Source organism: Bdellovibrio sp. BIS2 (assembly GCF_055398295.1).
In genome coordinates this window covers 2639676-2696279 of record NZ_AP035879.1, presented here as the reverse complement: position 1 = coordinate 2696279, position 56604 = coordinate 2639676, and the positions used below count along the sequence as shown (strand labels likewise).

Genomic DNA, 56604 nt, shown 5'->3' with positions numbered 1-56604 from the left:
GTCGCAGCGGTGGCGAGTGGTTGCGTGTGGCATTCAACTATGCTTCTTATGTGGACTATGTTCGTGTGAACCCGTCCTTCAACGGCATTCAATTGCATGAGACTTATGCGATCACTCAAAGCGGTCGCCGTATTCAGCTTCGTCAGTTGAGCTACACAGGTACATTCTACTACAGCCTGACTTCTGAATACCTGACAGCCGGGGAGCGTATCGTTGCGATCGACATCCGGGCTGAATCCATGGGTGGGAATGCGGACCTGAACGTGACTGTGACTTCCAGTTACGGTGCGCCTTCGATCTATCCCATCCGTTACTAGGTAAAAAAAATCCCTGGGGTCTTCGGGCCTCAGGGATACCAGATTTTCGAATAAGCTTCTTTATAGTTCAGTCTTGATTCCAGATTTCCTTCTTTTAAATTCTTCAAAATTTCCTGAGTGATCACCAAAGGTTCTGTCGTAAATCCGCTTTCACTGCTTCCGGCAAAGGCGCGATTCATTTCGTCGGCGACCTGCCAGCCCTGGGCTTTCAGGGGTTCGGCGATCGTTGCCAGTTGCTGTGAAAGTCCGGATTTAATCCGGTGCAAGGCCGTTGCTGAACCATCTCCGGCCGAGACATTGATCAGATCCTTACGGCCGATTTTTTTAAGTGGAAAATTGATGTGATCAAAATAGATGTCGTTGATGGCAAGACTGTGAGTCCACTTTTTCCCAAAGCGCTCGTTTAATTTGGCGACCGCTCCCGGCATCAGGTGTTCGGCTTTGGAAATCTGCACATCCATGATGTCCAGAACGTGGCAGTTCTTATGTTCATCAATGATCTTTTTCATGTGCAGGGTTTTGGCCCGGGCGATCGAAAAGTCATTGTCAGTGAAAATCACAACACCTGATTTTTCAGCGCCGTCGCAGACCAGTTTTGCCGCTTTTTCTGCCACCACCAAAGGGTCCGTGGTCACATTTGAAAACATCAGATTCGAACCGCCAGGGCGGGGAGCGGAATGCCAGCCGACGATCTTGATATGGGTTGCCTGGGCTTTTTTAATCTCGGGGCGGAAGTCGGCGGCGTCAAAGCCCCCCAGCACAATGCCGTCGGCTCCGGCTTGAATGGCTTCGTTGAGTGCTTTTTGAATTTTCGCACGGCTTCCCTGGCCATCACGAATGGTGATGTTCCATTTCAACATGCGGCCGGCAGAAAGGAAGCCTTCGCTGACAGCGGCAGCTCCGCCATTTTTCATGTCTGAGGCAATAAAGATGATCTTGCGGCCTTCTTGAGCTTTCGGGCCGGAAACAGGTCCTTCCCAAGTGGGAACTTCCAGAGCGGAAGCCTGTGCAGGGGACAGTGGCAAAAGCCAAAGCAGAGCTGTTAAAAAAAGATGTTTAAATGAGCTAAGCATTTTCTCCAGCATACAAGCAGGATTGGAAAATAACCAACTCAATGAAATTACAATTTTAAGATTTTTAGGACTCTCGTCTGCGGAACTGTTCGGCCTCGCGAATCTTTTCCGTCATGTTCTGCAGGCGATCAGTGAACGACTTCAGCATGCATTCCGCCCAGGTCGGCAGTTCTGACAGAAGTTGCTGGAACCCCTCTTCAGAAACCTTTACCAGCACAACGTCCGTGACAGCCTGAGCTGAAGCCGAACGGGGACTTTTTGAAATCAGTGCGAACTCACCAAAGGATTCCCCGTCCACAATGTCGCAAATGGGAATTCGTTTGCCCATTTGATCTTTCGTGAAGATGTTCACCACACCGCTTTCAACAATGTAAAAGTGATTTTCGATGTCGCCTTCAAAGAAGATGAAGTCACCGGGCTTATAAGTCTCTTTTACAATTGCGCTCTGTGCATCCATGCCAGAATTCCTTTTCGTAAGTCCTTAGATGATTTTATTCAGATCATGCACGTTTTTGACAAACGAAATCTTCTTGTCCTTGGAAAGCTTGACGTCCTCCAGGTGGCGTTTGTTTGAAAAAGGCATGACGAAATGTTTGAAGCCCAGCTTGTCGGCCTCTTTGATTCGTTGTTCAACAAAGGACACACCACGGACTTCGCCGGTCAGACCGATTTCGCCAAAATAACAAGTCTTGGCGTCAAGATCACGGCGGTGCTCGGTGGACAAGATCGCCGCCGCCACGGCCAGGTCCGAAGCCGGCTCCACCAGTTTTAAGCCGCCAACAACGTTGATAAAGATGTCGTTGTGGGCCAGGCGCACATCCAGGTGACGATCCAATACGGCCGTCAAAAGATGCAGACGGTTGATATCAATACCCAAAGCCGTGCGACGAGGCATCGCCATGGGACTGGAAAGTGTCAGCGCCTGAACTTCACACAGTAAAGGCCTTGTGCCCTCCATCGACGCAAACACGGCTGAACCAATCAACTGATCACCGCGTTCTTCCAGGAACAACTCGGAGGGATTGGAAACCTCTTCCAAGCCCTTGGAGTTCATCTGGAACACACCCAGTTCGTGAGCCGCGCCAAAACGGTTTTTCAAAGAACGCAGCAGGCGGAAGTTGTAAGAGATGTCGCCATCAAAGGACAGCACGCAGTCCACCATGTGTTCCAAAACCTTGGGACCGGCGATATTGCCATCTTTGGTGACGTGACCAATCAGGATCACAGTGATGCCATCGTGCTTGGCAAGGCCCATCAAGTGCCCGGCGCATTCACGAACCTGAGACACCGAGCCCGGTGCTGCCTGCAAATCAGGCAGGAACATCGTCTGAATGGAATCGACAACCAGAACATCCGGTTTTTTGAATCGGGCCATTTCCATCACGGCCGTCAGATTGCTTTCACAACCCACTTCAATCAAGGGCGAACGGATACCCAGGCGGTGAGCGCGGGATCCCGTCTGAGAGACACTTTCCTCGCCGGAGATATAAAGAACCTTGTGCTTGTTATTGGCTAAACCACCGGCCATTTGCAGCAAAAGAGTGGATTTCCCAATGCCCGGAGATCCCCCCAAAAGCACGAAACTTCCCTTGGCCAAACCGCCGCCCAGCACGCGATTGAGCTCTTCGAAACTTGTATCAAAACGATCCAATTTCACTTCTTCAAGTCTTTGGTCCAGCGTGACAGGTTTGGACCCGGTGCCTTCGCGATCGCCAGACCCTGTAGACCATCCTCGAGTTTTCACTTCCGGCATCTGCAGTTCTTCGACGTAAGAGTTCCACGCACCGCAGTCAGAGCATTTGCCCTCCCACCTTGGTCTTTGGGCCCCACAATTTTGACAGGTATAGATCGTTTTAGTTTTCGATTTTGCCATAGATATTCGGTATCATTATTAGATGACGGTTACAAGGACTGTACAACTTTTCGTATTGGAGTGGTGGACATGAAGGTCTCCCTGAAATGTATTGTGTTTTCTCTCTTGCTCGGTCCGGTGGCCGGCGCCCAAGTTACTAAAAATGACCTTGAGCCCTTTAAAAAGGCCCTGGATCAGTTCCGCGCAGCGAAATACGATCAGGCCATTCCCGCTCTTCAGGACATTCTGAAAGAAAAAACCTCACTGGAAGAATACGTGCGCTTCTATCTGGCGCAATCTTATATGAAAACTTCCAAATGGGATGACGCCGAAGGGGAGCTTAAAAAAGTTCTGGATCTTTCCCCGAACGTGAAAATGTCCATTGAGGCTTCAAACCTGATGGGGCAGATCGCGCTTGAAAAGAAGAACTACAAACTGGCCAGCACGCAGTTTGTGAAACTGGAAAAAAGAACCCGCAACACCGAAGACTATCCGGATGTGATTTACAATCTGGCGGTGGCTGAAAAAGGCCTGAATCGCCACGGCCAAATGTGTAAGTGGCTGGTGAAGTTGTACGAGCGCTATCCGGCTTACCCAAAAGTGGCGGACTGGAGTGTGGACCTTGCCATCAATGAATTTGAAGGTAAACCGACGGACTGCAAAGTCACGCCGGAAGACTTCCGCACGCGCGTTCGTTATCTGCTATGGGCCGGTCTTGATCAAAAAGCCCAGGGCGAAATCAACATCATGAAATCCAAAGTGGCCAAGTCTGACAAGTACCTGGCTGACAAGCTTCAGGCTCAGTTCTATCTGCAGGAAGGTGAAGTCACCAAAGCGGTCGAATTGCTAAAGCCATATTATGAGGCCAACAAAAGAAACTTCGACTTCCTGATCCTGTTTGCCTCTTCTGCGGCCAGAGCAGGGGAAGTGCAACTGGCGGTGGGCTCTTACTATTCCGCTTACAAACTAAGTCCGAAATCCAAAACCGGTCGTCAGGCTTTGTATCAGTCCGCGTTCCTGTCTTATCAGTTCCAGGATTACGACGGGGCTGCCCGCCGTTTCCAGGAGTTCATGAAAGCTTATCCAAACTCCGGTTTGAACCGCGATGCCCAGTGGCACCTGGCTTGGTTGAAATATCTTAAAGGGGACTACCAGGGCGCTTACAAAGCTCTGGGGAATTTGAATGCGGCTAAAAAGAAAAACCGCAAAGCGTGGAAGTCCTTCCCGGAAGACCGCGTGACGTACTGGATGGCGATGAGCCTTTTCCGTCAGGGGAAAGTCGAGCAAGCCAAGGCCATGATGTCCTCTTTGGCGAAAGATCCTTTGCTGGGTTATTATTCTATTGCCGCCCAAAGTCGTCTGAAAAAAATGGAAGAGGTGAAAGTGCCTCGTTTGGCTGAATCCAGCCTGCCAACGCAGCCGCGTGTGATTTCCAGATTCTCCGCTGGCGAATTCCTGATGCCGTATTCTTCTGACAGCTATCGTGGGGATGATTCTGAATCGGAAGAAACACTGGTTCTGACCCAGTATTCTGCAGATGACGAAAAAGGCGAGGAAGAAGAAGCAGAAGCTTCCGACAACCCGGATTTGAAATCCGTGGAAGTGGCCACTTCTGAGGATGAAGTCCCGGATGCCAGCGGCGAGAAAGTAACCACATTCTCGAACCCAGCCCTGATGAAGCGCTTTGAAAGAGCCCGCGACATGATGATCCTGGGTGAAAACGAATGGGCGCGCTGGGATTTGTATGACATTGAAAGAAAGACCTCCAACCGCGAGTACCTGCGCACTTTGATGAGTGAATACAATACCGCAGGTCACTACAACCGTTCTTCTTACATCGCGCAGATTAATTTCGGCGGTCAAAGAGCGGCGCACGGTGTGGAAGGCATTCGCTATCTTTGGGAGTTTGCATACCCGCGTGCATATTCTGAGCATGTTGAAAAATACACCAAGAAATTCTCTGTGCCAGAAGAACTGGTATGGGGAATCATGCGTGCAGAAACCCATTACCGTCGCGATGCGATTTCTCCGGTCGGGGCGTTGGGTCTGATGCAGGTCATGCCATTCACCGGCCACAAAGTGGCGACGCTTTTGGGTGAAAAAGAATTCAAAGCGCCTTTGTTGCTGCAACCAGAAACATCGGTGAAGATCGGCAGCCGCTATCTGAAACGTCTGATGGATCGCTTTGAAAATACGATTCCGTTGGTGGCCGCAGGTTACAACGCCGGTCCGCACCGCGTGAAAAACTGGTTGTCGTCTTTCGGTAATCTGGAAACAGATGAGTTCATTGAACACATTCCGTTCCTGGAGACACGCAATTATGTAAAGCGTGTTGTGTCCAACGCCTATATTTATTCGCAATTGTACGGCAACAAAAAAGATCTTTTTCCATACATGGCAGGCGCGGTTCCGGTGAAATTCCAGGCCGAGCTGGCGGGGAAAGAAAACTGGGATGACATTTGATAGACAACGCGTTTCGGTTCGTCTTTAAAAAAACAGTGGAAATGACAGCGTCGCTAGGGGTCCTAGCGGCGTTGACGTTTGTGCTGCTCAAAGCTCTTCCGGGCGGTCCTTTTGATGAAGAGACGGCCTTAAATCCCGTGGTGCGCGAAAGGCTGGCGCAACACTGGGGACTGGAACAAAGCCTTCCTTCCCAAATAGGGAGCTATCTTCTGTCTGTCGTGCAAGGGGACTTGGGCGTTTCGATGTCCAAACCTGATCGCACGGTGGTGGAAATCATCGGTCAGGGCCTGGGTAACACCCTGACTTTAAATGCCATCGCGCTGGGTGTGATTCTGGTGGGCGCTTTCGTGATCGCGGTGGCCGCGACTCGTTTCCGCGAAACCTGGTTTGAAAATCTGGTCGATCAGACTGTGATTGCCTTCTTGTCCTTACCCAGCCTGTTCTGGGGGCCTCTCTTGATTTACGCCTTTGGTTTTTATTGGAACCTTCTGCCTGTGGCGTTCTTGTCTTCTCCAGTGCACTACATTTTGCCAGTGGTGACTTTAAGTGTGCGCCCGCTGGCGTCCCTGATTCGCCTGCTTAAAAATTCTCTGAACGAAAACCTGAACCAGGACTATGCCCGCACCGCCAAAGCCAAAGGCCTCGGCGTGTGGGGAGTTTTGATTCATCATGTGCTTAAAAACTCGCTGATTCCGTTTTTAAGCTACGTCGGCCCTTTGACTGTGTCACTACTCTCAGGTTCTTTCCTGGTTGAAGTTCTGTTTGCCGTGCCTGGATTGGGCAGTGAGTTTATCGCGGCTTTGAATGACCGTGATTACACTTTGATTGTGGGCCTGACGTTGTTCTATGGCGCGCTTTTGATTGTGGTGAATTCCTTTATTGATGTGCTGCTGAAGCTGGCGGACCCACGTCTGCAGGAGCGCGCATGAAAAAGGTGCTTTTGGTTTTTGCCATTTTGTTCCTTTCCACTCTGGTGCTGGCCACGGTTTTTTATCCGTGGGTGTTAAACAGCTCGGGGCTTGAACAAAATGTCGAAAGCATTCTTTTGCCGCCCGGATCAGAACACTGGTTCGGCACCGACACCCTGGGACGGGATCTGTTTGCCCGGGTGTTGATGGGTGGGCGCATTTCGCTTTTGGTGGGGCTGGTGGGATCGTTCCTGGCCTTTATGATCGGCTTTATTTATGGAGCCATTGCCGGATGGTCTGAAGGGATCGTCGATCGTATCTTAATGCGTTTTTGTGACATCCTGATGGCCGTGCCAAGCTTCATTCTGGTCTCGGTGATGTGTCTAAGTCTGCAGTTGCTGCTGCCGTTTGAAGATCCGCTCAGTCGGGCTTTGCTTGGCTTGTGCATCAGTATTGCGATCACGCATTGGATGAGTCTTGCGCGCGTCACTCGCGGGATGGTTTTGGAAATCAAACGCAAACCCTATGTGGAAGCGGCAATTTCACTAGGTGGCAGTCGTGTGCACGTGATGCTTCGCCATGTGCTTCCAAATATGTTGGGAACACTGCTGATTTTGGTGGCGATGCAGATTCCGACAAATATTTTGTATGAAAGCTTCATGAGCTTTATCGGCCTGGGGATTCATCCCCCCTACACAAGTTGGGGAATTTTGGTGCGAGAAGGCTGGAAGACACTTTCAAGCTTCCCGCATCTGATTCTATATCCAAGTCTGATCTTGTTCCTGACCGTCTGGAGCTTCCACATCATCTTGGATCATTTACGCACCAAATACCGTATTTAAGCTATAGGTTTTTGGGCGGTTGCCAGCCGCCGAATGTTGTTTCCAAGAATTCCGCACATGCCAGTGTCAGATGGTCCTTCATGTAAGGACCGACGACTTGAACTCCCAATGGAATACCGTCTTCGTTCAGGCCCGTTGGAACTGAAGTCGCTGGATGGCCCAGCGTCGTAAAGATCGCCGTGTAAATGAAATCAAACGGGGACCACAGCGGAGCTCTGTGTTTTGGGGCCACCCGCGGGTGCGGAGGCAGAATCAAAATGCCGTCAGCGCCCAGTTTTTCATCCAGGTCGGATTTCATTTTGGCCAAGGCCTGCATTTCTTCAGTGAAGTCTTTTTTACGGGTGTCAAAAATTTCAGCCAAAGACACCAGCAGATTTGGCAGGGTGTAGTTACCTTTACCGAAAGTCAGTTGCAGGATTTCTTTCCCGATCGACAGGTGCTGGGTGGGGCCCATCAGGGTTTCATACAAGTTTCGGTTCTTGGAGTTTTTTACCGCCGCAAACCAAAGCTCTGCCGAGCGGACAAAGAATCTTGGATCCAGTTCTTCAACGTGGGCGCCCAGTTCTTCAAACAGCTTTCCGCAGTTTTTCACCACTTGGACCAGCTCATCATCGGTTCCGCGCGCGCGGTGGAAGACAGGGTTCGGACAGATCAAAACCTTACGGCCTTTCCATTCCTGGGACAGTTCTTCCATGGCTGGATTTTTCAGCGTGTGCTGATCGATGTCGTCAGATCCCATCAGGATCTTCATCATCGGCGCCAGATCCACGGCTTTACGGGTCATCGGCCCCATGGAGGTGTACGGATACTTCTGATCCAGTAACAGCGTGCGGAAGTCATTTTGTTCAAACGGGAAGTGGCCCGTCAGTGGCAACAAATAGCGAGACGGCTTGTGACCAAAGACCCCGCAGAACGACGCCGGCATTCGGATGCTGCCGCCGATATCACTGCCAAGACCCAACGGAGAAGCGCCCGCGCCGATCAAAGCACCTTCACCACCGCTGCTGCCACCGCAAGTGCGGCCCAGATCATAGGGGTTGCTGGTGCGACCATAAACGGGATTGAAACACTCAAACCAGAATCCCAGTTCCGGCACATTGGTGGTGCCCATCGGGATGGCACCGGCTTTTTTCATTCGAGCAACAACGGTGGCGTCCCAGTCCATCACGTCATTTTTGTGATGGATGCTGCCGCCGGTGCGTTTCATGCCCTGGTAAGAGAACATTTCTTTGACGGTGAACGGGACACCAAACAGCGGCGGAAGATCGGAATTGTTCTTCGCCAAAATTTCTGTCTGTTCGTGTGCCAATTTTCTGGCACGGACGAAGTCGTCTTCGACCATGGCGTTCAAAGAAGGGTTCACCTGCTCAATGCGGGTGATGTGTGCTTCCAGAACTTCGGAAGGGGACACTTCTTTGTTTTGTACTTTTTTATGCAGATCCAAAGCAGATAAAGTCAGTAATTCATTCATACAAAATAAAAAAGGGGCTTTGCGGCCCCTTTTTCCCTTCTTAAGAAGAAATTAAACGTTGAACTTGAAGAACAAAACGTCGCCGTCTTTCACAACGTACTCTTTGCCCTCGATGCGGTATTTACCAGCATCTTTGATCGCTTGTTCAGATTTGTACTTGAACAAGTCTTCACAGTGGTAAGTTTCAGCTTTGATGAAACCACGCTCAAAGTCAGAGTGAATCACACCCGCCGCTTGAGGAGCTTTCGTGTTGGCACGAATCGTCCAAGCACGCACTTCCGTCACACCAGCAGTGAAGTAAGTCTGAAGTCCCAAAAGTGTGTAAGCTTCGCGGATCAGACGGTTCAAGCCTGGCTCTTCAGCGCCCAGTGCATCCAGGAAGTCCTTGCGTTCTTCTGGTGGCAACAAAGCGATCTCAGCTTCCATCGCAGAACAGATCAGGATGGTTTTGTTGTTTTCTTCAGCGGCGCGGGCTTCAACAGCCTTTGTCCAGTCATTGCCACCGGATGCGAAGTCAGCGTCGTTGACGTTCATCGCGTAAAGAACCGGTTTGGCAGTCAGCAGGTGCATCTCTTTCAAAGCACCTTGCTCCATTTCGTCCAAAGTCACAGAGCGGGCAGGAAGACCTTTACCCAAAGCCTCTTTGATTTTTTTGGCAACTTCGACATCCAGTTTCAGCTTTTTGTCGGTGGAGTTTTTCGCCTGTTTTTCAGTGCGCTGAAGGCGCTTTTCAACAGAGTCCAAATCTGCCAGCAACAATTCGGTGTTGATGATTTCGATGTCACGGATAGGCTCCACAGAACCTGCCACGTGAATGATATTTGGGTCGTCAAAACAACGAACCACGTGAACGATCGCGTCTGTTTGACGGATGTGGGACAGGAACTGATTTCCTAAACCTTCACCCTGGGACGCACCTTTTACGATACCCGCGATATCCACGAACTCCATAGTTGTTGGAACAACTTTCTGAGGTTTGATGAATTCAGTGATTTTATCCATGCGAGGATCCGGAACTGTCACCACGCCCACGTTCGGGTCGATAGTACAGAATGGATAGTTGGCCGCCTCAGCCTTGGCAGATGTCAGAGCATTGAAAAGCGTGCTCTTACCCACGTTCGGAAGACCTACGATACCGACTTGAAGTGCCATTGAAAACTCCTTGCGAAATGACGGCTCAATCTAGCCTAAGTGTTGAATTTTGTCGAAGCTTTTTGAATTCCATCCAGGATGATGCTTTCCACAGCATCGCCGGCTTTATTCAGGAAATCCGGCATTTGCGCGAACTCTTCCTTGGTGAATTTACCCAGGACGTAATCAGGTACCGGGATGTTCGGGTTGGCCGGACGCCCCACGCCCAAACGCAGGCGCGTGTAGTCCATCGAGCCCAGCAGACCTGAAACACTTTTAATGCCGTTATGGCCGCCGTGACCACGGTTTTTCTGGATTTTCATTTGTGCAAACGGCTGGTCAATTTCATCGTGAATGACGATCAGGCGTTCCAGAGGGATTTTATAAAAGCCCATCAGGGGCTGTACGGATTCGCCGGAAAGATTCATGTACGTCTGTGGTTTGCAGAATATCACCGGGTGGTCTTTGATTTTCGCCTGAGCGATTTCGGCCTTGAATTGATTTTTGATCGGGGGATTCCCCAGGCCTTCCATCAGATAGTCCACAGCCATAAAGCCGATGTTATGACGGGTCAGTTTATATTCACCACCCGGATTGCCAAGACCAACAATCAACCACATTTTTCCTCCGAAGGACCGATGAAAAAGGCCCAACTGACTGCGTTGTCGGGGGACCTCTTTCGCTCCGACGTGCTAGGAGCACGCCTGCGCTTCAGAGGGACCCCTCCGCCTTGCATTTGGACCTTTTTGATCGGTCCGCATTCAGGGGAGTTAAAAAAAAGAGGCAGCTCTGGTGAGCTGCCTCTTTGGAATTCAAATCTTTGCTGGAAATTACTTTTTCGCAGCAGGAGCTTTTGCAGCAGCAGGTGCAGCAGCAGCAGGAGCCGCGGCAGCAGCTGGAGTAGCAGCAACTTCTTCTTCTTGAGCGTTAACAACTGCAACAGTTTGTTCTGCGCCAGTGATCATTTTCACGGAGCCGCCAACTTTGATGTCGGATACGTGAAGAGCGTCACCAACTGCCAAGTTAGAGATGTCAGCAGTGAAGAACTCAGGGATTTCAGTTGGCAAGCACTCAACCTCAACGGAACGAAGAACAACGTTCAACAGACCGCCTTCAGAAAGACCGATAGCTTTACCTTCAAGACGTACTTCAACGTTAACGCGAACCGCTTTTTTCAGATCCAAAGCGAAGAAGTCAACGTGTTGAGGACGACGAGTCAGTGGGTGTACGTCTACGGATTTGATCAGAACTACGATGCCATTTGCAGTTTTGTCAGTGGATTTCAAGTTGAAAAGAGCATTCTCGTAAGCGCGAGTGTTGTACTTAACGATTTCTTTTTCACCAACGGAAACGTTCGTTGGAGTTACAGCTCCGTAGATAACAGCAGGAACGTTACGGCTAGTGCGCAGGCCACGGCTGTTGTGTTTACCAGTTTCACGAGGTTCAACTGTAAGGTCGATTCTTGTTTTCATGTATTTATCCTTCTAGTCCAATAGAGGAAGTTAATAATATCCACCCGAAGGTGGGTTAGTTAGTCAAACAATGAACTGACGGAGTCATTTCCGTGGATTCGTTTCATGGCTTCGGCCAGGACCGGAGCTACTGAAACCACTTCGATTTTTCCGCAGTTTTTCGCCGCTTCAGACAGCGGGATCGTGTCGGTGACCCATACTTTTTCAATAGGGCTTTCCTTCAGGCGATTGATCGCAGGACCTGACAAAACAGGGTGGGTTGCAACGGCGAACACACGTTTTGCCCCATTCTTATACAGGCTGTCAACTGCTTGTGTAAGAGTTCCCGCCGTATCGATCATATCGTCCACAATGACGGCCGTTTTGCCAGTCACATCCCCGATCAGGTGCAGGGCTTTAGCCTCATTAGGGCCGGAACGGCGTTTATCGATGATCGCCATGGAGGACTCAATTCTCTTGGCAAAGGCACGGGTTCTTTCGACCCCGCCGGCGTCTGGACTCACCGCAACAAACTCAGAGCCCTGGCCGTAGGCATCCCGCCAAGCGCGAGCCAAAGTCGGAATTGCGAACAAATGGTCCACCGGAACATTGAAGAAGCCTTGGATTTGGGCGGCGTGCAGGTCCACGGACACCACACGGTCGGCGCCGGCCGTCGTGATCAGGTCCGCCATCAATTTGGCCGAAATAGGGGCGCGCGGGGCCACTTTTCGATCCTGGCGGGCATAACCGTAATAAGGGATCACGGCGGTGATGGAGGCGGCGGAGGCCCGGCGAAGGGCATCGAGCATCACAAACAGCTCCATGTAGTTTTGATTTACAGGAGGGCAGGTGCTTTGGACAACAAACACGTGTTGCCCGCGGACGCTCTCATGTATTTCGACTTGGATTTCACCGTCAGCAAAACTGCTGACTTCACAGTATCCGAGCTCAACTCCAGCGGCTTCGGCTACTTTCTTGGCTAATGTGGGATTGGCATTGGCTGAAAAGATTTTTAGGCCCTTCATCACTCGTAGTCTCCTGAGTTAAAAGTGCGTTTAAAGGAAGCTAGCAAGGGGCCCTCTTTTTGTCCAACGAAAAGGGGGTCTTTTTTGACCCCCTTTGGCGAGCAAAACACCTAGATTTCCCCTCTGGATTTCTGTTTTACGCGGACTCGCAGTCCTTGAGTGATTTTCTTCCATTTCTGGCGCTCCTCGCGGGCTTTTTCCGGGTCGGTTTTGCGCTCAAAATAACGCAGCTCCCGCTCCAGATTTTGAAAACTTTCCCAACGTTCCGCTTCCAGCTCTCCCGATTCCAGGGCGGCTTGGACGGCACAGCCTGGTTCGGTCTGATGCTGGCAGTCCGTAAACCGGCAACGGGTTGCCAGTTCCAGAATATCGTCAAAGAGGCTTTCAAAGCCCTCCCGGTGATCCAAAAGCCCCAGTTCCCGCATGCCCGGCGTGTCCATCAAAAGGGCGCCAGAGGGAAGCTGATACAAGGACCTTGAAGTGGTCGTGTGTTTACCTTTGTCGTCGTCCTCGCGGATGCCTTGGGTTTTGATCTGCTCTTTTTCCAAAAGCAGATTTCCCAAAGTCGATTTTCCAACCCCCGAAGACCCCAAAAGCACCACGGTCTTTCCGGGCAGCAGGTGAGTCTTCAGCGGCTCCAGGGTTTGCGGATCCAAAGCACTCACGGCATGCACCGGAACCGCCGGGTGGCGGTCTTCCACTTCGGCGATGAGGCCTTCAAGGTCTTCGGCCAAATCCGCCTTGGTCAGAACGATGACCGGCGAGGCGTTGGATTCCCACGCCAGGCTCATATAGCGATCCAGGCGTTTCAGGTTGAAATCCTGATTGGCCGACACCATCACAAAAATCACATCCACGTTGGCGGCCACGATCTGGGCCCGGGCCCCGCTGCCGGGTTCCTTGCGGTAAAAGCAGCTTTGGCGCGAAAGGACTTCGTGAATGACCGCGTGCTCGTCATTGGAGTGCAGTTCGCAAATCACCCAGTCACCCACGCCGGGGTATTCCAGGTTCAGATCCGAATGTTCATAGCGAAATTTTCCAGAAAGCTGGGCCAGGGCTTTGCCTTCGTGGTCGTTTTTAAAGAACACCACGCGGTACATTTCGCGTTCTTGATTGATAATACGTCCTACGACTTCGCCTGATGTCAGAGGTCGAAGTTCGATTTGCGCCTGTAAAAGCGCGTTCCATCCCCAAGCGGGAAGGATTGATGAATTAGTCACGGATAACTCCATTGAATAAAATTAAAATTCAGGAGCTCTCTTGGCGAACTTAAGTTTTAAGAATGAAAAAACTAGAAAGACGCAAGGAGAGCGGCTTTAGCGATAAAAGTTTTTACAATCATAGGCCCTCCTTGTTGGGTGTGTTAAAGGCAGTATCGCGGATGCTTGCGAAATAAGCAAATAAAAAAAGGGAACCTTGCGAGTTCCCTTCTAATTAGCCTTGAGTCTGATTCAATTTTTCCAGGAAGGCCTTTAAAGCCATCGCTCTGTGGGAAAGCAGGCTCTTATAGCCTGTGCCCAGTTCGGCCAGCGTCTGTGTTTGGCCTTCCGGGATAAAGACCGGATCGTAACCAAATCCATGCAAACCTGCAGGTTTGGAAGCGATCGTGCCTTTCATCTCGCCATTGAACACCCATTCTTCACCCGTCGGAGTGTAAACCACCGTCGTGCAAACGAATTTTGCATTCTTGTTCGGCATTGGTTTTAGCGTGATCATTTTCAAAAGCTTGGAAACGTTTTCGCTGTCAGAAGCCTTCGGTCCCGCATAACGAGCCGAATGAATTCCTGGCAAGCCGTTCAGACCTTCAACAACCAAACCCGCATCTTCACCCAGCACCCAGACATTGTTTTTCACCGCACGCAAAGTTTTGGCTTTGATGCGCGCGTTGTCTTCAAATGTTTTTCCGTCTTCTGGACGGGGAGTGAAGGAGGGGATGTCGCCTTGTGAAAAGACCTTCAAGTCCGGCAGCTCACGCAGCAGTTGTTTGTATTCAGCAAGTTTTCCTTTGTTTCCGGTGGCAATCCAAAGTTCCATTTATGCTCCTGCGATCTTGTAGATTTCACCCATCACTGCGGCTTGGTGAATGAAAAGTTCACGGCAGCCTTTTTCAGCCACGTCCATCATCTTGAACAACTGATCGCGAGTGAACGGAACGTGCTCGGCGGTACCTTGAACTTCCACGAATTGACCCTTGTCCGTCATGACAAAGTTCATGTCAGTGCCGATTGCAGAATCTTCGTCATAGTTCAGATCCAGCAGGATGTTGCCTTCATGCAGGCCCACACTGATGGCAGAAACATAGTTGATCAACGGCAACGTTTTGATTTCGCTGACGGCATGCAATTTTTTAAGTGCCAGGGCCAGCGCCACAAAGCCGCCGGTCACCGAAGCCGTGCGTGTGCCGCCATCGGCATTCAACACGTCACAGTCGATGATGATTTGTTTTTCACCCAGTTGTTTTAGGTCCACGGCCGCACGCAAAGAGCGTCCGATCAGGCGCGAGATTTCCTGAGTGCGCCCCCCAGTCATGGATTTGTCACGACGGATGCGCGTGTGAGTGGATCTTGGCAGCATGCCGTATTCCGCAGTGATCCAGCCAGCTCCGGTGCCCAGCAACCAGCTTGGGGCTTTAGATTCATAAGTCGCCGTGCAAAGAACTTTGGTGCGACCAAATTCCACGATGGCAGAGCCTTCAGCGTACTCGGATACATTTGGGGTGATTTTAATATTTCGAAGTTGATCAAACAGACGGCCGTCAGCACGCATAGAAAGCTCCAGTAAGGCCGGTCAGAAAAGGGGGCCTTTTTTCATTCTTGGGGATTGATTGTGTTGAGCCTAATTTAGGATTTTTGCCTCGTGGTTGTCCATCTTTTCTTTGTAGGACTGGAGGGCGGTGTAGATTTTTTGGGCAAGATCGTTTTGATATTCTGCGCTGACCAGCTTTTTGGCTTCACGCGGGTTGGTCAAAAAGCCGATTTCAATCAAAACCGAAGGCATTGTCGTTTTTGAGATCACATAGAATGGGGCCTGTTTGATCGTGGCTTGAGCCGCGTTATTGTCCGTGCCCCACACCTGCGTCAGGGTTTGTGTCAGGCGCAGGCTGCTGCTGAGGCGGTTTTGACGATGCAGGTCTTCCACAATCGCTGCCACATCGCCTTTTTTGGAAAGCTCATCGCCTCCAGAGATGTCATGCAGCTCGCGGCTGTTAAGAACCATCTGATTTTCCTGGCTGGCTAAGAACAGTGCATCTTCATCTGGTGGCAGGTTGTTTTGGAAGAAGAACTCAACACCCTTGGCGCGCTGATCGGAAGCGGCATTGGCGTGCAAACTGACGAACAAGTCTGCCTTGGATCCTTCGGCCATTTTCACGCGTTCAGGCAAAGACAGATTGCGATCACTTGTGCGCGTCATGGTGACTTTGAACTTTTCATCTTTGGCTAATAAAGTCTGCAGCTTTTGTGCGACTTTCAACACCAGTTCCGCTTCTTTCGCTCCGCCATACACCGCTCCCGTATCAACACCACCATGGCCGGGATCCAGCATAATGTGCAGAGCAAACGCAGAAGGGGAGCAAAGAATAAGCAAAGCACCAAGGCTTTGTTTCAGAAACGGAAAGTTCATGCAGTCAGAATAAGAAAGAAGTCTTGGGTGTGTCGAGTCCAGACGGGCTTGGCCCAGGAACCTAGCCGTGGGTCAAGTGCGGGGACCTGCGCCAGCACAGGTCCCAAAAGAAATTACTGCAGACAAAGTGTGGGAGCGACTTTAACCGGCGCAGGAAGTGCCGGTAGTTCTGCCTCGGTGATAGGAGTGTACTCGTCAGCGTCGGTGAAGTCCGTCTGGCGCAACTCTTCCGTGGTTCCGTCATCCGGGCCGTTGGCAATGAACAGGGTGCTGTTTTGAACTTTCAAAGTCGAATAGCGATCCGTGCAACTGATGAAAGAGTGGAACTCCTGAGTCAGCGGGCTTTCGGCGACAACCGTGCCTAAGGTGATTGTGCCATCATAGGTGTTTGCACCCTCGGCGTCGCCGGAACAAGTGGCATTGTTAAAGGTGTAGTGGATTCTTGAGAAAGTGCCGTCATCCTGGATTTGCAGGACAACCATTCCGTGGCTCGCAGTTTTTCCAAGTTCGTAACACTCAGACTTCCAGTAACCTGTCAGTGCGGGTTCTTCGGAAGGGGATTTCGAGCTGCCGCTGCCAGAGCAGGCCGCTGTTGCCAAAAGGGTTGTCACAATCGCGATGTTTAAACTCATTCGTAAGTTCGTCACTTCTTTATCCTTTCAAGAAAACAAAAGTTGGTTCACACACTGTGGGGGAAGAGTTGAGTAAATGGGATCGTATGGAAGGATGATCCAGTTCGTTTTTAGCAATAAACTGGACGATAGACTCAGATTTTGAGCTCATATTGAGACGGAGATAAGGAAAAATTCTTGGCAGAAGGTCGTGGTTTGCCGTGGGCAGAAACTCCCACAAAGATGCGTTTATATGACGAAAGCTTCCGCCAATTGTCGTTTTCTGTCAAAAACCTCGACATAGGATTTGGGTCGGCTGTGAGTTTAATCGGATCTGACGAACAAGTAGGCATGGCACCTGCGTTGCTTTAGTACAAGTCAACCCCCCATGGCGGCCAGGACCCCTCCCCCCCAATCCTGGTCGCTTTTTTTTTGCCTAAAATCCCTATATCCTAGTTGCTATTGAACATCGATGATTCATCGAAGGAGATTTTCAATGCAGGTAAAACCACTAGGGACACTTCTCTTGGCAGCTCTTATGACCGGCACCATGCCATTGGCGGCGTACGCGCAAGTCGACAGCTCACAGATTGAAGCCGAAGAGGCCACCGCGGATGCCGAAGCGGCCAAGGCCGAAGCCAACGAAGCAAAAAAGCGCGCGGAAGAAGATCGCAAACGCCGGGATAAAATCCGTGCAGAGTCCCAGGCGGCCATCAACAAGGCCCGCTCATTGGAAAATGACGCCAAAAAAGAACAGGCTGATTCCGAGCGTGAATCGGCAAAACTAAAAGCTGAAACCAACGAACATGACAGAGCTCAAAAGGCCGCTGAAAAAGAGCAGGCCGCGGCCCAGGTGCGCATCAAAGCCGCCCAGGAAAAAACGCAAAAAGCCATTCAGGTTCGTGACGAAGCTCAAAACAAACGCAAGCAGGCTGAAAAGCAGGCCGACGATTTGCGTGATCAGGCAAAAGATCAGGAAAAGCAGGCCAACTCTGCTACAGAAGCAGGCTTAAGCGCGACGAAAGAAGCCGAAGCGGCAAAGAACGAAACCCTGAAGGCGGAACAGAATCTTTCCAAAGCCAAACTGCTGACGCAAAAAGCGGTGGCTGAAGCCAAGGCCCGAGAAGCCAAAGCCAAGCAGGAGATCGCCCGTGCCGAAGCGGATCGTGCGCGTGCAGAAGCCGAAATGTCCCGCTTGAAGGCTCAGGATGAACAGTCCAAAGCGATGATTGAAAAAGTGGAAGGCGAGTTGAAAGCGGCGCTGGACGCTTCGAAAAAAGCCAAAGAAGAGGCTGAATCCGAGCGCAAAAAGGTGACCGAAACCAAGTCGCAGGAAGAAAAGCTGAAGCAGCAGGCGGCAAAAGCCCGTCAAGAGCTTGAAAGCAACCGTAACAACCTTCGCAAAGAGCAGGCGACTGCGAACCTTGAAATTGCCCGTTCGAAAAAAGCCATCGCTGAATACGAATCTGAAGTGGCGAAGTCTGAAAGCGAATTGAAACGTCTGACTGAAGAAACCGAGAAGGCTAAAAAAGAGCGTGAAAAGCTTGAAAGCCGCCTGGATTCAGCAAAAAACGAAGCCGAAGAAATCCGTATCAAAGTGGCGACAGCCAAAGCCAACTTCGAAGCTGAAGAGTCCCGTCTGGAAGCCGTTAAAATCCGCTTGGATGCCGGCTTGAAGGCAAAGAAGAAGAAATAGGTTCTTCTACAAAAAACCCACAAACCTGAAGTTTGTGGGTTTTTTTATTTCATTTTGTTCAGGAAGCGGAAGTAGCGCTCTGGCTGGATGTCCACCGACATCAGGTTGCCGCGGCTGTCGTGAACCTCAGGGAAGGAAAACTTCCACTGCCCTTCGTACAGATAAAAATTGATGCCGATAGTGAACTGCACCTGGGTCTCTTCGCCCGTGGCTTCGGAATAGTAGGGCACAAAGAAGCTTCGCATGCGTGTTTGCGGCGGCAGGAAGCCATCCACCATGTTGATCTGATCCACGAAGGCTTTGGGGGCGTCGTGAATCATGATCTTGGGGTTTTTCAGCTTGGAAGACCAGTTCACAAAGGCACGGACCCCTAAAGAGTTGATCCCGCGCAATTGTTCCAGGTGCAGGTGCAGATCCAGGGCCGCCGGGATCGCCAATTCAGTTAAAGCCTTTTCGTCATTTTCAAGCAGGCCAGCCAGGCTGACACGAGCCAGGTTTTGGTCTTTTAAAATAACGTGGTCGACTTTTACGGACATGGTTTCTTTGGCTCCTTATCTTACCGTGGTCACCTGGCTATAAACCGTCTGAGTCGGGTAAGCAAAACTGACTTTCATATCGGCAGCGATCTTCAAAATCTCAATGAAGATTCTTTGCTGATGTTGCAACTCTTCCGGTCCAGTGTACACCTTCAAATGGAAATTGACGAGAACATCCAGGGATGAGGCGTTGTAATTATTAAAGTGGACTGTCACGGTGTCCGCAATAACCTTTTCGTCTGACTTGATATAATATCGAACGCGGTCGCAGAAAGCCTCGATGGTCTCGGGCGCTGTTTCGTACACCAAGCCAAGCACCTGACGAACGCGGCGGGCAGGACGAACACCCATATTGTCGACCGTTTCTTTAGCCATCATAGCATTCGGAATAGTGATCAAAGAGTTGTAGAACGTGCGGACGCGGGTAGAACGGAAGCCGATCTCTTCAACCGTGCCCTCCATATCCTTGATCTTCACCCAGTCGCCTACCTGAAACGGGCGATCAAACAAGATGGTGATTGAACCAAACAAATTGGCGGCGGTGTCCTGGGCCGCCAACGCCAGGGCCAAGCCCCCCAAACCCAGACCGGCCAGCAAGGACATTACATTGAGTCCAAAGCTTTGCAGCACAATCAGGAAGCCCATGACCACGACAAAGATCTTTAAAGCTTTCGAGGCAAACGGCACCAACTGGTCATCAAAAGTGCTCGGGGTTTTTGAAGTATAGTCGGCGAGCACGGAGCACGCCGCATCCACCGCATAATAAACAAGGCGGATAATGAAGATGGCAATCAGACCGCGCAGGAAGTGGTCATAGTAGCTGGCAAACTTGCCTGTCAGCTCGGCCGCGTCGCCCGCCGCAAACCACAAAAGGATCACCAGGATCCACGCCATCGGACGGTCCGTGTCGGTTCTTAGGAAATACCCCCAGAACGTGTTTGGATACTTTTTGGTGATCGGGTTGTGTTTTTTAAGTTCTTTAAGGATCAGGTGAAACACCGGGCGGATCACAAAGATCCCCGCTGCAAACGCCAGCGCCAGGAAGGCCCACTTCCAGTTGGGCATCACAAAGGTTGTGGATTTAAGCACCTCGGTCAGCTCCGGAGTGAACCACTGGGATTCTTCGAACAAAAACTTTTCCATGGAAGAAAGCTCTTTCATATTACACCATCTGCAAGTCATGCCCTGTATAGAGCAGAATCAAAATCACCACGCCCAGAACAATTCGGTAGTAACCAAAGCCCCGGAACCCATAGCGCGACACTATACCGATAAAGAACTTGATCGCAACCATCGCCACAACAAAGGCCACGGCACAGCCCACCAGCAGCAAATTGATTTGTGCGGGCTCAATCGTCTTATAGATCTTTAACAGTTTGTACAGCGTGGCTGCGGCCATTGTCGGAACCGCCAGGAAAAATGAAAACTCCGCTGCTTCTTTTTTATTCATGCCAAGTGTCAATCCGCCCATGATGGTCGCACCAGAACGCGAAACACCCGGGATCATCGCGATCGCCTGAAACAGCCCGAGCTTCACCGAATCTTTGTATGTCAGATCATCCGTTTTTCGGCCCATCATTGTCAGGTGAGCAAACGCCCTGTCCGCCCAAATCAGGATTGCGCCACCGATAATCAGCGACCAGGCAACGACCTGCACGCTGCCCATGAGGTGTTCCACCACATCCTTTACGACGAAACCGATGACTGCCGTGGGCAGGAACGCCACAAACAGCTTGCGATAGAATCCCCAATGAGGAAGGAAGCGTTTCCAATACAAAACCAGCACCGACATGATTGCACCGAATTGAATGATAACCTCGAAAGCTTTTGTGAAAGAACTGTCTTCGATGCCCATCATGGAGCTGGCAATAATCATATGACCGGTGGATGAAATCGGCAGGAACTCGGTGATCCCCTCGACAATGCCAAGGATGATGGCGTGCAGATAACTCATAGATGAACCTTCTTTCGCTGCAAAAAAACAGACGCGAACATCATTGAAAAGAACGCCGGTGGGTTCAATATTCGATGGGTTGTGTCAAAAAATTTAAGATTTGTTTAAGATTTTTGTATTCAATGCTTAAGAAAGGTGAATATTATTTTTTCACCACGGAGGGGGTTTAATTATGAAACGTGCATTACTAGTTGGTGCGGTTCTGTTTGGTTCTCAGGCGTTCGCTGGCGAATACCTGGTGAAATATTCGAACACTCGTGCTTTCAACATGCTGAATACAATGACGACATCTAAGGTGTCCACGATCCAGATGATGGATCATAACGACACTGCGAGCTTGGTGTTGGTTGATGTGAACAAGAAACACGAAGCTCAGGCTTTGGCTTCTTTGTTGTCTCAACCAGGCGTTGAGTACATCGTTCCTAACTTCAAAATCAGAGCTTTCACAGCGCCAGTTGACGCTGCTGCTTTGAAAGAGCAATGGGCTATCGCGAAAGTTCAAGCTGAAAAAGCTTGGCAGCGCGCTGGTAACAAAGGTTCCAAAAACGTGATCGTTGCGGTTATCGATACTGGTGTTGATTACACTCACCCGGCATTGGCTCCGAACATGATCACTGGTTATGACTTCCGCGACAACGACGCTGATCCAATGGATCTGACGGGCTTCCAAAACCCAGGTCACGGTACACACTGTGCGGGTGCGGTTGGTGCGACGGGTCTGATCGACGGTGGTATCGTAGGTCTTTCTCCTGAAGTTTCCATGATGCCTTTGCGCTTCCTGGGTGCTGACGGTTCCGGTGACCTGAACAACGCGATCAAGTCTATCGACTACGCTGTTGAAAAAGGCGCTCAGATCATTTCTGCATCTTGGGGTGCGGCAGTTCCTCGTTCTCAAGCAGCTCCGCTTCTTGAGGCCGTAAAACGTGCTGACGACAAAGGTGTTATCTTCATCGCAGCGGCTGCGAATGACGGTAAAAACAACGATAAAACTGAAATGTTCCCAGCGAACAACGGTTACCCAAATTCCATCACGGTAGCGGCTTCCGGCCCTGCAGATGCGAAGCCATCTTGGTCTAACTACGGTACAGCGACTGTTCACGTTTCTGCACCGGGTGAAAACATCATGTCCACTCTTCCAAAAAACAAATACGGCAACTTGTCTGGTACTTCCATGGCAACTCCGCTTGTTTCCGGTCTGGTGGCTTTGATGAAAGCTCAAGATCCTTCTCTGACTGGTGCGCAAATCCGCGCGATCCTTCAGACGACAGGTGCTAAAGTTTCCATCGAAACTGCATGTAACTGCCGCGTTGACGCTTACGAAGCGGTTGAAGCTGTTATGTCCAAGAAAATGGTTGTAGTTCCGGCTGCGGCAACTATCAAACCTTCTGAGACTCTGGCTTTGTCTGTTCTTCACGGTAAAGCGCCATTCAAATTTGCTTCCAGCAACTCTTCTGTAGCTTCTGTATCTGACAACGGTACTTTGACTGCAGCTTCCAACGGTTCCACTGTTGTGACAGTAACTGATGCTGACGGTAAAACGGCTTCCACTCTGAACATCCACGTGGGTGCTTCTTCCGGTGGCGGTAACAATCCAAATCCACCAGACAACGGTGGTGGTTTGCCTGACCCAGGTCAGCCTGGCGAATGCCCACTTGGTGATCCAGCGATCTGCCAAATCATCTGCCAAATCAAACCAGACCTACCTTTCTGTCAGTAGTGACGAACAAAAAAAGGCTCCCTCAGGGAGCCTTTTTTCGTTCTAAGAGGGAGCGGCCTATGAGATGCCAACTGCTGCGTTGGTCGGCGTCGACGTACCAGTGGTACGCCTCCTTCTTCCGCCTTGCATTTGACATCTCCTAGACCGCTTCGGTAGCTTCGAGGGTAGGGGGGAATTGTGTCTTTTTATTCTCAAGTCTTTGCGCATCTTTCTGTTTCACTTAAAAATCATACGCTTTGGGTTACGTTGAATAATCCGGAGCAGAGTAATGCTATTTCGCTTGAGATGGTTGAATCGTTGACTCGGGTTTTGAGGTTTGCGGATTTTGATTCTTTGGTGCGGGTGATTGTTATTACTGGTGAAGGAACCTCGTTCTGTGCTGGTGGTGATGTGAAGGCTATGCAGAATAAAACCGGCATGTTTGCCGGGGAGTCGAATGAGCTTCGCATGCGTTACATGCATGGGATTCAGCAGATTCCTAAGTGTATCGAAGAGCTTTCTAAACCGGTGATTGCCATGGTCAACGGGCCGGCGATTGGGGCTGGGTGTGATTTGGCTATGATGTGTGACCTGCGTATCGGGACTGAGAAAGCCAAGTTTGGCGAGACCTTCGTGAAACTGGGACTGGTTCCGGGGGACGGGGGCAGTTTCTTCCTTCAGCGGGTGATTGGGTTTAGTAAGGCGATGCAGATGTCTTTGACTGGGGATCTGGTTTCAGGGGCTGAAGCCTTAAATTGGGGGCTTTTGAATTATCTGGTGCCGGTGGAATCCTTATTGGCTGAAACTGAGAAGTTGGCGGACAAGATAGCTGGTAATGCGCCGGTGGCGGTGCAGATGACGAAAAAGACCATGAAGATGGCTTATATGAATGATCTTTCCACGATCCTGGATCTGGCGGCGGCTTATCAGGGGATCACTCAGCGTACCGAGGATCACTTTAAGGCCCTGGAAGCGATGAAAGAAAAGAAAGCGCCCGAGTTTCAGGGGCGCTGAGCGATCTTGTCCAGATCCTCGGCTCTGGAGATTAAGTTATCCCTTAAGACATTCTTTTGCGAGGAACTTAAGCCCTTCCAGAACTGCTCAGTCAGAAACGTCTGGAAGGCGGCTTTGTGTTTGTTCAACGCCTCGGTGAATTCCGGCAGACGGCTTGATTCATAGTCGACGAAATAGTCCGCCACAAATTTCTGCAAAGCCGCAGGATTTTGGCTGGCTGCCAGGAAAAGTTTTAGCGTGTGTTCGCGGCTTTTGTTTTGAAGCTCCCAAGGGTAGGGGTTGGCTTTTAAGAAGTTTTCGATTTCGTCTTGTTGTTTGACTGAAATTCCGCCAATCCAGAATTCAAAACTTCGGCGATAGCGTTTGTAGGCTGTCTTGAGCGACTTTTCCGGGGTTTCGTTGTCTTCTTTAGTTTCGGTGATGTCTTCGCGGACCTTCCGTGCGAAGTGTTCAAATTGCGCCTTTGTCAGTGTGCCGGCGGTTTTAAGGGCCGAGTCTTTGAAATAGCTTGTGCCTTTTTTGAAATAGCTTTGAATCTCGATAAAGTTTTTGGCGACCAGGTCCGGGTTGATCTGACTTTTTTTGATTTCAGGTTCCAGGCTGCGGAAGGTTTTGGCGACTTCGGGGAACATCTCTTTGCGCATCTTGGTGATGTCGTTTTGGATGTTTTCTTTCAGCTCTGATTTTTGTTCGCTGGTCAGATCAAAATAACGATCGGCGCGGGATGTGGCGGTGATATCAGCCCAGCGGACCATCATGTCCAACTGACCGCACCCGGTGCATAGTAATAAGATAAGTCCCAAGATCAGATTTTTCATTCTGATCTTTGTTTTAGAACGATCCTTCGAAGCAGAACAGCCTCAATGACAAGATACAGGATAAAACTGACGGTCAGTCCAATGCCTTTTAAAAGGGCCCAGTTGGTGGTGCTCCACTCTAAGGCCGCCCACGTTGCCAAGACGGCATGAATGGCAAAAAAGATTCCCGTGCGGAACGTGATTCCGGCCATACGCGATTTGATGATCTCCGGAAACTGCTGCCCCTGCTGTTCTGCAAGATAAACCAACAATGGCTTTTTAACGACCAGCGATCCCCAAAGCACAATCGCAAAAGCCCCTTCCATCAAAGCGGGCTGAAGTTTAAACCAAATGCCTTCGGATGAAATCAAAGAAATCGCCCCCAAGCCCAGCAACATGCCGTTACCGATCCAGGTGATCTTTTGCACTTTCTTATGGCGGTAAAGCTCCCAGATGATTTCACCCAAACCAAAAATCATCCCGGCAATCAGGCCGGGAATGATTCCATAGTATTCTTCAATCAGGGTGAAGGCGATAACTGGCAGCAGGCCGCCAAAGAACAGGCCGGCGGCGGTTTTCTTCGGAGCTGGATTCATGAACGGGTTTCCAGGAAGTCCACGGCCTGACCTTGGCTTGGCAAAACGACCTGATCATTTTCCATAACCAGTTTTCCGCCCACAATTGTGTGCGTCGGCCATCCGGTCACCCGCATGCCGTGGAACGGAGTCCATCCACAGCGGCTGGCGATCCAGGAATTATCAATCGTGGTTTCTTTTTTCAGGTCCACAATTGTGATGTCAGCGTCGAAACCTTGGCGCAGACGGCCTTTGTTTTTGACACCAAAGACGCGGCAAGGATTTTCCGTGACAAGCTCGGTGAACTTTTTCAAAGACAGTCGTCCGTCATGCACGTGATTCAGCATGATCGGTACCAGGGTTTGCACGCCCGGAACTCCGGAGGGGCTTGCTGGGTAGGGACGGTCTTTTTCTTCACGGGTGTGGGGCGCGTGATCTGAACCAATCACGTCCACGGTGCCATCCAAAAGGGCTTTCCAGATGCGGTCCATGTGGCGTTTTTCACGGATTGGCGGATTTTGCTGGGCATAGGTGCCAAGCTTGTCATAACAGTCCGGCGCATACAAAGTCAGATGCTGAGGCAAAACCTCAACAGTGGCGATGTCCTTGGCGTCTTTTAATAGATCCATTTCTTCACCCGTGGAAACGTGCAAAACGTGAATCTTACGTCCTGTTTTTCGGGCCAGTCTTAACAGCCGGGTGGTCGAGTTCACGGCCGTTTCCACATCACGCCAGACCGGGTGATAGTGAGGATCAGCCATGTCTGAAGCAATGTGTTTGCGCTCGCGCAGGCGCATTTCATCTTCACTGTGGAAGATGATGCGGCGGTGGCCGCGTTTTAGGATTTGCTCCAAAGTTTCATCGTCCTCGACCAAAAGATTCCCGGTCGAGCTTCCCATAAAGATTTTTACGCCCGAGCAGTGAGGCAGCAGCTCCAGTTCCGCGATATTGGCGACGTTGTCATGGGCTCCGCCAATAAAGAAGGCATAGTTGCAGTGAGCGCGGTTTTTGGCCCTTTGCAGTTTGTCTTCGAAGGCTTCTTTGGTGGTGGTGGAAGGGTTGGTGTTTGGCATCTCAAAGATGCTGGTGACGCCCCCTAAAACGGCGGCGCGGGTGCCGGTTTCAAGGTCCTCTTTGTGGGTCAGACCCGGTTCGCGGAAATGCACCTGGCTGTCTATAACCCCGGGAAGGACGTGCAGGCCGTGGGCTTTGATGACTTTCAGGGCGGGCTCATTGATGGAGTCGCGGATCTTTTCGATGCGTCCATCTGTAATGGCGACGTCGGCCTGCTGCTCGATAAGGCCACTTTCAGAGGGGTGGGGTAACAGGCAGATCCCGCCTTGGATGATCAGGTCATAGGGCTTTTGAGACATAAGTATCACCTCGAGATGGAATCACGCTAACCCGAATACCTTCAAAGGTCCAGCATTGACGGGGCCCTTGGGATGGGCGAGAATTTGAATTGTGACAATTGAAAAATTTCTGTCCTTTTGGGATCACCACAATACCTCGATCATTGAGGGCCTTCTAGGGCTCATCATCCTTCTTGCGCTGTTCTTGGCCTTCCGGGCCTTTTTCGCGAAGAAAGGTTCTTCTTCCACCACTGCAGAAAACGGTCAGGGTATCGATGCGGCTCAGTTAGAGAAAACGCTGCAAAAGATCCTCGACAACCAGTCTCATGCTCAGGCGGCGAAATCCCGCCCGGCGGCAGAAGATCTGGGGGTGGATGTTGAAATGGACGAATCCCCACTCAGCACAAAAAAAGCCCAAGCCTCGGCAGCTTCTTCAAGTGCCGATGCCGCAGCGGCCGTGGCAGAATCCGCAGCCGAAGTGGCGCAGTTGCGTTTGTCCTTGTCAGAGAATCATCAGAAAGTTGAAACCCTTCAGGCGCAATTGCAAGAAGCTCTTGCTGCAGCGCAAGCCGCCTCTGCAGGCGGTGGAGCTGGTGGCGGCGGTGAAGGCGGAATGTCTTCGGCTGAAAACGAAGAACTGAACGGCAAGCTTCGTGATCTGGAAGCACGCCTGGCGGAATATGAAATCATCAGCGAAGATATTGCGGATCTTTCCCGTTATCGCGATGAAAATGAAGATCTGAAGAAACAACTGGAAGCGTTGAAGGCGGGAGCTCCGGCCCCTGCGGCTGCGGCGCCGGCACCAGAAGCGGCACCGGCTCCGGCTCCAGAGCCAACTCCGGAACCGGCAGCCCCGGCAGCGGAAGTCGCGGCCGAGCCAGCTCCGGAAGCTCCGGCGGACAGTGGTGGCGGTTCTGATTTGATCGATGATGACCTTATGAAAGAATTTGCAGCAGCCGTGGAAGGTCAGCGCGCTTTGGATAAAGCCGCGGAAAAAGCCGGTGATGGCAGCGAAGAAGCCGCCAAAAACGGAGATGAAACCAACCAGCTGATGAGTGAGTTTGAAAACTTCGTCACCAAAAAGAGTTAAAAGCTATGAATAAGATTCTTGTGGCCTCTGTTTTGATTGCGGGACTTTCTTCAAGTGCTTTGGCAGCAGGTCCCAAGGGTTCATCCAGCACTTTAACTTCAGCTATGGAACTGCTGAAGCTTCCTGGTGAAAACCGCCGCATGGTTGTCCAGGTTCAAGGTGAAAAATACTATTCCCAATTCGTGTCTTTGGCGTTTAATGATTCCCAACCGATGAGTGTTCGTTGGAAGGCTTTGATGGCAGCAGCGGAAGCTCGCGGCCCGAAAGCCACGCCGGATCTGGTGCGTGCAGGGGATTCCAGTCAGTGGTTCATGCGAAACGCGGCGTTGATTGCGCTGAGCGAAGTGAACGCGGACGAGGCCCAAAAACTTGCGCAAAAGCTGATCAAAGACAAAGCCCTGGTGGTTCGTTCCGCGGCGGTAGAGGTTCTGGAAAAGAACTCTTCGCCGGAAGTTCGTGACCTTTTGTGGGAAGAGCTGAATCAGAAATACAACTTCAAAAACGCCCACAGTCTTTGGATCCGCCATCAGATCGTGGATGTGCTGGCGAAGAAACCGATGGATCGGGAGCTTAAGACCTTTGCAGGCCTGCTTTCAGACACCGACACAAGGGTTCATCTGCCCGCGGTTCGAGGGCTTGAGAGGCTGACCGGAGTTCGCTTAAGCGACAAGCCGATCAAGCAAACAGCCCTGGTCGACATGTGGAAAGACTATATTAAGAAGAATAACTAATAAAAAAGCCGGGGAGACCCGGCTTTTTCTTTATTCAGTGGCAGGTTCTGCCTCTGCGTTTTCCATTTGCTGTTGTTCATCTGCATTTTCAGCGGCTTCTTCAGAGTCCACCTCGTTGGTAGGGGTGGATTCTGATTTGGCGCTTTTATAGGGATCTGTCACCGAGGACGGGGTTTTAGCCAGAACCGAGTTGCAGGCTGGTTTCGCGCGGAAGAAGTGCTTCCACATCTCATCCCCTGGTTTGCCTTTGATTTCTGGATCTTGCAGTTCAGATCCCATGTACGAGCTTGTGCCCGAATATTCTTTCAGGCGTTTCAGACGAGGGATCTTGCGTTCGCCGTCACACTCGCCTTGAGAAGCCTTGCCCCCTTCAGCAATAAAGCTAAAAGCCTTGGGCGGAGTTCTTCTTTTTGCCAAAGCGGCAGAGCTTGGGTTTAGGATGGGTTGAAGCAGCAGGACGCTTGCAAAGATCAGTGCTTTTTTGAATTTCTTGTTCAACATATCCAAAAAGCGTAGCAGGAATCTGCGTCGTCTAAAAACGAAAAAAAAAGGCCGTTTCAAAATTTACGTTGCGGCTTGGCGTGGTTTGTCGGATTTCTTCCGCACGTAAAGCGTCTTGCTTAATTCTGCGACTTTCATGCCGTTTAGATCAAAGACATCCACTGGCAGGTCAAAAACGAACTTATCTCCGGTTTTGGTTTTTTCTCGGATTTCGTTCAGCAGGTTGTCGTCGATGCGGAACTCGGCGATCAGGTCGGTTTTGCCGGGCTTTAGGAATTCAATTTTGGCAGCCTTGTCCCAGACAATGTATTCAGAGCCCAGGCTGTTCAGCAGCAGATACATAAAATGCGGGTCAGTCATGGAATAGATGCTGCCGCCAAACTGAGTGCCCACGTAATTGCGATTATAGAAACGAAGTTTCAAGCGAACGCGCAGGTATTTATAGTCGGACGAAATCTCTTCGACTTTGATGCCCGAACCGAAATACGGCGGGTAGATGTTGAAGAACATCCTCATAACAAATGTCGGGGATCTTTCAGCAATAGAGCGAAGGAATCTGACCAGCACGGTTAGAAGCCGGCTTTTTTCAAAGCTTCGTTGACGATCAGTTCGCGTTCGATGCGATAGAAGATGATCTTTTCTTCCAGACCGTCGGTTTCCATCGTTTCAGGTTCGCTGAAGAAGTCGCGCAGGATCTCCATGCGCTTTTCAATGGTGACTCGGGTGGATTCGCGGCCTTCGGTTTTACCTTTGGCAAAGATCAAGGTCAGTTTGTAGCGAATCCCGCTGGAAGGCGGGCGCTGTTCGTTCGGTGGAATCCAGCCGTCGACACCTTTGATGTATTCAGTTTCGATAACGCCGGTGTCCTGGTTTTCCTGGGCGATCGGGTACTTCAAAACCGCGTGGGCCGCACGCCAGACGTTGTCGTAGGAAGCAAAGAAGACTTTTTGTTTGTTGATCTGTCCCATGCGCTGGTGGGCGGATGGTTTTTTGTCAAAAAGGCTGCAACCCACGAATGTGCATCCTGTGATAATCACAAGTCCCATCAGAACTTTTTTGGATAGAATGCGCGCTGGATTAGACATCTAAGAAAAATCTAACAGCAACTTGGCGCTTTTGGAAAGCTTTTTGGCGCGAAAAAAAAAGCCGCTTCGGGATGAAGCGGCTTTGAGTGTCTTAGAAGGAAACAGAGCTGTGGGTCACGTGAGTCGCAGATTCGATCATCTGAGGTCCCACCGGAGCCGTCGTTGCCGTCTGGCTTCCGACGAAGTTCACTTCCCAGCGTTTTTTGCCAGCAGGAACTGAGTCATTCGGCCATTGAGGCAGCTTCATGCGCTCAAGCCAGTTCTGAGCATAAACTTCCCACTGAGGGTTCAAAACTTTCACTTTGGCAGAGCCTTGAACCACTTCCTCTTCCTTGGAAAGGACAGAGTAAGTCGCAATCGGGCTGACACCATCAATAGTATTAAACTTAGGCATCAGGATCTCGCCAGATTGCAGGGACGGGTCAGGGATCAAAGGCAGAATTTTTGGCGCGACGCCCGCCGCGAATGGAAGAAGTGTCGCACTCATGCGGTCGCCACCGGATTTCATCTCGGAGGTTTTCTTCAATACGCCCAGAACCATCGGTTCAGACCCTGGCAGGGTGTTTAGACCCAGTTTTTTGCCGTTTTCGATCTTTTTCACGTCTGTTGGGATCAAATAGCCGGACTGATTGGCTACGCCGACGGCGATGAACATTTCGTCAGAACGGAACGCCGGGGCGGTCACGTCTTGTTTTGCCGTGAAGTTCAGCTCGCGCGTTGGCATGTCAAGACGGGTGCTGCCGGATTTCACGTCGATGTCACGAACTGCACCACCGCTGATGGTGAAGCTGTTGATCAGCTCATAGAATTCAGCTCCGCCGCGAAGGGCGTCCACGGTGGATTTGAACGGGAAACGACCGCGAGCCGCAAAAACGCGGTTCACACCGGTGTTTCCGTAGTAAATGCGATAGTTCGGTTTATCCAGAGTGATCGTGAACAGAGCGTATTTTTCGCTTTGACGAGGCAGGGAGATGTTGGCTGGAACATCGATGTCCTGACCCATGGCTTCGATGCGATCAGATTGAGGACTGATCACGTTGTTGATATCGAAGGAAAGCAGCGCCATTTTAGAGAACGCGGGCATCACCAAACCGAAATCCACATAACCGTCTTTGTCCTGAACCGGCAGACCGGAAGTCACACCTTTGACTTCATATTGAGTGGTCGTTACAGACGGGCGCAGTTTGAAGGTCAAAGCGCCTGGTTCCTGGTTCATATAAGTAGAGCGAATAAAGCCTGGGGCTTGAACAGTCACGGCCATGCCAGTGTTCCAGCCGGCTGGGATTTCAACCTGGCCGTTAGCGTCTGTCGTCAGGAAGTTCCCGCTGAACGGGGAGTTCAGGGCGTCACCGATCAAAATTTGAGCATTTTTAATTGGCTGGTCATCAAAGGTGCGAACGGAAATGACGTTAGCACTTTGTTGCCAGAACAGGCCTGCAAGGCCTTCAGAATCACCGGTTTTTGGCGTTTTCTTGTCAGAACAGCCTGCAAGTAGCGCTGGGACGGCAAGTGCCATCATAAGCTTTTTCATATATAGTTCCCCCTCCGTGGTATGGAATCTGTCATAATCTGTAATTGCAGGACCTAATCGACCCAGGGTCAAGACTTAAGGCGGGCTAAGTACGAAAATTTAAGATTCGAAATATAACGCAAAGCCCATTATTGACTTCCTGCGCGTTCACAACTAAAAATCTTGCTTCACGCAGACAAGTGGGGACTTCGTTCCTTATGAGTTGGCGTTACTGTGTGGTGGGGTAGCTCAGCTGGTTAGAGCAACGGAATCATAATCCGTAGGTCGGCGGTTCAAGTCCGCCTCTCACTACCAATTTTTTAAAACCCGCGTAACTGCGGGTTTTTTTATGCCCTCGTTCCGAGTACTACAGCCGATCACTACAAAATTGCATCAACTCCAATTTACACAGCCGGGAGTCGGGCGTAGCTGTGCTGCGCTCGAGTTCTCTTTTGTAAGGTATCAGGTGCTTGTGTCTGTTATGTGAAGGCTCGAAGCTATTCATCTGAATTTTGATAGAATCTGACATCAGATATTGTCATATTCTTCGTAAACCGGTCTGGTTCTAGTAAAACTAAGTTAGTTCCTAGATCTCTCCTTACGCTTGGATATTTAATGGCGTCGAAGCCGGCATGGCGTGCACAATCAGATATGAATCGGGTAAACACAAAATGTGGCTTATGCCATCCCTCCCCCTCAGCGGGGGAGCTAACCAGCGAGGACCATACCAGAGCCTGAAAGAGACTATCATCCATCTCCAACATGTTCACCAGACTCAAAATTTTAATCTTGCAATCTAATTCAATTCGAGCAGTCACTACTCCTTCTTTTGGCTTCCTAAGCTCATGCCAACAAGTCCTTTCTTCATTTCCCAAATAGAGAACTGGTTTTCCGGCATGATTATATCGGCCTTCTTTAGTCACAGATCGAGGCGGAGCTAAAAAGTCATCATTGTTATAGTCTCTTTGAATTTCTCTAACTCTAGCTCTATATAGTGGACCTGTTGCTTCGGGAATATGCGAGACTCCGAGTGTCGTAATCTCATCCAATACATTCTTCGCTAGGTCATTTTCCAGAACAAGAAAAGGTGTTGAAGATGAGATTGATGCGATTGCTTCAATCTCATCTTGCAGGTCTGCATTGGCACGATAGGGCATGTTGAAGGGCCAGAATCCGGAGCTCAAAGGTCTGCGGCAATTTGGACATTTAATATGCTTAACTAGAGATAGGAATTCTTGGTAAGAGAAAGTTTCCTGAGTTAGACCGCCTGAGTAGAATGAACGGAGGTCCATATAGGATTGGCTAAACTGGGTCTCGCTCCAAAGATTGGCCAATGGCCATAGGCTCAAAAAGTCATCAACACACGAGTCGCAACATGCGATTCCAGCTGAAAACCACTTTTCTAGATCTCTTTCAAAGAGTGCTTCAAATACGTTTATTTTGTGAGATTCGTCTTCAAACTCCATTAAATGGTCCTTGCAATTGAAACTTTAAATATTTCTAACTTTCTTCGTGCGGAACGATGGTCCCCCGGAGAAGTATAGGCATGTCAGATTTTGTTGATTTCTGTGGTTGTGAAATAGCTCTTCTACTGAATCTTGGCCATGCGTAAACCTATCAAAAACAGCGACAATAAGATGAAAATTTTGACCACTTTGATTCAGTGCCTCGCCCTTCGTGATGTCATGTCTAATGTCTTTTAATTTTGCTGCCGTTGGGGGTGTGTCCCGTTTGAGGAATTTTAGCTCAATCAAAATTGCTGACCCATCAAAGTGGAATCCTTTAGAGGGAAGTGGGGCTCCATCAAGACGTCTTGTAATGCTGAGTCGTGATGGACTTGTAAGGACTAGATCTGGCGCTTTTCGAAGTAGGCCATGTTGATCAAAAAATTTTGTTTCAGTGTGAATAGCTGAACCAGTGACGTTGCTGTCGTATGTATCTTCTATGCGACCGAATTCTTGCGTAGCAGCAAGTCGTAAATATATTTGGCACTTCAGGTCACTTTCCGTAAGAACTAGGGCGCGGTGCGCTCTACAATCCTCGGAAACAGATTTTAGGATTTGCTCTACTTTAGTTCTGTTGTGTTGTGTGTTCATCAATCGTTCTCGGCGATTTATGTTTAGTTGTTGAGTCTAGCTAGATGCAGCCTGGTGTAGCGGGGCTAGCAAAGTGGCCCGACCTTTATCTGGCCACTTTTGGATGCTGGCCTAGACCTTATGGGCTGGTATTGGAGGTTACTGACGCAGAATCTCTTGTGCCCTATAGTCACTTTTGTTTGCTCCGATAAATACCAAAGGGGGATTCGTGAAGCTTATAGCATTTATTCTTGTCATCTTAAGTGTAGGGCCGTTCTTGGCTTTTGCTGGACCAAAATTAGATAATCTAGATAAGTCAGTTGATAAAATCGACGGCATTGAGGTCTATAAAGACAAATCCATAAAGTTTCTGATGGGCAAAGAAGCTTATGCAAAGTACGAGAAGGAAATCAATGTTTCATGGCCCAAGATGACCTCTGAACAGAAAAGTACCGCTATCGACAAATACTCTACGGGAATTTATATGCACCTCGTGAAGGACATTAAAAGCAGTAAGGTGATACCAAAGCTGTTGGTGCGATTGGGGATTAGCATGGGTGCCAGTTTCGACTATATGGCAAAATATAAAATTGTGATAGACGGTGAGCAATTTGAGTTTCCAGTGGATGACCGAAAAAGCGTTAGAGAAAATGATGCATATGCGTTCGTCGAAACAGTTGAAAAGGAATGCAAAGAAGCTGATCTGAAGATGATTCAGAAGTTAGTAGGATCCAAAGAAACAATAATTCGATTCTACTTGCAGAATGGCCACATGGATCATGTTGTTTCCGCGAAGGAAAAGTCGGCGTTGAAGAATGTTATCGAAGCCTTACAAGAGATGAAGTAATTCGGAGGTTTAGATGAAGTTTGCTCTTGTTGATGGCCAGCGGATGGAAGCTCGTTCTGGTTTGACTGGAACGTGCCCTGGTTGTCAGAGAGATGTGATCGCAAAATGTGGAAATGTAATGGTCCACCATTGGGCGCACTTGGGCCAACGAGTGTGTGATCCGTGGTGGGAAAATGAGTCTGAATGGCATAGGAATTGGAAGTCTAACTTCCCCTTGGATTGGCAAGAGATTGTCCATAAAGCTGAGGACGGCGAGCTACACTTTGCAGATGTAAAGACAGCACATAGCTGGGTTCTTGAGTTTCAGAATTCCCCAATTGATGCGACAGAGCGCATATCTCGTAATTCATTTTATCCTAAATTGGTATGGGTCGTGAACGGTCTAAGGAGAGGAAAGGACCTCGCTCAGTTTAAAAAGTCCCTCTGTGAGATTGGAAGTCCCGTGCTGGAAGCTTTCTATCGAAGAATTTTTGAAATCCGCAGTGAAAAGGTCGCTATTGTGCGTGAGTGGAGCGGGCCGGTGCCAGTCTTCTTTGATTTTGGGGAGGAGCATGTGCTGTGGTGCCTTCTTCCAATTGAGCCAGGAAGAAACCAGTTTGTCGTTGAGTGTTCGCGAAAGAACTTTATCAAGATTCACAATATGAATGACGAGAAAGATCTTTTCGCAAAAGAAATGGACGTGTTGCTATCTCTCTGATTCAGTTGGCTGGTGAAATCTAATGGGCAAGGTGAGCGGATACTGGACTTCAGGCCCTCGGCAACACTCTTCATCGCTATTAAGGCAGCTTTAAAATCGTGTATTTGCCGGGGCCATCTGCAGGGTCTATTTCTTCTAAGCGAAAGAATAGGCAGTATCAGCATAACGAACTGGAAGGGTTTTTAATCCTTGTTCGTTAGTGAAGATTGTTGGGTTGTCTGAGGGAGTGATCATTATCGTCACTGTATTGAAGCGAAATGGCTCCTTGTCTTTCTCTTGACTCACCATTTTCATCTTTCTGGTTTCCGAAAATACAGAGAATCCCGCAGCATTCAATTCTTCTATCTGTTGATGAACTGCCATAATTGCATCCATTCGTCCGCCTTGAGGAATGTCACCCCAAATGTCACCCCAGTCTTGGCAGTTTTCAAAAAAGGCGCCGAACATTGATGCTTCTTCATCTGTTTTTGGCTGAGGATGATCAGAGTGCATCGCATGGCTTCCAACAACAAAATCCATCATTACTTTGCCTGTTTTTACCTCTTGTAAAAAATGGAACTCTTTCAGGAGCTTTTGCAAATCCTCTTCGGTTGGAAAGTCTTCTGGTTTAAACTTCAGGAATTCAACGTCAACTTTGAATGCGTTCGCAACAGCGAGCAAGGTGTCGTATTCCGCTGTCCCATCTTTTTCAAGTCGTTGTATTGTTCTTTCAGAGACTCCTGAATATTCGGCAAGGTTAACTTGCGACCAATTGAATTGGGCTCTAAGTTCTTTAACGATGTCTCCAACATGTCTTACTTTTGATTCATTTTTCATAAAAGTTTCCTTTCTGGAGAGGATAATCTCTTTTAGTCGAATCTTTTGGAACGACACCAGCACGACAGAGTCCCGCCATCGACCTGACAGTTATTTGGTGCGCAGAATACATATTCCTGTTTGATGATCTTTTCAAGTGCTTGGAATTATTTATATTTGTTTAGGGCGTTGTCTTGTCTTGTTGCTGACGTACTTTCGCCAATTTACATATAAGTTACATACTAGTTTGCATTGGAGTTAGTTTCATCTACCTCTGAATCTGGAGGGTGTCGTATGGGCGCGTTTAATAATTTGATCATTGAATCTCTTGGCGGCGATAGAGAATGGGAAGGTTTTGCAGGCCTTTGCGAAGACCGAATCGTCGAAGCCGATGATTCTCAGATAGAACTCCAAATTGACGATTCAGATGTGGCCATGTCCTGCAGCCAAGCGAGCGATTCCAGAAACTCATAGAGCACGTGTCTCGGGCAGAGGATATTGATCCCGGTCGGAAACGGCATCTATGCGCACAGTTGGATTACTTTAAGCTGCAGTTGTTAACTGATTTTGATCGGCGCGACTCAGTGGAGTTGGTGTATGGTTTAATTTACAAATAATATCAATGAGTTGCTTGCGCCATTGGGCGAGCCGCCACTCTCTTTGCCATTTTTATAAAAGCAGTTTTCGGACGGTTTTCTTTTGTGCGAATTTAGGTTCAGTAGATTCTTTGGATGCCCAGTTAATGAGTTTGAGCAGATGAGGCTTCCATTCGGGTATTATCGTTAGAATGTTCAAAACGGGGGCGCATTCCGTAAAATATCGACGCTTCGCTTTTGGCTGGAAGGTTCAATAGAAAATAGTGGTTTGTTTGAATGCGATTGGTATACTTAACAAGTGTCTATTTACAACGATCTGCATTTTAAAGCTTGGCTTGAGTCTCTTGCTAGTGACGATGATAGAACTGTCGCGAGATATATTTTTAACCGTATTAAGCTTGTGAGCAAAGCTGAGTTTGAGCAGGGCCTTTCGAGAAATATAATACAACTCTCTCAAGGGTTTAAAAGAGTTGCGTTGTTTCCTGTAAAGAAAACGATTTCAAGGCATATGCAAGAGCTTCGAATGCAGCAAGGAATCACTCTAAAAGATCCCACTAATTATGATAGCTCAGCTATCGTTGGGGTGTTTCTTCGCAATTTATCAATGGAAAATAAAAGAAAGCTGGTTTTCGAACCAAGCATAGATAGCATGTGTGCGCAAAAAATTAGGCATATCATTTATGTTGATGATTCAATTGGTTCCGGTCAGAGGATTGTCGACTTTTGGTATCAGGGTATTCCCACATCAGTCAAAAGTTGGCATTCGCGCAATTTATGTAGGATCAGCTTTCTTTCGTTTAGTGCTACGTCAGAAGGTAAAAAACTTATTTTAGGGACTTTACCATTGAAGAACGATGATGTTGTAACTTCGGTGATGTCCTTCCCTAGGATTTCCCTTCCGCAAAACATGAAAAGACTGCGTTACAAGCTTGCGCTCTCCGATATTGTCAGCGGATACAGAGGAATGTTTACGCCCATCGCATTTGAACATGGGGTTCCAAACACGCTCCCTCCTGTTTTTTGGAATTCCAAAGTAAATGTATCTCCACTTTTTCCTAACAGACGGATCCCGAATTCACTTTTAAAATACTTTAATGATGAAATAGTCAAGAAGGAGAAGATAGCTGAGAACTTGGCAGAATTTGGATTGGCCAAAGAGGGGGTTAGCCTCCTCACGAAAAAAGGTGAGAATTTTGAGAAATCACTGATGTATGCTGTCCTTTTATTGAGGGGGCGAGGGTGTACTGTTGCAACCATTGCTGTAAGACTTCATATTCCCGAGGAAACTATTCTAGCTATATTTAAATTTGCCGTTCAGATGGGGTATCTCGAGAGGTGTGCTACAATAAACTTTAAGTTTACGAAAACAGGAAAGAGTTTGCTTTCTGAGTTAAGGTCCTTGAATATATTTGAGGAAGATACTCCTCAGGACAAAGCTTCGGAGTATGTACCAAAGTCATTTCGAGGAAGGTTAGTCGGTGTTTAGTGTGAGTTTAATGTTAGTTCGTTAGACTTCGGCTCTTTCGAAAGATGGAGACAACGGAAACAGGGGTGCCTTGTTTCTTAGAAAAAGTTAAAATTTTTAATCCCTTCGGGATACAATCACTACCTCAGGTTACTCGAGGGCTCGGTTTCGGTAGCGATTGCATTCTCGTCACGGAGAAAAGTAAATGCCGACTAACCTTGCTATTCAAGATCGAGAGCTAAAGCAGTACGCATCTAAACTCGCCACGAAAAAATTGCCAGTTGTTTTCAATCTTCGACACTTGGCCATGCATGTCGATGTTGAGTATAAATTTTTGCGCCCGGTTGTTTCGCGACGAATAGATCCATATCAAGACGTTTTTATTCGAAAGCGTAATAGTCGTCGTCGCCGGATTGCCATACCCAATGAACCTCTCATAGAGACACAAAAATGGATTTTGGAGAATATTTTAAGCAGAATTAATACTCATCCTCGGGCAACTGCTTATAAAAAGGATTGCTCTATTGTGTATAATGCAAACATCCATCTAGGTGCCAAATGGTTAGTTAAGATGGACATTCGTGATTTCTTTCACTCTATCTTCGAAAAAGAAGTCTATTCGGTATTTCATGATTTGGGATATGCGCCGTTACTTTCTTTTGAGATGGCTAGAATTTGTACGCGAATTGAACCTAAGAACCGTTCTAGAGGGCCAATTCGTAAAGATTTGAAATATAAATTCTATAATAGCTATTCTCACGAAGGTTACCTGCCACAAGGAGCGCCTACAAGTCCGGCCCTTTCAAATATTGTATTTTTGCCATTGGACGAAGTTTTTGAAAGCCTCGCATGGGATTATGGTTGTGAGTATTCACGTTATGCGGACGACATAGTATTTTCTACTAATAGTTTAAATTTTAACAGAGAAATGGCAGTTGAGCTGATTGGAAGGATATCTGAGCAGTTGTGGAACTATGGTTATCAAGTCAATCGACGTAAAACGCGAATTATTTCGCCTGGTGCTCGCAAGATTGTGACGGGACTTGTTGTTTGCGAAAAAAAAGTCAGTCTCTCAAAGGATATGAAAAATAGAATTGAAACTAATGTATATGGCTGTTTGAAGTTCGGAGTCATCACGCATTGTCAATCGCGAAAATATACTGTTCAAGGATTTAAGAATCATTTAGAGGGTCTTTTCAATTTTGCTCGATCAGTAGATCCTGAGTGGACAAAAAAAATGGAGTTTAAAGCACAAGAGATCGAATGGCCTGTTTTAGATATTTCCTAAAAATGGATTAGCTTTTGTAGCATTTTTTTGGCAACCATTGAACATTTGAGTTCTTGGGCCTCTTGGTCGGGGCCTGTCATTGGTTAATTTTAAGTAGAGATGATTAGAATCATGAATTTCATTGAAAATGTGGCAAGTTTTTGAAATCTAAGCTACAGCGGCTGCCGCTTTTCGTTACTTCAAAATTTGTGCTGATGCCTCTTAACGTGCTTGTTGATGTCACTTGCTAGTTTTTCTGCGATATTCTTGTCTTTCTTGAGCACTGTACAAAGGAGGTTATAGGAGTGAAGCAAAATGGTGACTGCCGCTATTCATAATGCCGAGTGGAAAATGAAAAAGGATGCTCACAAAGAAAAAAGTCTCAATGATTTGAAAATTCAATTGTGGAGATTTTCGAATGAGCAGGTTTTTCGAAATGTGGGCCTGCCAAGAAAAGGTGATCTTGCTGAAGATTTTGGGCGTCTGTCTACTCAAGAGCGGAAACGTCTATGGGGTAAGATCCAATTGATGACTTTGCTTTACCATGGTTCGGCTGATGTGATTCGACGATGCTTCCCTAATGTAGCTTTGGGGGCGTTATGAAGCGCAATGTGAATAACTTTGATCGTCGATTGTCTGGTCAGGGTTGGTTGAAGACGGATCAGGTTGCAATCTATTTAGGAACGTCTCCTAACAATATTCGCAATATGGTGTATCGCCTCAAGCTATTTCCAAGAAAATTCTCGGGCCGTTGGTATTTCAATCGTGAAGAGATTGATCAGCTCATAATGGCGGGAGTTTAGCATATGGGAGTTCGATATTTTGAAGATGGCCCGAAGCCTGGATATTTTATCACCTGTGTTGCTAAAAGCATAATTCGCCCGGAAGTTATGATCCGACGACAGCGATATTTGGGACGCGTTTCTGAAAAGGACGCGCAAGGTGAATATCGACAGCTTTATCGTGAAGTTAAGCTCGCGCTGCTTGCGCGTGAACGTGGGGAGGTGTCTTGGTTGCAGATTCTTGAATCATGGCACCAGGACGCTGTTATGAGGCCATCCGAAGTGTCTTTCTCTAGAGGGGACATATATAGGGCTTTGAAGCTGCATACGAAGAGTTGGTTTAATATGTCCATGGATAAGCTTACGACGCTGTCATTTCAAATTGTGGTTAGTCAGATGGAAAAGAATGGTTTGTCGAGGGGGCGCATTCGCGCAGTGAAGTATGCAGTTAATATTGTTTTTGAATGGGCAATTTTAAATAAATTTATTCCACCAACATCACTTTGTCCGACAAAGGGGGTCCGCTTGCCAAGGGACCAAAAGAAAGAGAAGCCAGTTTTGAATGGTAAAGAGATTGAGTATTTGCTTGCGATGGCCCAAAAGGAAAATCATCAATATTTCTCTGTGTGGGCTATGGCTTTTGAAACAGGTTGTAGATCCGGCGAGCTTTGGGCGCTAAAATGGACTGACATTGACTTCAAAAATAGTGAAATTTTGATTTCGAAGTCTTATTCGTTTCGAAGAGGGCTCGTTAAGTCGACGAAGACTGGCAAAGCGAGAGTTGTACCAATGAATGGCGAGCTTGAAAATTTCTTGCAGAATCTTCGGAGTGTTACTGGAGCTACCGATTATGTTTTGCCGAGAATTACATCTTGGAAGAATGGTCAGGCAGCTGAAGTCTTAAAACAATATTGCAGGGAGATTGGTGTGCCAGAAATACCGTTTCATGGGACTCGAGCCTGCTTTGCTACGCTATGTTTAAATCGGGGAGTTCCGTTGACCAAGTTGATGGCCGTAGGAGGGTGGGAACGACTTAGTAGTGTTCAGCACTATACAAGATTAGTGGGTACAGATGTTAAGGGTGTTACGGATAGCTTCAAGATTCTACCTAAGGTGAGGGGTGACTTCGACGCGAGTTAGTAAATGGTGCTAGAGCACCAGCCTTAAGTCCTCCTCTTTGAGTTAAACTAGACTAAACAAAGTGTAACTATAAATGCCATACTGTTGACTAGTGTTGGAGTACGTTTGTTAGAGGCATAAGTATGGCAAAAAAGAATGAGACAAAGGGCGTTAAGAAAAGTACATCGAAGAAGATTGCAAAGCCCAATGACAACAAGCAGAAGGTAAAGAAAGCTTCGGAAACTAACCTAAAAAGTGAGCATCTAGATCTAACTATAGAGAAAGGTGTTCATGAGGTTTCACCAAGAGACGTGTATGGAGCACCAACGGGCAAAAGGTTTGAATATCAGTATGAACAAACTGCCAAGGCGTGCCTCCAGCTACTTGAAGATCAAGAAAATGTATGTGTGTTTTGCGAGTGGCATGATGACTTTGTCTTAGAGAAAAAGGGCGGTGCTCATGCTAAGGTTTTATACGCATTTCATCAAGTTAAGACTCGTGAGGGAAGTGAAGGGCCGTGGAAACTCTCTGAAATTTTTGGAATAAATAAGACGAAAAAAACTCCCGACGCCACAGTTTCTAAATCCTTTATATTTAAGCTTTTGAGACACTTTGTAGACTTTGGAAAAAGTTGCGAGAAAGTCATTTTTTTAACTAACGCCTCTGTAGAAAAAGAAGTCTCTGATTTTTTTGAAGAGATAACGGCACGGAGTCGACATGAAGCTTTAGTGGAGCCTCATCTCGATTACTTTCAAAGAATACATATAGGCTACTCACAGCTGATCAAAAACCTCGATAAAGACACACTATTTTCCTTGTTGAAAAAGTTAAGTCTAGTTGCGGAAGATCTGCCTCTTCAGAAATCTACTTCTGTATTTCGCTCAGAGTTAATGGAAAAGATCATGGAGTTCAGTGAAATCGATCTTCGAGGGAGTGAGGCTGTTGCAATTGGAGATGAGTTACTAAAGCTAGTTAGGCAAAAATCTCATCAAACGTTAAAGGTCAGTGTAGATGATAAAATCCTGAAGAAGATAAAGGGTGTTGAACTTGAAGCCGTACTTGATTTGCTAAGTCTTTCGAAGTCGGGCTACAAAGTTTTAGTTACAGGAGGAGAGGTTGATGCGATCAAAAAACTCTCGCGTCTACGCAGGCGCCTTCAAGAGTCAGACGAGAAAAAAGAGATTCCGGACGAAATAGTCAAGGCGATGTGTGAGCATAAGGTTAATTGGGAAAGTTGGCAAAGAAAGGTTCGTCACGAACCGGACTCTCGAATTGATTTAACAAGTTTAAAGATAGACGCAGCTGAAATTCTAAAGGGATGGTCTCAGGGGACGGTAAAGACAACGGATCTGCCGACGAAATCAAACGCTCTAGTTGTAAAGTATGCTAGTGCATTCGAAGGCTATAACTTAACAAAAGATTTGGTTTTTGGCTGTATTTTGTCGATTGCGGTAGAGGGGGATTAAATTGGACTCTTTAGATGAATTAGTAAAAAAAATTGGTGATGATTTTAAATTAAAAGTCGACGTTGACCGTTTGCAATTGGATGACGAGAGTGTTGATATTTTATTTCATTTGCCTCTTATTTCTATGACCATTTTATTGGCCTCATCCATGAGAAAAACTGACATCTCTACTGAGTCTGCTGCCAACTGGGTCGCTAGGGTCTTGATGGAGTTATATGCAAACTTCGTCTTCTCGCTTCAGAGGCTCAGATTTTCGTCAGTTCTAAGAAAGCGAACAGTAGATGCAATTGTATTTTTAGAAAGTTTAGAATTTGTTGAGGTGCTAGAGGGAGAGCAGAAGTTGGTTAGGATCACGGAGAAAGGAAAGAAGATGCTTTCTAAGAGTCTGAAGAGTGGTCAGTCCGATGCGCTGATAGTTAAGAGAATAGAATCAGCATTGAAGCGAGTTCAAACTAAGGGATTGGGATTGTTGTAATGGTTGTATTTCGAGCATTAGAGTTTCTACCGAGAGAGCAGAATGGCTGGACTTCAGGTTTGAAAAAGTTCGGTGAAAATGTCACTGAGGTCCATGGCCCCAACAACAGAGGAAAAACTCCGTTATTGAAGGGGATCGTTTACTGTATGGGGTATCCGATCGCACTTCCCGATGATGTTCGCGAGCATTGCAAGTCAATTAGACTGCTAATCGAAAAGGACGGTCTTGCTTATACAATCGAGAGAGATTTACGTCAGGAATTTTTAATTACAGTCACGGGGCCGGAAGGGGTTCGTGAGGTATTTTCTGGCGGAGAAGGACAAATGTCGGATTGGATATTTGATCTTTTTGGTTGGGAGCGAATTGAGCTCACTCAGAAGATGGGTTCTGGCTCGGCGGAGCTGTATTTGTCCAGTATGTTCCCAGTATTTTGGATCGATCAAGATTTTGGATGGGGTGACGTGTATCGACCTCTACCCAATAAAAGTTTCGTTAAGAGTCAGAAGCAAGAAGTTGTTCGATTAATCTTAGGGGTTGCTGCCAAATACCCATTCAAAGATAAAACTGACTATGAAGAAGCTAAGGAAAATTTAAAAATTGTCTTTGAAGAAATCGAAATTAAAAAGAGATTGATGCGAGAACTTGAAATTCGCAGTTCAGCGCCAACGGAAGAATTGGAAGATCTTGCTAAAGAAAGAAACGATGTACTTGGCAAAATTGAGGAATTAACAAAAAAAGTTGTATTTGCCGAAGATGCAAATGATTCGGTAGATGCGGAGATTCGTAATATTGATAGACGTTCTGAAGATGTTAAAATGCGTCTGGATCAGCTTCAGGCACGGGAGAGAAGGCTTACCGGCGAAATGAATGATTTAGAAGCTGAAATCTCAATACTAAGTGATAACTCGAATATTGCTGATATGTTTGAAGAGTTTTGTGGCAACCCCAGTTGTGCCGTTTTTAAAAAAGACGGATTCGGAAAGAAACTTCTTTATCTAAAAGATCAAAAGAAAGATATGGAGATGGTGGTTTCAGATTTGATATCTGAAATTCGTATTTTGGAAAGTAAATTTAAAGAGTATGTAGGACAAGTTGAATCCTTGAGGGCCAGTAAGTTGTCTAGAGTTCAAGGGGCTCCGGTAGTCGAACCCATAATGTCCTTATCCAGTCGTTATTCTGAAACTATTGCCGAGATTGATGTAAAGATCGCAATGTTGAAGCAGAATCAATTGGTTAGAAATCAATTTACTAACTTGTTGTTAAAGAAGGATAAAGCAGAACAACGTGTTAAGGAGTTGAGCCCAAAAGGGGGGAAGGCAGCGAAAGAGCAAAATCTATTGGATGCGGTAGTCTGTTTGCAGCAGAAAACGGCCGAATGGATGGATGCTGTCGGTGTTAAATATTCCGAGATTAAATTTGACGATAAGTTTGATTTATATATTGATGGTAAAAAATTTGGTGAAGGGTCTGAAGAAAGCGGTAGTGGACGTCAGCGTATAGTTCTGGCCTACCATGCGGCCCTTCTAGAAACATCGTTAGTTTTAGGAGGTTCACATCCTAAAGTTTTGATTCTTGATGGTATTCGCCAGCACGAGTTGAATTTGAAAGATTTGAATGCATATCTTTCTAAAATGATTGGTCTAAAAACTCTTTATGGAACAAATTTGCAAATAGTTTTTTCTATAACTGCCGAAGAATTTGATCTTGGTGAAATGTCTGGCAAGGAAACTTGGTATCCAGAAAAAATGATCAACGGCGAGTATTGGTTCCTTGGGCCTGACAAAAAAGAGGTAAAGTAGTCAGAGACTAATCTACCGACAGTTGTATTTTACAAAGGTCTCTTATTGGGACCTTCTGTAAATATAAATACTGAGGGAGAGAGTGTTTTGACGTAAGCTCTAAACTTCTTAGGATCAGTGGGTCATCCGGTGCTTCAGGCCAAATTTTATCTGCTTTAAAGTAATAGCTGAATCTTATCTCTTGCTTCCACGCATTTTGAGGTGAATCTGTATACAAGGAAAGTTCCAAGATATTTTCTATCTCGGTTTCAATAGTTAGTCTGTTTGCATTATATACGAGGTGTCCTTTCAATGAAGTTTGGAGGAGACCATTGAGGTGCTTGACTATTCTTCGATGGAATTCATCTGGTTGGGATACTGTGACAATGAATTTACCATGGGCAATTCTATTAGCTTCGGCGACATTCGAATTATGAAAACATAGTAAGTATACTGGCCACGCGCCTCCAACGTGTGTCCATGACGCTTTACCATTTCCATAAAGTACCGATGCTGAATGTTGTCCTTCGTTTATATTTTTTCGACTGCTGCTATTTGGTAATTCTGCATAAGTGAGGTAGTGGCCGATTCTAATGTTGCCATTAATAAAATCCAAGGCATAGTTTTCATTGTCGAAATGTCTTACGATGGTTTTAGGGAGAGGTTCTCGATATTTAGATAAGAAATTTTTCATGAAGATCCTGTGTCTATCTAAAAGTTGGTCCGCCTGCAAAATATCTACATGTTAGATTTTGTTGACGCCTGTTGCGAAGAAAAACCTCTGAGACTGGTGTTTCACCGTGAGAGAATCTGTCGAAAACAGCTACAATTAAGTGAAAGTCGAGATCACCTCGTCTATTGAGGGTTTCTCCCTTCATGATGTCTGCATTAATATTCGCGAGATCAATGCGATGAGGCGCTCGATCTTTTTTTAAAAATTTTAGCTCGATCAGAATGGAAGAGCCATCAAAGTGAAATCCTTTCGATGGTACCGGATTTCCATCAAGACGATTTCTAATGCTTATGCGATTAGGTTCTGTGATGATGATGTCTGGCGCTTGTTTTAGAAGTCCGCGATTGTCGAAAAACTTCGTTTCCGTATGTATGGCGATTCCTCTAATATCGTGCTCCCACGTATTTTGAATCTTACCAAATTCTCCAAGTAACTCACTGTATACCTGACACTTGAGATCGCTTTCGGTGAGTATCAATGCTCGATTATCTCTGCACCTTGCCGCGACTCTTTCAAGAGCATGTAGAACATGATTTCGGTTTTCTTCTGAATTCATTTTTTCAGTGCTTTCTAGATAGACCAAAAGTCGATTTCGGTCGGAGGTACTTCAAATGCAACAACATAGTAACGCTCAAGTACGAAGCCAGTGATTGTTTTTTTGACATTTGTCTCTGCGGTTTTTAAGTCAGAAATGGCTGTATTCTTTGCGCCTTTTGTTGTGGACCCATCTTCAAAGGTAGCATAGCAAGTAGTGTTGGGTAACGCTTTCCCCAGATAATCAAATTTCCATTGAAGACCTATGAGCTCATTTTTAAAAGCTGTGTGGGAGTTGGGTAGCGTTTTAACATCGTATGAAATGACAACAGTTATTTTTGCCATGTGTACCTCCTAGATCTTTATTATCGGAAAAAACTTAAAATAGTTTACTAGGGTTGGAGTTCTTGGGCTTTTTTGGGGTTAAAGCGAATATTTGGTACCAAACTGAGAAATATGGATAGAAATACGAATTGGCTCTTTGATAATTAAAAAGTTGGATTTCACCCAGATCTTCTTTTGCAAAGGAGGATTGCTTGGCTATCAAAACGTATCTAGAAAACGGGCATATCTGTTTTATAATTCAATTTACTTCCAGAAGTCGCATCGCAGGAATAAGCGTAAGACTTCAGCGCGATCTTGGCGTGGTGACGCACACTGAAGCGAAGCGCGAATATGAAAAGTTAAAAAAAGAAGCCGAAGCTCGACGGATTGAAAAGGAACGTAACGGTCTTGTTTGGCGCGATGTTTTATTGCGTTGGAACAAAGATGTGTTGTTGAACGGTCCGTACGAAGAAAGTACTAGTAAACGAGATATTTATAATGCCCTGCAGATGTATACGAAGACTTGGATGTTATTACCAGTTGAACAAATCCGTCCTATGTCCATGAAGTTGGTTCTCAACGAAATGGAAAAGAAAGGGTTGTCAAAAGGACGTATGAAGTCCATCCGCAGCGCCGTAAATACAGTTTTCGATTGGGCCCGCTTGGAACGCATTATTCCTGCCCATATTGAGAGCCCAGGGCGAGGGGTGGTGATCCCAAAGGTTGAGACTAAAATGCAGCCTATACTCAATCGAGACGAAATTAAGCTCTTTTTAAGAAAGGCACGAGAAGTCGGTCACGAGTATTACTATTTATGGGCTGTGGCAGTAAGTACAGGATGTCGATCTGGGGAGTTGTGGGCATTGAGGTGGACGGATGTTTCATTCGAGACGAGAATGATTTCTATCACGAAGTCGTTCTCAAGCAGGCTCGGATGCGACAAATCTACAAAAACCAAAGAGTCCCGACAAATCCCTATTAATACAGCCCTTGAAGCGCTACTGAAGGAGCTAAAATTGAAAACTGCATCGACAGGTTATGTTCTCCCAAGAATCACCTCATGGAGGCGTGGCGAGGCTTCTAAAGTGTCGAGGGGCTTTTGTCAGGCACTTGGGCTTCCTGAGATTACCTTTCATGCGACACGAGCTTGTTTTGCTGTTCAATGTCTCGTCGGAGGAGTGGACATCGTAACTACGATGAAGCTTGGAGGGTGGAAAAATGTTAAAAGTTTTCAGCACTATGTTCGTTTGGCGGGGGTAGATATAAAGGGGGCGACTGACGTACTTGATTTGATACCAGAAATGGAAATGGGTGCAGTGGTCCTTAGCCTCAAGGATGGTGTAGGTCTAGGTTCTCGAGGGTGATTTAGAAAGACTAAAGATAGAACAGACGATTCCGATAACTAAAGTATGTTTACGTATAAAACTTATCGTAGAACTCATGATATTCAACCATCTCTTGTTGGCTTAGAAGATCTTAAGCGTCTCTGTTCCGAGCTGTATGTACTCAATGGGACGGCGAGGAGTAATGAAGTTGATTACTTCAAAAAAACCTTTGAGGTAAAAGATGACGATGGAGAAGAGACCCGAGAAAAGAAAGTTAAGGCGTTTGAGCGTGAGTTTCAGAATATTAATTCCCATCATGTGATCTCAGTTACGGTTGAAGGGGATTCTGGGGAGATCTTTACTATTATCCCTGCTGAAAACCTTGATCAGGTATTTTCTGTATTGAATTTGCCCAACAGGGTCAAATCTATAAGATTGGACAATTGGGCACATTACAAGGCCGTTACTGAGAAGGCGCCTAACTTTAAAATCGAAGTTAACCTTGATTTTAGAGAATATCAAATTTGGCCATTTCAGAACGTTGAAAACTCAAACGAGAGTTCGATCTCGATTTCGGGACTGGATGAAACTTGGGTGTTAGGGGCTATAGAGAAGCTAAGGAGCTCATCGGAGAGAAGTTCCTCGCTAGCTGGTAATGGTCTTCACCGAAAAATTAAATATGATTTCGTTCTTTGGTTAATAGGAATTCCTGGAGTCATTCTTTTTCTAAAAATGGCACTTGATGGCCTAGCAAGTTTGGATTCGTGGGGTGTGGGCCTACAAGTATTGATATATTTAACTGCGTCATTATTTCTGTTGCAGATATTTCGACTGTTTTTTAATTATCTTCGTTGGCTGTTTCCATATATGGAACTAAAAGAGCAGCCTAAGAAACTCCAAGGTATTCAGCGAACGATTGCTTTGTTCTGCGTCGCCGGTATAGTTTCTGGATGGTTATCTTTAATCGCGTCAGCAATTGTTGGAAAATAGGTGCAACCAGGGTTGAAAAAAGCCATAACTATTTGAAATAACAGGGGTGCCGAAGTTCACCCCACTTGTTTGATCTGATAGGTTCCGAAAGCTCTCAATGTCCCATGTAAGCAGCTAGTCATTAAGGATATACTGTAAATAGGAGAAGAGCTCTTCATAGTCTCCAGGGGGGCGAGTGCCATCATGGGGATCCCCCTTCGGCACAAAGAGAACCAATCCTTGTCTCGCCCTAGTCAATAGCACGCGGTACTTGTTTTTTAAGTAGGACTGATCAGTACTGCTTTTAATGTTGTTCCATTTTGTACCCGCAAAACTGCGGAACTTAGTCTCTTTTTTTAAGGACAGAATAAAGTCGATATCCCATGCAACGCACGTCCAATCTAGCTCCAGGCCTTGCACATGAAACTCGGTTGCAACGTCTTCCATGAAGAATGAAGATCTGACATCCTTCTTATCGTTCAGAAACCAATTAACTGGCTCTATACGAGATTTTACGTCCAAGCCGTGGGCTTTGAGTCTCCCAGCACCCGAAGAGGCCAAAATGCCATACCGCTCATTGCCACGAGACTTCTCTTTCAGCCAAAGCTTTGCTTCCTCAAGGCTTCGTGTCAGCTTGATCGGGTACTTTTCTTTGATTTCGGAATAGAGAGCCTTGGCCTTGGCGATGTCCTTATCAAGAAGGGCTGACATGAAGTCAGAAACTCGTTCGGATCTAAACGATCTAACTGATGCCGTAAGGTGAAGGTTTTTGTCGACGTGATGGCGACTACTGAAGGCTTGAACAAATTTCTCGATATTTGGAATGTCGGCCGATGAGGTAGTTGACGGGAGGCACACTTGCCAGTGGGGAAATTTGTTGTGAATTGCATCCAACCATTCTGAGATACCAGCTTCACCTGTATTGATTTCTTGGCCACCGCCGACAAGGCAGATGATTACAGCCCAGTCCGCGTGGCGATCCATAAGTTTAATGAGATATTCGGGTTCTGAGTGATCAAAGTCTGCTACACCTTTCTTCGTCTTCATGAACTTGGTGGTTTGGGTTTTATTCCAAGCTCTCTGAGCCTCATCAAAAATAACTACTTTTTCGGGTGGAGGAGCATCGGTTCTAAGACCTTCATCTCGGAAATGGTGAATATTTTGTATGAATGACTTTGCCTTTGCGCGGGCAGCACTAAGTTTAACGGGGCTTGAAGCTTTGGACCTATTTGCCTCGTCTTTTGCTAATGCTTCTTGGAGAATTTCTACTAAAGGACCATTGCCAGACAAAAGAACCGCATGTTGGTTTGCAGCTGGATTATTCCATGAAGTTGCTAGGTCAAGGCCGACTAGTGTCTTCCCCGCACCAGGGACGCCAGTAACAAGGCAAATAGTTTTCTTTTTCTGCGAGATTGATTCGTCAATAGTCTTTTTTAATGCCGCAGAGGTAATGGACAAGTTTGTAGCGCCGGCATCGGAACGACTAATTTCTTCAACCTGGTGACCTGAGTAAAGGGCTTTGGCCGCTTCAACGATTGTCGGAGTTGGCTTGTATCCTGAAACTTCCCATTTCAAAAGATCAATCTCAGGTCCTTTTGCATTCTTTTTGAGAGTCTGCAGTTCAATGGAAAGATTTTGAGAATTTGTCTTAGTTAAAGACCAAACGCCATCGTCAAAGCGAGAGGGGAGAGCCTCAGTATGGGTTGCTTCTGTCGCGACCAGTACGGGAAAGATGTCTATTTGATGACTTCCTTCGTGGAAGTTCTTTAGGTCAAGTGCATAGTCCATTGCCTGATCTGCTGCATATGAATCAAATTGACTAGAACCAACCTTAAATTCAATTGAAAATAGAGCATTTCCAGAGATGACTATCAGGTCAACACGTTTGCCGACACGAGGAATAGAGTATTCGAAATAGACCTTCCCAGGAATCCCCTGAAGAGAAGTCTGGAGGATCTCAATTTGCTTTATCCAGGCATTCCTTTGTTGTTCTTCCAAATTGAATTCATGTGCTGTGCTCAGTATCCCAAGGACGCTGGATGGAGAGTCGACTAGGAATTGGGAAATGTCATTGGAGTAGTAAGCGCGCTTCATGGTGCTCCGGCAGAGAAGAGGGGGCCGTAAAGCCCCATGTATTTACTTTTGTGTCTTTACAATCTGCATCGCACTAGCAATCAACCCACTCATATCACTCAAATTCGCAGGAACGATGATAGAGTTGTTAGTCGCAGCAAGCTCACCAAATGCATTCACATACTGCTCAGCCACCTTTAAGCTCACCGCATCCGCACCGCCGGGCTCACGGATTGCCGCCGCCGTCTTTCTTAAGGCCTCAGCACTGGCTTCCGCAATTGCTAGGATCGCAGCCGCCTGACCTTCTGCTCTATTGATTGAAGCCTGCTTTTCACCTTCGGACTTGGCAATGGCAGCTTCTCTTTCACCCGAAGCGAGATTGATCTGTTCTTGCTTGCGACCTTCAGACGCCGCAATCAGGGCGCGTTTTTCACGCTCGGCCGTGATTTGCGCTTGCATGGCATGCAAAATCTCTTTTGGTGGCGTTAAATCTTTGATTTCATAGCGCAGAACCTTGACGCCCCAGTTGGCGGCGGATTCGTCAATTGCATTAACGATTGTCGTATTGATGTGATCACGTTCTTCGAAGGTCTTATCCAGTTCCATTTTACCAATCACAGAACGCAAAGTGGTCTGTGCAAGCTGCGTGATCGCGGCAATATAGTTTGAAGAACCATATGAAGCACGCATTGGATCCGTCACTTGGAAGTATAGAATACCATCAACCTGTAACTGGGTGTTGTCTTTGGTAATGCAGACTTGAGGAGGTACATCTAAAGGAATCTCTTTCAACTCATGCTTATATCCAACTCTGTCAATGAAGGGGACAACGATATGCAGCCCTGGCCCCATCGTCGTATGGTATTTGCCGAGGCGTTCGACGATCCAAGCGTGTTGCTGGGGGACGACGTAGACGGTCTTAAGTACAAAGATTACGGCTACCACAAGAATCACAACTGAAATTAGAGTAAAGAACTGCAGGTCCATCTAAGATGTCTCCCATTAAGGTTTTGCTACAAAAAGTCGGTTGCCACGAACTTCACGAATTACGAAGGTGCCAGCGGAGGCTTCTCCGCTGATCAGTTCAACGTCCCACATGGCGCCACGATACGTTGCTCGAGCTGTGTTTTCTGAGTTCCAGGCATCCACTTTGATTGTTTGCCCGATGTCGATATTGACGTTGGGATCAGATTCACTTTGCACATGACGAGGTTTTCCAAAGCGAGACGTCCGCAGAATTAGGGTGCAAACCACCCATATGACAGCGGCAATGATAGCTTGCAAGCTAACGTTAGCCCCCAGTAGGGCGGAGATGCCCGCCGCAGCCATCCCAATTGAGATGACTACCAGGTAGAAGGTGCCGGTGAGAAGCTCTAGCCCCAGCACTAAACCCGCTAAGACAAACCACATGATCCATGTTTCCATTGCTGATCCTTCAGAAAGAATTAGGAAGCTGTTTTATCTTCCGTACTGGTTTCTGCCGTTGTTGGTGGTTGCATATCCATAAGCGGCGTTGTTGGGCCGTGGTCATCAACTGCGGCAGCAGACTTGCGTGTTCTCTTGGTTTTGCGGGAAGCACGCTTTTGAGACTTCACAAACTTGTGAATCTCGGCGGCCTTAGTGTCGTTCCAGCCTTTGATGGCGTCGTTGAGGCCTTGTTCAAGTAACCAGTAAAGACGGTCCGTCAGAATCTCGTGATTGGCTTTAAATTCGTGCTCGCCGCGAACATATTTTGCGACATAGCGAACAACATCTACTGACAGAATGGCTTTCGCCAAGGACTCAGGAGAGAAAGCCATAGCTTCCTTAGAAAGTTCAGGCCATGTGGAGGTGGTATAAGAGCTCTCGTGGAAATCAAAGAACTCATAAGCCTGTTCTTCCACAGCTTTCTTGGAGACTTCGATAACATCTTCTGACTTTAGATCGAAGCTAGCGATCTCAATGCCACCATATTCAGGCAGGGAGAAGTCATAAAGTTTCCACTCACAACCATTGGTCAAAATACCCCAGCGAACATCACCAATCAGGCTTAGATACTCTTTTAATTGAACCTTGCCGCAGCGGAAGTCGGACTTATTCAGGTCAAACCCCATTTTTTTCACTTCCACAACAAAGATAGGCTTATCTTGATAAAGCACTACAAGGTCAGGGCGCATTTTGCCCTTTGTTTCCTGCGCGCGGATGGAGTAGCCCGCTGAAGCAGAATAGCCAAGACAGTTTCTTAGAAAGCTTTGCGCCCAACGTTCGACATCAAGCTCTTTTGTATTTGGATTTGCATCCAAGCTCTTTAGTTCATGCAGATGTTCTGTTGCTTGATCAAGTAGGTTGCGAATGATTCGGTCTTGTTTTGTTTCTCTAGACATCTTGGCTCCTTGGTGTGGGCTACATTTCGGATTGTTTAGTCAAAAGTTTAGGGGTGCTTAAAAATAAAGCATATTTTGTTTTGACCGATTTTTGACCGAGACTTGTATAAACTAATATCTATTAACACCGAAAAGAATAGGAATGAGTTTTCACCGGTGTCTTTTCGCTGCCATTCTAGTTGTTTCAATACCCCAATCAGGCTTTTCGCAGTCGGACGATGCGATTAGAGACAAGATCGTTGCGGCTTCTATTTCTAATTATCCAGGAAATTGTCCGTGCCCCGAGTTTCGGGATCGTGCGGGAAGGCGTTGTGGAAAGCGAAGCGCTTATCTGCGTGCAGGGGGAGCTTCGCCATTATGCTACCGAACGGATGTAACGCCCGAGATGATTAAAAGGTACAAAGAAGGGAAGATTCCTCAATGAGTTCTCTCCTTACAGTTAGATTAGCCGTAGCCATGTTGTTTTTGCTTTTGGTCGGCTGCGCAAAAGAATCCGACTCGGCCTCCAGCTCTTGCCAGACTCAGAAGAAGTCCCATCAAGGATGTTGCTCAAGCCATGGCGGGTTTGGCAATCAATGCTCGGACGGAGAAGCTCTCTACACTGGCTCTGGAGCATTGGTTTGTAATGATGGTTCAGAAAGCCCCTCTTGTACTCGAGGAAAACCTGTCGTTGAGATGCTGACTGAGTACGAAAAAGACATCAGCGAAGAGAACGCCACATTAGACTGAATTGATGAACCCCAATTTCTTTGCCATTTTTAAAGTTATAGCCTTGCTGCTTGCCGAGGATAAGGTTCTTCATCCAAAAGAACGAGCTTGGTTCTTTGCGCTGGCGTGTAACCATGGCGCTACATTTCTGCAAAGATTGACTCTAAATAAGTATTTGCACGGGCGTGCCACTGAGCATCTAGATGACATTTTAATTCATATCGACAAAGAAGATCATCAACGCCTATTGAGCTTTCTTCGTGTAGGGATGCGACAGGACGGGGTGGTGACTAATAGCGAGCTGACTTTTTATCACCGTGTTCAAAGAAAATTGCAGACCGGGACTTCACCCAACTATATCTCTTTGGGGCGATCTTTGCGCCAGCGTGACAAGGAGCTCGAGTTGTGGAGGGAGTTGGAGGTTTTTGGGAAGGTGTTGTCCCAAAGGCTATCAGGTGGTGAAGTGCTTGGCCATTTTGACTTCTATTCTGCTATTTTATTCGGAAAAATGTTTACCGACCCTAGATCCGTTAAGTACTTGCTCTTTTTTGTGGTGTTTTTATTTGTGGGAATAGCCATCTTGCTTTCAATAATGACATAGTAGACTTGCCACCATATAAGCATTTGTTCCAAGTCATCAACGTGATTGATTTTTCATAAAGTCATTTATACCAAGATTCCGCGGGTAATGGCTTTTCCGGCTTCTCCTTTCGGTACATCCTCCGTCCCAAAATATACCTGTCGCGGAATTTCGTTCTACACAGTTAACGTTTCACCTACCATCAATTAGGGGGATATCCATGCGTCTACTGAGTGCAAAGTCAGCTGTGCTTGCTATTGTCATTTTCCTTTCAAATATCTTCTTTATAAATGCCGGGGGTGTTGAACAACCCCAGAATATCTATCTTGCCGCCAATGGTGATGACCGGGGTGACGGCAGTGCTCAGCGGCCCTTTCTGACTTTAAAGAAGGCGCATGCAGCCGTGGCGGCCATCTATAAACTTCGTCCCGATGCCCATGTTCAGGTTTTCATCCGCGGGGGCGTCTATTACGGGCAAACACTGGTATGGACGGCTGTGCCTAGAGCGGGCAGCTTGATCATTCGTGGTTATGGAAGCACTAAGCCCGTTTTTGATGGGCGTGCTCATGCCAATGCTGCTGTGGGCAGCACGGTTTCGCTTTTAAGTTTAAGACCCGCAAAGGCCGGGCAGTATAACATCACGATTTCTCACCTAAGACTGCAAAACTATCTTGAGGGTATTGATCTGATCGCCCCAAGTCGCGATATTATCACGCAAGGAATTTCCGGCCTTGTCCTAGAGCACCTGGAATTCTACAAAATCGGAAGTGAACATGCTGCGGTCTTGGATGCGACAGGCAAGCGTCGAGCGGGCCTTGCGGCCATTCGTATGGTTAACGTCAAGCAGTCGCAGTTTCGCAATAATGATTTTAAAGACCTCTATAATCTAGGTCGCAGTGGGGGTTCGCAGCATGCCTATTATGCCGCCCACTACTCTTCTAATAACACCTTTTATGGGAACAGGTTCATTCGAAACCTTTCCGGGCACGCAATCAAGATTCGCGACTTTTCCAACGATAACTTGATTCACTACAACTACTTTGAAACTGTGACCCCGACTGCTTTGCAGATCTGGCATTGCGAAAAGAAGGACCGCAGTGACTGCACCAAGGCGGGCTTAGGGGAATCTCGTTCCTACAATACGAAAGAAACTAAAAACATTTATATCAATACAGAAAAGTACAGCGTGTTCAAAGAAAGAGTTGGGCAGAATAATCCGCTTCCTTATCCGGGCGGGGTTTATGACTTTATTAAAGATGGGGCTACCTACCTTAGGTACATTGTTCGTTCGCAACTAAATAGCAGGACACTTGTCGGAATCTGCGAACGAGCGAACGATTGTATCAGCTCGACAGCGAGATGTTATAAAGATCAATCTGGCACCCAAAATCACAAGTGTGAAAAAGGCAACTGGGTTGCGAGGTAACTCGTTATAGACCGAGGTCTAGAGCTGATGCACACGCCCAAAGTACTCTGACAGTAATCGAATGCAAAACTGGTTTTCGTGGCATTGAAAACGCAAAATAGATTGCAAGTGGGGGGTGTTTTGACTGAACCCATTCGTAATTTCTTTTGGATCTTTTTTGTGATTCTGAGCTTTTTCTGGCTTCAGAGCATTTGGTTTGGCTCGCGCACCGTGCAGCAGATTCCCTACAGCCAGTATGAAACTCTTATGAAGCAAGGCGATGTGCAAAATCTGGTCGTGACAGAAAAGCACATTCGCGGGGAATTCAAACAGCCCCAAAATGGGTTTAAAAGCTTTGTCACCAATCGGGTCGAGCCCGAACTTGCCAAAGAGCTGTCGGGGGCCGGAGTCAGCTATCGCCGTGAAATTGAAAACACCTTTATTCGCGATCTTTTATCGTGGATCATCCCAGCCCTGATCTTTGTGGCGGTTTTTCTGTATTTCAGTCGTAAGATTGCAGAAAAAGGCGGGATGAGCGGCTTGATGTCCGTCGGCAAAAGTGGCGCCCGTCTGTATGCCGAAACCGGAGTGAAGGTGTCTTTTGAGGATGTGGCGGGCGTGGAAGAAGCAAAAGGGGAACTGTATGAAGTCGTCCAGTTTCTTAAGAGCCCTGAAGAGTTCGGCCGTCTGGGGGCGCGAATGCCGAAAGGAATTCTTCTGGTGGGGCCCCCAGGAACGGGCAAGACCCTTTTAGCCAAAGCGGTTGCTGGTGAAGCGCAAGTTCCATTCTTTTCAATTACCGGTTCTGAGTTCGTGGAAATGTTTGTCGGGGTCGGAGCCGCCAGAGTGCGGGACCTTTTTGAACAGGCAAGAAAGAATGCTCCCTGCATAATATTTATTGATGAGTTAGATGCCTTGGGAAAAGT

The 56604-nt window shown here is 47.4% G+C and carries 57 protein-coding genes and 1 tRNA gene (2 of these 58 running past the window's edge); 26 read left to right on the top strand and 32 right to left on the bottom strand.

Going from position 1 to position 56604, the window contains the following annotated elements:
• A protein-coding gene (locus ACZ520_RS12880) for a beta-sandwich domain-containing protein (protein ID WP_417868814.1) crosses the window boundary here: on the top strand, window positions 1-317 show its 3' end. The gene continues 421 nt to the left of window position 1, outside the view; only the last 317 of its 738 coding nucleotides appear in the window; its start codon lies beyond the left edge, outside the window; the stop codon is at window positions 315-317.
• 29 nt (window positions 318-346) lie between these two features.
• Here ACZ520_RS12880 and ACZ520_RS12875 read toward each other — a convergent pair whose 3' ends face one another.
• The 3 genes from ACZ520_RS12875 to radA form a co-directional block, all read right to left on the bottom strand.
• Entirely contained in the window at window positions 347-1390 is a 1044-nt protein-coding gene (locus ACZ520_RS12875) for a substrate-binding domain-containing protein (RefSeq protein WP_374030770.1), read from the bottom strand.
• Window positions 1391-1454: 64 nt separating this feature from the next.
• Complete coding sequence (locus ACZ520_RS12870) at window positions 1455-1847, bottom strand: Crp/Fnr family transcriptional regulator (RefSeq protein ID WP_374030769.1); 393 nt, start codon at window positions 1845-1847, stop codon at window positions 1455-1457.
• A gap of 24 nt (window positions 1848-1871) precedes the next feature.
• A complete protein-coding gene (radA, locus tag ACZ520_RS12865) occupies window positions 1872-3263 on the bottom strand; it encodes a DNA repair protein RadA (protein ID WP_088564683.1) in 1392 nt (463 codons plus the stop codon).
• A gap of 93 nt (window positions 3264-3356) precedes the next feature.
• Here radA and ACZ520_RS12860 point away from each other — a divergent pair, with 93 nt between their 5' ends.
• The 3 genes from ACZ520_RS12860 to ACZ520_RS12850 are packed head-to-tail and all read left to right on the top strand — an operon-like array spanning window position 3357 to window position 7455.
• Window positions 3357-5705, top strand: coding sequence for a transglycosylase SLT domain-containing protein (locus tag ACZ520_RS12860; protein ID WP_464125944.1), 2349 nt, complete (start codon window positions 3357-3359; stop codon window positions 5703-5705).
• Window positions 5706-5746: 41 nt separating this feature from the next.
• Window positions 5747-6634, top strand: a complete 888-nt coding sequence (locus tag ACZ520_RS12855) for an ABC transporter permease (protein ID WP_464125942.1) — start codon at window positions 5747-5749, stop codon at window positions 6632-6634.
• Window positions 6631-7455 carry an ABC transporter permease gene (locus tag ACZ520_RS12850; protein ID WP_374030763.1) on the top strand — a complete coding sequence of 275 codons (825 nt, stop codon included), beginning with the start codon at window positions 6631-6633 and terminating at the stop codon, window positions 7453-7455. The genes ACZ520_RS12855 and ACZ520_RS12850 overlap by 4 nt, the downstream gene beginning before the upstream one ends.
• Window position 7456: 1 nt before the next feature.
• Here ACZ520_RS12850 and ACZ520_RS12845 read toward each other — a convergent pair whose 3' ends face one another.
• The 10 genes from ACZ520_RS12845 to ACZ520_RS12800 all read right to left on the bottom strand — a co-directional run bounded on the left by ACZ520_RS12845 (window position 7457) and on the right by ACZ520_RS12800 (window position 16786).
• On the bottom strand, window positions 7457-8926 hold the full coding sequence (locus tag ACZ520_RS12845) for an amidase (protein WP_464125939.1): 1470 nt from the start codon (window positions 8924-8926) through the stop codon (window positions 7457-7459).
• Between the two features lie 51 nt (window positions 8927-8977).
• Window positions 8978-10078, bottom strand: coding sequence for a redox-regulated ATPase YchF (gene ychF, locus ACZ520_RS12840; RefSeq protein ID WP_464125937.1), 1101 nt, complete (start codon window positions 10076-10078; stop codon window positions 8978-8980).
• A 35-nt stretch (window positions 10079-10113) separates the two neighbouring features.
• On the bottom strand, window positions 10114-10677 hold the full coding sequence (pth, locus tag ACZ520_RS12835) for an aminoacyl-tRNA hydrolase (RefSeq protein WP_088564688.1): 564 nt from the start codon (window positions 10675-10677) through the stop codon (window positions 10114-10116).
• 210 nt (window positions 10678-10887) lie between these two features.
• Complete coding sequence (locus tag ACZ520_RS12830; RefSeq protein ID WP_088564689.1) at window positions 10888-11529, bottom strand: 50S ribosomal protein L25; 642 nt, start codon at window positions 11527-11529, stop codon at window positions 10888-10890.
• Window positions 11530-11588: 59 nt separating this feature from the next.
• Window positions 11589-12533, bottom strand: coding sequence for a ribose-phosphate diphosphokinase (locus ACZ520_RS12825; RefSeq protein WP_198298051.1), 945 nt, complete (start codon window positions 12531-12533; stop codon window positions 11589-11591).
• 110 nt (window positions 12534-12643) lie between these two features.
• Window positions 12644-13753 (bottom strand): ribosome small subunit-dependent GTPase A, encoded by a 1110-nt coding sequence (rsgA, locus tag ACZ520_RS12820; RefSeq protein ID WP_464125934.1) that lies wholly within the window; start codon window positions 13751-13753, stop codon window positions 12644-12646.
• Window positions 13754-13967: 214 nt separating this feature from the next.
• Window positions 13968-14567: an RdgB/HAM1 family non-canonical purine NTP pyrophosphatase gene (gene rdgB / locus ACZ520_RS12815; RefSeq protein WP_417868802.1), complete on the bottom strand. Its 600-nt coding sequence runs from the start codon at window positions 14565-14567 to the stop codon at window positions 13968-13970.
• Window positions 14568-15299 carry a ribonuclease PH gene (rph, locus tag ACZ520_RS12810; protein ID WP_088564694.1) on the bottom strand — a complete coding sequence of 244 codons (732 nt, stop codon included), beginning with the start codon at window positions 15297-15299 and terminating at the stop codon, window positions 14568-14570.
• A gap of 69 nt (window positions 15300-15368) precedes the next feature.
• Complete coding sequence (locus ACZ520_RS12805; protein ID WP_416480260.1) at window positions 15369-16154, bottom strand: N-acetylmuramoyl-L-alanine amidase family protein; 786 nt, start codon at window positions 16152-16154, stop codon at window positions 15369-15371.
• Window positions 16155-16267: 113 nt separating this feature from the next.
• Window positions 16268-16786 carry a hypothetical protein gene (locus tag ACZ520_RS12800; protein ID WP_464125931.1) on the bottom strand — a complete coding sequence of 173 codons (519 nt, stop codon included), beginning with the start codon at window positions 16784-16786 and terminating at the stop codon, window positions 16268-16270.
• 475 nt (window positions 16787-17261) lie between these two features.
• Between ACZ520_RS12800 and ACZ520_RS12795 the strand changes: the two genes are divergently transcribed.
• Entirely contained in the window at window positions 17262-18461 is a 1200-nt protein-coding gene (locus tag ACZ520_RS12795) for a coiled-coil domain-containing protein (RefSeq protein WP_232469216.1), read from the top strand.
• 44 nt (window positions 18462-18505) lie between these two features.
• Here ACZ520_RS12795 and ACZ520_RS12790 read toward each other — a convergent pair whose 3' ends face one another.
• From ACZ520_RS12790 to ACZ520_RS12780, 3 genes are read right to left on the bottom strand one after another with little or no spacing between them, the layout of a single operon-like run.
• Entirely contained in the window at window positions 18506-18997 is a 492-nt protein-coding gene (locus tag ACZ520_RS12790; protein ID WP_088564697.1) for a hypothetical protein, read from the bottom strand.
• Between the two features lie 15 nt (window positions 18998-19012).
• Complete coding sequence (locus tag ACZ520_RS12785) at window positions 19013-20140, bottom strand: mechanosensitive ion channel family protein (RefSeq protein ID WP_232469217.1); 1128 nt, start codon at window positions 20138-20140, stop codon at window positions 19013-19015.
• Between the two features lie 19 nt (window positions 20141-20159).
• A complete protein-coding gene (locus tag ACZ520_RS12780; RefSeq protein WP_464125928.1) occupies window positions 20160-20951 on the bottom strand; it encodes an undecaprenyl-diphosphate phosphatase in 792 nt (263 codons plus the stop codon).
• Between the two features lie 172 nt (window positions 20952-21123).
• On the opposite strand from ACZ520_RS12780, the gene ACZ520_RS12775 reads away from it, so the two are divergent.
• Window positions 21124-22668, top strand: coding sequence for a S8 family peptidase (locus ACZ520_RS12775; protein WP_088564700.1), 1545 nt, complete (start codon window positions 21124-21126; stop codon window positions 22666-22668).
• Window positions 22669-22845: 177 nt separating this feature from the next.
• The gene (locus tag ACZ520_RS12770) at window positions 22846-23661 is read left to right on the top strand and encodes an enoyl-CoA hydratase-related protein (RefSeq protein ID WP_464125926.1); all 816 of its coding nucleotides are present in this window, start codon (window positions 22846-22848) and stop codon (window positions 23659-23661) included.
• On the opposite strand, the gene ACZ520_RS12765 is transcribed toward ACZ520_RS12770, so the two are convergent.
• The 3 genes from ACZ520_RS12765 to ACZ520_RS12755 are packed head-to-tail and all read right to left on the bottom strand — an operon-like array spanning window position 23649 to window position 26406.
• Complete coding sequence (locus ACZ520_RS12765; protein ID WP_464125924.1) at window positions 23649-24479, bottom strand: DUF6279 family lipoprotein; 831 nt, start codon at window positions 24477-24479, stop codon at window positions 23649-23651. The genes ACZ520_RS12770 and ACZ520_RS12765 overlap by 13 nt on opposite strands.
• Entirely contained in the window at window positions 24476-25054 is a 579-nt protein-coding gene (locus tag ACZ520_RS12760; RefSeq protein ID WP_417864738.1) for an inner membrane-spanning protein YciB, read from the bottom strand. The genes ACZ520_RS12765 and ACZ520_RS12760 overlap by 4 nt, the downstream gene beginning before the upstream one ends.
• Window positions 25051-26406: a dihydroorotase gene (locus tag ACZ520_RS12755; protein ID WP_464125922.1), complete on the bottom strand. Its 1356-nt coding sequence runs from the start codon at window positions 26404-26406 to the stop codon at window positions 25051-25053. Before ACZ520_RS12755 ends, ACZ520_RS12760 begins: the two co-directional genes overlap by 4 nt.
• Window positions 26407-26497: 91 nt before the next feature.
• Here ACZ520_RS12755 and ACZ520_RS12750 point away from each other — a divergent pair, with 91 nt between their 5' ends.
• Window positions 26498-27475 (top strand): hypothetical protein, encoded by a 978-nt coding sequence (locus ACZ520_RS12750; protein ID WP_464125920.1) that lies wholly within the window; start codon window positions 26498-26500, stop codon window positions 27473-27475.
• Between the two features lie 5 nt (window positions 27476-27480).
• The gene (locus ACZ520_RS12745; RefSeq protein ID WP_088564706.1) at window positions 27481-28206 is read left to right on the top strand and encodes a HEAT repeat domain-containing protein; all 726 of its coding nucleotides are present in this window, start codon (window positions 27481-27483) and stop codon (window positions 28204-28206) included.
• 30 nt (window positions 28207-28236) lie between these two features.
• Here the strand turns inward: ACZ520_RS12745 and ACZ520_RS12740 are convergent, their stop codons facing one another.
• The 4 genes from ACZ520_RS12740 to ACZ520_RS12725 all read right to left on the bottom strand — a co-directional run bounded on the left by ACZ520_RS12740 (window position 28237) and on the right by ACZ520_RS12725 (window position 31323).
• Window positions 28237-28707: a hypothetical protein gene (locus tag ACZ520_RS12740; protein ID WP_464125917.1), complete on the bottom strand. Its 471-nt coding sequence runs from the start codon at window positions 28705-28707 to the stop codon at window positions 28237-28239.
• 63 nt (window positions 28708-28770) lie between these two features.
• Window positions 28771-29217, bottom strand: a complete 447-nt coding sequence (locus tag ACZ520_RS12735) for a DUF4442 domain-containing protein (protein WP_464125915.1) — start codon at window positions 29215-29217, stop codon at window positions 28771-28773.
• Between the two features lie 59 nt (window positions 29218-29276).
• Window positions 29277-29792: a hypothetical protein gene (locus ACZ520_RS12730; protein ID WP_011165078.1), complete on the bottom strand. Its 516-nt coding sequence runs from the start codon at window positions 29790-29792 to the stop codon at window positions 29277-29279.
• A 91-nt stretch (window positions 29793-29883) separates the two neighbouring features.
• The gene (locus tag ACZ520_RS12725) at window positions 29884-31323 is read right to left on the bottom strand and encodes a hypothetical protein (protein WP_464125913.1); all 1440 of its coding nucleotides are present in this window, start codon (window positions 31321-31323) and stop codon (window positions 29884-29886) included.
• Between the two features lie 217 nt (window positions 31324-31540).
• On the opposite strand from ACZ520_RS12725, the gene ACZ520_RS12720 reads away from it, so the two are divergent.
• Window positions 31541-31617 (top strand) — tRNA-Met (locus ACZ520_RS12720).
• 182 nt (window positions 31618-31799) lie between these two features.
• On the opposite strand, the gene ACZ520_RS12715 is transcribed toward ACZ520_RS12720, so the two are convergent.
• Window positions 31800-32768, bottom strand: a complete 969-nt coding sequence (locus tag ACZ520_RS12715; protein WP_464125911.1) for an RES family NAD+ phosphorylase — start codon at window positions 32766-32768, stop codon at window positions 31800-31802.
• Window positions 32769-33606: 838 nt separating this feature from the next.
• On the opposite strand from ACZ520_RS12715, the gene ACZ520_RS12710 reads away from it, so the two are divergent.
• Window positions 33607-34224 carry a hypothetical protein gene (locus tag ACZ520_RS12710; RefSeq protein ID WP_464125909.1) on the top strand — a complete coding sequence of 206 codons (618 nt, stop codon included), beginning with the start codon at window positions 33607-33609 and terminating at the stop codon, window positions 34222-34224.
• Window positions 34225-34237: 13 nt separating this feature from the next.
• Window positions 34238-34921, top strand: a complete 684-nt coding sequence (locus ACZ520_RS12705) for a competence protein CoiA (RefSeq protein WP_464125907.1) — start codon at window positions 34238-34240, stop codon at window positions 34919-34921.
• A 135-nt stretch (window positions 34922-35056) separates the two neighbouring features.
• On the opposite strand, the gene ACZ520_RS12700 is transcribed toward ACZ520_RS12705, so the two are convergent.
• Complete coding sequence (locus tag ACZ520_RS12700; RefSeq protein WP_464125905.1) at window positions 35057-35737, bottom strand: helix-turn-helix transcriptional regulator; 681 nt, start codon at window positions 35735-35737, stop codon at window positions 35057-35059.
• A gap of 273 nt (window positions 35738-36010) precedes the next feature.
• Between ACZ520_RS12700 and ACZ520_RS12695 the strand changes: the two genes are divergently transcribed.
• From ACZ520_RS12695 to ACZ520_RS12655, 9 genes are all read left to right on the top strand, one after another.
• Entirely contained in the window at window positions 36011-36190 is a 180-nt protein-coding gene (locus ACZ520_RS12695; protein WP_464125903.1) for a hypothetical protein, read from the top strand.
• A 420-nt stretch (window positions 36191-36610) separates the two neighbouring features.
• Entirely contained in the window at window positions 36611-37798 is a 1188-nt protein-coding gene (locus ACZ520_RS12690) for a phosphoribosyltransferase-like protein (protein WP_464125901.1), read from the top strand.
• A 184-nt stretch (window positions 37799-37982) separates the two neighbouring features.
• Window positions 37983-39065, top strand: a complete 1083-nt coding sequence (locus ACZ520_RS12685) for a reverse transcriptase family protein (RefSeq protein WP_464125899.1) — start codon at window positions 37983-37985, stop codon at window positions 39063-39065.
• A 294-nt stretch (window positions 39066-39359) separates the two neighbouring features.
• Window positions 39360-39647 carry a hypothetical protein gene (locus tag ACZ520_RS12680; protein ID WP_464125897.1) on the top strand — a complete coding sequence of 96 codons (288 nt, stop codon included), beginning with the start codon at window positions 39360-39362 and terminating at the stop codon, window positions 39645-39647.
• Window positions 39644-39847: a helix-turn-helix domain-containing protein gene (locus ACZ520_RS12675; protein ID WP_464125895.1), complete on the top strand. Its 204-nt coding sequence runs from the start codon at window positions 39644-39646 to the stop codon at window positions 39845-39847. The genes ACZ520_RS12680 and ACZ520_RS12675 overlap by 4 nt, the downstream gene beginning before the upstream one ends.
• A 3-nt stretch (window positions 39848-39850) precedes the next feature.
• Window positions 39851-40966, top strand: coding sequence for a tyrosine-type recombinase/integrase (locus ACZ520_RS12670; RefSeq protein ID WP_464125893.1), 1116 nt, complete (start codon window positions 39851-39853; stop codon window positions 40964-40966).
• Window positions 40967-41088: 122 nt separating this feature from the next.
• Window positions 41089-42411 (top strand): dsDNA nuclease domain-containing protein, encoded by a 1323-nt coding sequence (locus ACZ520_RS12665; protein WP_464125891.1) that lies wholly within the window; start codon window positions 41089-41091, stop codon window positions 42409-42411.
• A 1-nt stretch (window position 42412) separates the two neighbouring features.
• Window positions 42413-42886: a hypothetical protein gene (locus ACZ520_RS12660; protein ID WP_464125889.1), complete on the top strand. Its 474-nt coding sequence runs from the start codon at window positions 42413-42415 to the stop codon at window positions 42884-42886.
• Window positions 42886-44685, top strand: a complete 1800-nt coding sequence (locus ACZ520_RS12655) for a hypothetical protein (RefSeq protein ID WP_464125887.1) — start codon at window positions 42886-42888, stop codon at window positions 44683-44685. The genes ACZ520_RS12660 and ACZ520_RS12655 overlap by 1 nt, the downstream gene beginning before the upstream one ends.
• A gap of 7 nt (window positions 44686-44692) precedes the next feature.
• Here the strand turns inward: ACZ520_RS12655 and ACZ520_RS12650 are convergent, their stop codons facing one another.
• From ACZ520_RS12650 to ACZ520_RS12640, 3 genes are read right to left on the bottom strand one after another with little or no spacing between them, the layout of a single operon-like run.
• Window positions 44693-45358, bottom strand: a complete 666-nt coding sequence (locus ACZ520_RS12650; RefSeq protein ID WP_464125885.1) for a hypothetical protein — start codon at window positions 45356-45358, stop codon at window positions 44693-44695.
• Between the two features lie 13 nt (window positions 45359-45371).
• Window positions 45372-45953, bottom strand: a complete 582-nt coding sequence (locus tag ACZ520_RS12645) for a hypothetical protein (RefSeq protein WP_464125883.1) — start codon at window positions 45951-45953, stop codon at window positions 45372-45374.
• A gap of 14 nt (window positions 45954-45967) precedes the next feature.
• Window positions 45968-46276: a hypothetical protein gene (locus tag ACZ520_RS12640; RefSeq protein WP_464125882.1), complete on the bottom strand. Its 309-nt coding sequence runs from the start codon at window positions 46274-46276 to the stop codon at window positions 45968-45970.
• 191 nt (window positions 46277-46467) lie between these two features.
• On the opposite strand from ACZ520_RS12640, the gene ACZ520_RS12635 reads away from it, so the two are divergent.
• Both ACZ520_RS12635 and ACZ520_RS12630 read left to right on the top strand, forming a co-directional pair.
• A complete protein-coding gene (locus ACZ520_RS12635) occupies window positions 46468-47619 on the top strand; it encodes a tyrosine-type recombinase/integrase (RefSeq protein WP_464125880.1) in 1152 nt (383 codons plus the stop codon).
• A gap of 45 nt (window positions 47620-47664) precedes the next feature.
• On the top strand, window positions 47665-48570 hold the full coding sequence (locus tag ACZ520_RS12630; RefSeq protein ID WP_464125878.1) for a hypothetical protein: 906 nt from the start codon (window positions 47665-47667) through the stop codon (window positions 48568-48570).
• 114 nt (window positions 48571-48684) lie between these two features.
• Here the strand turns inward: ACZ520_RS12630 and ACZ520_RS12625 are convergent, their stop codons facing one another.
• Genes ACZ520_RS12625 through ACZ520_RS12610 form a run of 4 tightly spaced genes read right to left on the bottom strand, consistent with a single transcriptional unit; the run spans window position 48685 to window position 52985 of the window.
• Entirely contained in the window at window positions 48685-50643 is a 1959-nt protein-coding gene (locus ACZ520_RS12625) for a DUF2075 domain-containing protein (RefSeq protein WP_464125876.1), read from the bottom strand.
• A 42-nt stretch (window positions 50644-50685) separates the two neighbouring features.
• Window positions 50686-51609, bottom strand: a complete 924-nt coding sequence (locus ACZ520_RS12620; protein WP_011165069.1) for an SPFH domain-containing protein — start codon at window positions 51607-51609, stop codon at window positions 50686-50688.
• 15 nt (window positions 51610-51624) lie between these two features.
• Window positions 51625-52047 (bottom strand): NfeD family protein, encoded by a 423-nt coding sequence (locus ACZ520_RS12615; RefSeq protein ID WP_464125873.1) that lies wholly within the window; start codon window positions 52045-52047, stop codon window positions 51625-51627.
• Window positions 52048-52067: 20 nt separating this feature from the next.
• Window positions 52068-52985 carry a type I restriction endonuclease gene (locus tag ACZ520_RS12610; protein ID WP_464125871.1) on the bottom strand — a complete coding sequence of 306 codons (918 nt, stop codon included), beginning with the start codon at window positions 52983-52985 and terminating at the stop codon, window positions 52068-52070.
• Window positions 52986-53718: 733 nt separating this feature from the next.
• Between ACZ520_RS12610 and ACZ520_RS12605 the strand changes: the two genes are divergently transcribed.
• From ACZ520_RS12605 to ftsH, 3 genes are all read left to right on the top strand, one after another.
• Window positions 53719-54294, top strand: a complete 576-nt coding sequence (locus ACZ520_RS12605) for a hypothetical protein (RefSeq protein WP_464125869.1) — start codon at window positions 53719-53721, stop codon at window positions 54292-54294.
• A gap of 199 nt (window positions 54295-54493) precedes the next feature.
• Window positions 54494-55699 (top strand): hypothetical protein, encoded by a 1206-nt coding sequence (locus tag ACZ520_RS12600; RefSeq protein ID WP_464125867.1) that lies wholly within the window; start codon window positions 54494-54496, stop codon window positions 55697-55699.
• Between the two features lie 120 nt (window positions 55700-55819).
• Window positions 55820-56604: the start of an ATP-dependent zinc metalloprotease FtsH gene (gene ftsH, locus ACZ520_RS12595; protein ID WP_088566795.1), read on the top strand. The gene runs 1069 nt beyond the window's last position; only the first 785 of its 1854 coding nucleotides appear in the window; its start codon is at window positions 55820-55822; its stop codon lies beyond the right edge, outside the window.

Bases quoted from the DNA above. Each gene is read 5' to 3' on its own strand.
- ACZ520_RS12875 (WP_374030770.1), bottom strand. From the start codon at position 1,390: ATGCTTAGCTCATTTAAACATCTTTTTTTAACAGCTCTGCTTTGGCTT.
- ACZ520_RS12870 (WP_374030769.1), bottom strand. From the start codon at position 1,847: ATGGATGCACAGAGCGCAATTGTAAAAGAGACTTATAAGCCCGGTGAC.
- radA (WP_088564683.1), bottom strand. From the start codon at position 3,263: ATGGCAAAATCGAAAACTAAAACGATCTATACCTGTCAAAATTGTGGG.
- ACZ520_RS12855 (WP_464125942.1), top strand. From the start codon at position 5,747: ATGACAGCGTCGCTAGGGGTCCTAGCGGCGTTGACGTTTGTGCTGCTC.
- ACZ520_RS12850 (WP_374030763.1), top strand. From the start codon at position 6,631: ATGAAAAAGGTGCTTTTGGTTTTTGCCATTTTGTTCCTTTCCACTCTG.
- ACZ520_RS12845 (WP_464125939.1), bottom strand. From the start codon at position 8,926: ATGAATGAATTACTGACTTTATCTGCTTTGGATCTGCATAAAAAAGTA.
- ychF (WP_464125937.1), bottom strand. From the start codon at position 10,078: ATGGCACTTCAAGTCGGTATCGTAGGTCTTCCGAACGTGGGTAAGAGC.
- pth (WP_088564688.1), bottom strand. From the start codon at position 10,677: ATGTGGTTGATTGTTGGTCTTGGCAATCCGGGTGGTGAATATAAACTG.
- ACZ520_RS12830 (WP_088564689.1), bottom strand. From the start codon at position 11,529: ATGAAAACAAGAATCGACCTTACAGTTGAACCTCGTGAAACTGGTAAA.
- ACZ520_RS12825 (WP_198298051.1), bottom strand. From the start codon at position 12,533: ATGAAGGGCCTAAAAATCTTTTCAGCCAATGCCAATCCCACATTAGCC.
- rdgB (WP_417868802.1), bottom strand. From the start codon at position 14,567: ATGGAACTTTGGATTGCCACCGGAAACAAAGGAAAACTTGCTGAATAC.
- rph (WP_088564694.1), bottom strand. From the start codon at position 15,299: ATGCGTGCTGACGGCCGTCTGTTTGATCAACTTCGAAATATTAAAATC.
- ACZ520_RS12805 (WP_416480260.1), bottom strand. From the start codon at position 16,154: ATGAACTTTCCGTTTCTGAAACAAAGCCTTGGTGCTTTGCTTATTCTT.
- ACZ520_RS12800 (WP_464125931.1), bottom strand. From the start codon at position 16,786: ATGAGTTTAAACATCGCGATTGTGACAACCCTTTTGGCAACAGCGGCC.
- ACZ520_RS12795 (WP_232469216.1), top strand. From the start codon at position 17,262: ATGCAGGTAAAACCACTAGGGACACTTCTCTTGGCAGCTCTTATGACC.
- ACZ520_RS12790 (WP_088564697.1), bottom strand. From the start codon at position 18,997: ATGTCCGTAAAAGTCGACCACGTTATTTTAAAAGACCAAAACCTGGCT.
- ACZ520_RS12785 (WP_232469217.1), bottom strand. From the start codon at position 20,140: ATGGAAAAGTTTTTGTTCGAAGAATCCCAGTGGTTCACTCCGGAGCTG.
- ACZ520_RS12780 (WP_464125928.1), bottom strand. From the start codon at position 20,951: ATGAGTTATCTGCACGCCATCATCCTTGGCATTGTCGAGGGGATCACC.
- ACZ520_RS12775 (WP_088564700.1), top strand. From the start codon at position 21,124: ATGAAACGTGCATTACTAGTTGGTGCGGTTCTGTTTGGTTCTCAGGCG.
- ACZ520_RS12765 (WP_464125924.1), bottom strand. From the start codon at position 24,479: ATGAAAAATCTGATCTTGGGACTTATCTTATTACTATGCACCGGGTGC.
- ACZ520_RS12760 (WP_417864738.1), bottom strand. From the start codon at position 25,054: ATGAATCCAGCTCCGAAGAAAACCGCCGCCGGCCTGTTCTTTGGCGGC.
- ACZ520_RS12755 (WP_464125922.1), bottom strand. From the start codon at position 26,406: ATGTCTCAAAAGCCCTATGACCTGATCATCCAAGGCGGGATCTGCCTG.
- ACZ520_RS12745 (WP_088564706.1), top strand. From the start codon at position 27,481: ATGAATAAGATTCTTGTGGCCTCTGTTTTGATTGCGGGACTTTCTTCA.
- ACZ520_RS12740 (WP_464125917.1), bottom strand. From the start codon at position 28,707: ATGTTGAACAAGAAATTCAAAAAAGCACTGATCTTTGCAAGCGTCCTG.
- ACZ520_RS12735 (WP_464125915.1), bottom strand. From the start codon at position 29,217: ATGTTCTTCAACATCTACCCGCCGTATTTCGGTTCGGGCATCAAAGTC.
- ACZ520_RS12730 (WP_011165078.1), bottom strand. From the start codon at position 29,792: ATGTCTAATCCAGCGCGCATTCTATCCAAAAAAGTTCTGATGGGACTT.
- ACZ520_RS12725 (WP_464125913.1), bottom strand. From the start codon at position 31,323: ATGAAAAAGCTTATGATGGCACTTGCCGTCCCAGCGCTACTTGCAGGC.
- ACZ520_RS12715 (WP_464125911.1), bottom strand. From the start codon at position 32,768: ATGGAGTTTGAAGACGAATCTCACAAAATAAACGTATTTGAAGCACTC.
- ACZ520_RS12705 (WP_464125907.1), top strand. From the start codon at position 34,238: ATGAAGTTTGCTCTTGTTGATGGCCAGCGGATGGAAGCTCGTTCTGGT.
- ACZ520_RS12700 (WP_464125905.1), bottom strand. From the start codon at position 35,737: ATGAAAAATGAATCAAAAGTAAGACATGTTGGAGACATCGTTAAAGAA.
- ACZ520_RS12695 (WP_464125903.1), top strand. From the start codon at position 36,011: ATGGGCGCGTTTAATAATTTGATCATTGAATCTCTTGGCGGCGATAGA.
- ACZ520_RS12685 (WP_464125899.1), top strand. From the start codon at position 37,983: ATGCCGACTAACCTTGCTATTCAAGATCGAGAGCTAAAGCAGTACGCA.
- ACZ520_RS12680 (WP_464125897.1), top strand. From the start codon at position 39,360: ATGGTGACTGCCGCTATTCATAATGCCGAGTGGAAAATGAAAAAGGAT.
- ACZ520_RS12675 (WP_464125895.1), top strand. From the start codon at position 39,644: ATGAAGCGCAATGTGAATAACTTTGATCGTCGATTGTCTGGTCAGGGT.
- ACZ520_RS12670 (WP_464125893.1), top strand. From the start codon at position 39,851: ATGGGAGTTCGATATTTTGAAGATGGCCCGAAGCCTGGATATTTTATC.
- ACZ520_RS12665 (WP_464125891.1), top strand. From the start codon at position 41,089: ATGGCAAAAAAGAATGAGACAAAGGGCGTTAAGAAAAGTACATCGAAG.
- ACZ520_RS12655 (WP_464125887.1), top strand. From the start codon at position 42,886: ATGGTTGTATTTCGAGCATTAGAGTTTCTACCGAGAGAGCAGAATGGC.
- ACZ520_RS12650 (WP_464125885.1), bottom strand. From the start codon at position 45,358: ATGAAAAATTTCTTATCTAAATATCGAGAACCTCTCCCTAAAACCATC.
- ACZ520_RS12645 (WP_464125883.1), bottom strand. From the start codon at position 45,953: ATGAATTCAGAAGAAAACCGAAATCATGTTCTACATGCTCTTGAAAGA.
- ACZ520_RS12640 (WP_464125882.1), bottom strand. From the start codon at position 46,276: ATGGCAAAAATAACTGTTGTCATTTCATACGATGTTAAAACGCTACCC.
- ACZ520_RS12630 (WP_464125878.1), top strand. From the start codon at position 47,665: ATGTTTACGTATAAAACTTATCGTAGAACTCATGATATTCAACCATCT.
- ACZ520_RS12625 (WP_464125876.1), bottom strand. From the start codon at position 50,643: ATGAAGCGCGCTTACTACTCCAATGACATTTCCCAATTCCTAGTCGAC.
- ACZ520_RS12620 (WP_011165069.1), bottom strand. From the start codon at position 51,609: ATGGACCTGCAGTTCTTTACTCTAATTTCAGTTGTGATTCTTGTGGTA.
- ACZ520_RS12615 (WP_464125873.1), bottom strand. From the start codon at position 52,047: ATGGAAACATGGATCATGTGGTTTGTCTTAGCGGGTTTAGTGCTGGGG.
- ACZ520_RS12610 (WP_464125871.1), bottom strand. From the start codon at position 52,985: ATGTCTAGAGAAACAAAACAAGACCGAATCATTCGCAACCTACTTGAT.
- ACZ520_RS12605 (WP_464125869.1), top strand. From the start codon at position 53,719: ATGAACCCCAATTTCTTTGCCATTTTTAAAGTTATAGCCTTGCTGCTT.
- ACZ520_RS12600 (WP_464125867.1), top strand. From the start codon at position 54,494: ATGCGTCTACTGAGTGCAAAGTCAGCTGTGCTTGCTATTGTCATTTTC.